54 protein-coding genes (2 of these 54 cut by a window edge) are annotated in these 57,277 nt (G+C 66.6%); 30 read left to right on the forward strand and 24 right to left on the reverse strand.

Annotation, left to right across the window (positions count from 1 at the left end):
- Positions 1-109: the beginning of a GerMN domain-containing protein gene (locus tag AC1DNC_RS00495; protein ID WP_476860623.1), read on the reverse strand. The gene continues 902 nt to the left of window position 1, outside the view; 109 of the gene's 1,011 nt are visible here — the first part of the coding sequence; its start codon is at positions 107-109; the stop codon falls past the left edge of the window.
- A 299-nt stretch (positions 110-408) separates the two neighbouring features.
- On the opposite strand from AC1DNC_RS00495, the gene AC1DNC_RS00500 reads away from it, so the two are divergent.
- From AC1DNC_RS00500 to AC1DNC_RS00520, 5 genes are all read left to right on the forward strand, one after another.
- The gene (locus AC1DNC_RS00500; protein WP_476860624.1) at positions 409-1,497 is read left to right on the forward strand and encodes a PhoH family protein; all 1,089 of its coding nucleotides are present in this window, start codon (positions 409-411) and stop codon (positions 1,495-1,497) included.
- Positions 1,494-1,967 carry an rRNA maturation RNase YbeY gene (ybeY, locus tag AC1DNC_RS00505; protein ID WP_476860625.1) on the forward strand — a complete coding sequence of 158 codons (474 nt, stop codon included), beginning with the start codon at positions 1,494-1,496 and terminating at the stop codon, positions 1,965-1,967. Before AC1DNC_RS00500 ends, ybeY begins: the two co-directional genes overlap by 4 nt.
- The gene (locus AC1DNC_RS00510; RefSeq protein ID WP_476860626.1) at positions 1,964-3,295 is read left to right on the forward strand and encodes a hemolysin family protein; all 1,332 of its coding nucleotides are present in this window, start codon (positions 1,964-1,966) and stop codon (positions 3,293-3,295) included. The genes ybeY and AC1DNC_RS00510 overlap by 4 nt, the downstream gene beginning before the upstream one ends.
- Positions 3,279-4,238: a GTPase Era gene (era, locus tag AC1DNC_RS00515; protein WP_476860627.1), complete on the forward strand. Its 960-nt coding sequence runs from the start codon at positions 3,279-3,281 to the stop codon at positions 4,236-4,238. Before AC1DNC_RS00510 ends, era begins: the two co-directional genes overlap by 17 nt.
- Before the next feature lie 143 nt (positions 4,239-4,381).
- On the forward strand, positions 4,382-5,968 hold the full coding sequence (locus tag AC1DNC_RS00520) for an LCP family protein (RefSeq protein ID WP_476860628.1): 1,587 nt from the start codon (positions 4,382-4,384) through the stop codon (positions 5,966-5,968).
- A gap of 134 nt (positions 5,969-6,102) precedes the next feature.
- Here AC1DNC_RS00520 and AC1DNC_RS00525 read toward each other — a convergent pair whose 3' ends face one another.
- A complete protein-coding gene (locus tag AC1DNC_RS00525) occupies positions 6,103-8,055 on the reverse strand; it encodes a M13 family metallopeptidase (protein ID WP_476860629.1) in 1,953 nt (650 codons plus the stop codon).
- 252 nt (positions 8,056-8,307) lie between these two features.
- Between AC1DNC_RS00525 and leuA the strand changes: the two genes are divergently transcribed.
- The 3 genes from leuA (at position 8,308) to AC1DNC_RS00540 (ending at position 11,779) form a co-directional block, all read left to right on the forward strand.
- Complete coding sequence (leuA, locus tag AC1DNC_RS00530; protein WP_476860630.1) at positions 8,308-10,047, forward strand: 2-isopropylmalate synthase; 1,740 nt, start codon at positions 8,308-8,310, stop codon at positions 10,045-10,047.
- A 131-nt stretch (positions 10,048-10,178) separates the two neighbouring features.
- Positions 10,179-10,934, forward strand: coding sequence for a DNA repair protein RecO (recO, locus tag AC1DNC_RS00535; protein WP_476860631.1), 756 nt, complete (start codon positions 10,179-10,181; stop codon positions 10,932-10,934).
- Between the two features lie 2 nt (positions 10,935-10,936).
- A complete protein-coding gene (locus AC1DNC_RS00540; protein WP_476860632.1) occupies positions 10,937-11,779 on the forward strand; it encodes an isoprenyl transferase in 843 nt (280 codons plus the stop codon).
- A gap of 46 nt (positions 11,780-11,825) precedes the next feature.
- On the opposite strand, the gene AC1DNC_RS00545 is transcribed toward AC1DNC_RS00540, so the two are convergent.
- From AC1DNC_RS00545 to AC1DNC_RS00555, 3 genes are all read right to left on the reverse strand, one after another.
- Positions 11,826-12,788 carry an alpha/beta hydrolase gene (locus AC1DNC_RS00545; protein WP_476860633.1) on the reverse strand — a complete coding sequence of 321 codons (963 nt, stop codon included), beginning with the start codon at positions 12,786-12,788 and terminating at the stop codon, positions 11,826-11,828.
- A gap of 68 nt (positions 12,789-12,856) precedes the next feature.
- Positions 12,857-13,843 carry an alpha/beta hydrolase gene (locus AC1DNC_RS00550; protein WP_476860634.1) on the reverse strand — a complete coding sequence of 329 codons (987 nt, stop codon included), beginning with the start codon at positions 13,841-13,843 and terminating at the stop codon, positions 12,857-12,859.
- A gap of 17 nt (positions 13,844-13,860) precedes the next feature.
- Positions 13,861-15,555: an FAD-binding dehydrogenase gene (locus AC1DNC_RS00555; RefSeq protein ID WP_476860635.1), complete on the reverse strand. Its 1,695-nt coding sequence runs from the start codon at positions 15,553-15,555 to the stop codon at positions 13,861-13,863.
- A 91-nt stretch (positions 15,556-15,646) separates the two neighbouring features.
- On the opposite strand from AC1DNC_RS00555, the gene AC1DNC_RS00560 reads away from it, so the two are divergent.
- Entirely contained in the window at positions 15,647-16,720 is a 1,074-nt protein-coding gene (locus tag AC1DNC_RS00560; RefSeq protein WP_476860636.1) for a quinone-dependent dihydroorotate dehydrogenase, read from the forward strand.
- A 91-nt stretch (positions 16,721-16,811) separates the two neighbouring features.
- Here the strand turns inward: AC1DNC_RS00560 and AC1DNC_RS00565 are convergent, their stop codons facing one another.
- Positions 16,812-17,411 carry a DUF3043 domain-containing protein gene (locus tag AC1DNC_RS00565; protein WP_476860637.1) on the reverse strand — a complete coding sequence of 200 codons (600 nt, stop codon included), beginning with the start codon at positions 17,409-17,411 and terminating at the stop codon, positions 16,812-16,814.
- Between the two features lie 174 nt (positions 17,412-17,585).
- Between AC1DNC_RS00565 and AC1DNC_RS00570 the strand changes: the two genes are divergently transcribed.
- The 5 genes from AC1DNC_RS00570 (at position 17,586) to AC1DNC_RS00590 (ending at position 22,811) form a co-directional block, all read left to right on the forward strand.
- Positions 17,586-19,010, forward strand: coding sequence for a M20/M25/M40 family metallo-hydrolase (locus AC1DNC_RS00570; protein ID WP_476860638.1), 1,425 nt, complete (start codon positions 17,586-17,588; stop codon positions 19,008-19,010).
- A gap of 198 nt (positions 19,011-19,208) precedes the next feature.
- On the forward strand, positions 19,209-19,598 hold the full coding sequence (locus AC1DNC_RS00575; protein WP_138769282.1) for a HesB/IscA family protein: 390 nt from the start codon (positions 19,209-19,211) through the stop codon (positions 19,596-19,598).
- A gap of 205 nt (positions 19,599-19,803) precedes the next feature.
- Positions 19,804-20,676, forward strand: coding sequence for an aa3-type cytochrome oxidase subunit II (gene ctaC / locus AC1DNC_RS00580; protein WP_476860639.1), 873 nt, complete (start codon positions 19,804-19,806; stop codon positions 20,674-20,676).
- Positions 20,677-20,688: 12 nt separating this feature from the next.
- Positions 20,689-22,413 carry an aa3-type cytochrome oxidase subunit I gene (ctaD, locus tag AC1DNC_RS00585; protein WP_476860640.1) on the forward strand — a complete coding sequence of 575 codons (1,725 nt, stop codon included), beginning with the start codon at positions 20,689-20,691 and terminating at the stop codon, positions 22,411-22,413.
- Positions 22,410-22,811, forward strand: a complete 402-nt coding sequence (locus AC1DNC_RS00590; protein ID WP_476860641.1) for a cytochrome c oxidase subunit 4 — start codon at positions 22,410-22,412, stop codon at positions 22,809-22,811. The genes ctaD and AC1DNC_RS00590 overlap by 4 nt, the downstream gene beginning before the upstream one ends.
- 107 nt (positions 22,812-22,918) lie before the next feature.
- Here the strand turns inward: AC1DNC_RS00590 and AC1DNC_RS00595 are convergent, their stop codons facing one another.
- Positions 22,919-23,209, reverse strand: coding sequence for an HPr family phosphocarrier protein (locus tag AC1DNC_RS00595; RefSeq protein WP_476860642.1), 291 nt, complete (start codon positions 23,207-23,209; stop codon positions 22,919-22,921).
- Positions 23,210-23,438: 229 nt separating this feature from the next.
- On the opposite strand from AC1DNC_RS00595, the gene AC1DNC_RS00600 reads away from it, so the two are divergent.
- Positions 23,439-24,206, forward strand: a complete 768-nt coding sequence (locus AC1DNC_RS00600; protein ID WP_476860949.1) for a GntR family transcriptional regulator — start codon at positions 23,439-23,441, stop codon at positions 24,204-24,206.
- A gap of 102 nt (positions 24,207-24,308) precedes the next feature.
- On the opposite strand, the gene qcrB is transcribed toward AC1DNC_RS00600, so the two are convergent.
- The 4 genes from qcrB to ctaE form a co-directional block, all read right to left on the reverse strand.
- Complete coding sequence (gene qcrB, locus AC1DNC_RS00605) at positions 24,309-25,988, reverse strand: cytochrome bc1 complex cytochrome b subunit (RefSeq protein WP_476860643.1); 1,680 nt, start codon at positions 25,986-25,988, stop codon at positions 24,309-24,311.
- Positions 25,966-27,036, reverse strand: a complete 1,071-nt coding sequence (qcrA, locus tag AC1DNC_RS00610) for a cytochrome bc1 complex Rieske iron-sulfur subunit (protein ID WP_476860644.1) — start codon at positions 27,034-27,036, stop codon at positions 25,966-25,968. The genes qcrB and qcrA overlap by 23 nt, the downstream gene beginning before the upstream one ends.
- 101 nt (positions 27,037-27,137) lie before the next feature.
- The gene (qcrC, locus tag AC1DNC_RS00615; protein WP_476860645.1) at positions 27,138-27,926 is read right to left on the reverse strand and encodes a cytochrome bc1 complex diheme cytochrome c subunit; all 789 of its coding nucleotides are present in this window, start codon (positions 27,924-27,926) and stop codon (positions 27,138-27,140) included.
- Between the two features lie 86 nt (positions 27,927-28,012).
- Entirely contained in the window at positions 28,013-28,651 is a 639-nt protein-coding gene (gene ctaE / locus AC1DNC_RS00620) for an aa3-type cytochrome oxidase subunit III (RefSeq protein ID WP_175323631.1), read from the reverse strand.
- A 148-nt stretch (positions 28,652-28,799) separates the two neighbouring features.
- Between ctaE and trpD the strand changes: the two genes are divergently transcribed.
- The gene (gene trpD / locus AC1DNC_RS00625) at positions 28,800-29,858 is read left to right on the forward strand and encodes an anthranilate phosphoribosyltransferase (RefSeq protein WP_476860646.1); all 1,059 of its coding nucleotides are present in this window, start codon (positions 28,800-28,802) and stop codon (positions 29,856-29,858) included.
- Positions 29,859-29,866: 8 nt separating this feature from the next.
- Here the strand turns inward: trpD and AC1DNC_RS00630 are convergent, their stop codons facing one another.
- Positions 29,867-30,148, reverse strand: a complete 282-nt coding sequence (locus AC1DNC_RS00630; protein WP_146337532.1) for an Lrp/AsnC family transcriptional regulator — start codon at positions 30,146-30,148, stop codon at positions 29,867-29,869.
- Positions 30,149-30,233: 85 nt separating this feature from the next.
- Positions 30,234-30,650: a DUF3054 domain-containing protein gene (locus AC1DNC_RS00635; RefSeq protein WP_476860647.1), complete on the reverse strand. Its 417-nt coding sequence runs from the start codon at positions 30,648-30,650 to the stop codon at positions 30,234-30,236.
- 89 nt (positions 30,651-30,739) lie between these two features.
- Here AC1DNC_RS00635 and AC1DNC_RS00640 point away from each other — a divergent pair, with 89 nt between their 5' ends.
- From AC1DNC_RS00640 to AC1DNC_RS00660, 5 genes are all read left to right on the forward strand, one after another.
- Positions 30,740-31,318, forward strand: a complete 579-nt coding sequence (locus tag AC1DNC_RS00640; protein WP_476860648.1) for a cysteine hydrolase family protein — start codon at positions 30,740-30,742, stop codon at positions 31,316-31,318.
- Positions 31,319-31,327: 9 nt separating this feature from the next.
- Positions 31,328-31,906 carry a GNAT family N-acetyltransferase gene (locus AC1DNC_RS00645; RefSeq protein ID WP_476860649.1) on the forward strand — a complete coding sequence of 193 codons (579 nt, stop codon included), beginning with the start codon at positions 31,328-31,330 and terminating at the stop codon, positions 31,904-31,906.
- Between the two features lie 198 nt (positions 31,907-32,104).
- On the forward strand, positions 32,105-32,743 hold the full coding sequence (locus AC1DNC_RS00650) for a hypothetical protein (protein ID WP_476860650.1): 639 nt from the start codon (positions 32,105-32,107) through the stop codon (positions 32,741-32,743).
- A 274-nt stretch (positions 32,744-33,017) separates the two neighbouring features.
- Positions 33,018-33,959, forward strand: a complete 942-nt coding sequence (locus AC1DNC_RS00655; protein WP_476860651.1) for a methyltransferase family protein — start codon at positions 33,018-33,020, stop codon at positions 33,957-33,959.
- A gap of 76 nt (positions 33,960-34,035) precedes the next feature.
- Positions 34,036-34,428 (forward strand): hypothetical protein, encoded by a 393-nt coding sequence (locus tag AC1DNC_RS00660; protein ID WP_476860652.1) that lies wholly within the window; start codon positions 34,036-34,038, stop codon positions 34,426-34,428.
- A 250-nt stretch (positions 34,429-34,678) separates the two neighbouring features.
- On the opposite strand, the gene AC1DNC_RS00665 is transcribed toward AC1DNC_RS00660, so the two are convergent.
- Together AC1DNC_RS00665 and AC1DNC_RS00670 are read right to left on the reverse strand one after the other, a co-directional pair.
- Positions 34,679-35,146 (reverse strand): hypothetical protein, encoded by a 468-nt coding sequence (locus tag AC1DNC_RS00665; protein ID WP_476860653.1) that lies wholly within the window; start codon positions 35,144-35,146, stop codon positions 34,679-34,681.
- A gap of 454 nt (positions 35,147-35,600) precedes the next feature.
- Positions 35,601-38,009: an ATP-binding cassette domain-containing protein gene (locus tag AC1DNC_RS00670; RefSeq protein ID WP_476860654.1), complete on the reverse strand. Its 2,409-nt coding sequence runs from the start codon at positions 38,007-38,009 to the stop codon at positions 35,601-35,603.
- Between the two features lie 163 nt (positions 38,010-38,172).
- Between AC1DNC_RS00670 and AC1DNC_RS00675 the strand changes: the two genes are divergently transcribed.
- From AC1DNC_RS00675 to AC1DNC_RS00685, 3 genes are read left to right on the forward strand one after another with little or no spacing between them, the layout of a single operon-like run.
- A complete protein-coding gene (locus tag AC1DNC_RS00675) occupies positions 38,173-39,447 on the forward strand; it encodes a type III polyketide synthase (RefSeq protein WP_476860655.1) in 1,275 nt (424 codons plus the stop codon).
- Positions 39,448-39,464: 17 nt separating this feature from the next.
- Positions 39,465-40,175: a class I SAM-dependent methyltransferase gene (locus AC1DNC_RS00680; RefSeq protein ID WP_476860950.1), complete on the forward strand. Its 711-nt coding sequence runs from the start codon at positions 39,465-39,467 to the stop codon at positions 40,173-40,175.
- Positions 40,172-41,314: an FAD-dependent oxidoreductase gene (locus AC1DNC_RS00685; protein ID WP_476860656.1), complete on the forward strand. Its 1,143-nt coding sequence runs from the start codon at positions 40,172-40,174 to the stop codon at positions 41,312-41,314. The genes AC1DNC_RS00680 and AC1DNC_RS00685 overlap by 4 nt, the downstream gene beginning before the upstream one ends.
- Before the next feature lie 19 nt (positions 41,315-41,333).
- Here the strand turns inward: AC1DNC_RS00685 and AC1DNC_RS00690 are convergent, their stop codons facing one another.
- Positions 41,334-41,738 (reverse strand): nuclear transport factor 2 family protein, encoded by a 405-nt coding sequence (locus tag AC1DNC_RS00690; RefSeq protein WP_476860657.1) that lies wholly within the window; start codon positions 41,736-41,738, stop codon positions 41,334-41,336.
- A gap of 66 nt (positions 41,739-41,804) precedes the next feature.
- On the opposite strand from AC1DNC_RS00690, the gene AC1DNC_RS00695 reads away from it, so the two are divergent.
- The gene (locus tag AC1DNC_RS00695) at positions 41,805-42,758 is read left to right on the forward strand and encodes a hypothetical protein (protein WP_476860658.1); all 954 of its coding nucleotides are present in this window, start codon (positions 41,805-41,807) and stop codon (positions 42,756-42,758) included.
- A gap of 9 nt (positions 42,759-42,767) precedes the next feature.
- Positions 42,768-43,463, forward strand: a complete 696-nt coding sequence (locus AC1DNC_RS00700; protein WP_476860659.1) for a peptide deformylase — start codon at positions 42,768-42,770, stop codon at positions 43,461-43,463.
- Here the strand turns inward: AC1DNC_RS00700 and AC1DNC_RS00705 are convergent.
- Positions 43,460-45,535 (reverse strand): S9 family peptidase, encoded by a 2,076-nt coding sequence (locus tag AC1DNC_RS00705; RefSeq protein ID WP_476860660.1) that lies wholly within the window; start codon positions 45,533-45,535, stop codon positions 43,460-43,462. The two genes, AC1DNC_RS00700 and AC1DNC_RS00705, sit on opposite strands and share 4 nt — an antisense overlap.
- Before the next feature lie 110 nt (positions 45,536-45,645).
- Here AC1DNC_RS00705 and AC1DNC_RS00710 point away from each other — a divergent pair, with 110 nt between their 5' ends.
- The 4 genes from AC1DNC_RS00710 (at position 45,646) to AC1DNC_RS00725 (ending at position 48,851) form a co-directional block, all read left to right on the forward strand.
- A complete protein-coding gene (locus tag AC1DNC_RS00710) occupies positions 45,646-46,509 on the forward strand; it encodes a methyltransferase domain-containing protein (RefSeq protein ID WP_476860661.1) in 864 nt (287 codons plus the stop codon).
- A 132-nt stretch (positions 46,510-46,641) separates the two neighbouring features.
- Complete coding sequence (locus tag AC1DNC_RS00715) at positions 46,642-47,115, forward strand: NfeD family protein (RefSeq protein WP_476860951.1); 474 nt, start codon at positions 46,642-46,644, stop codon at positions 47,113-47,115.
- Positions 47,116-47,242: 127 nt separating this feature from the next.
- A complete protein-coding gene (locus AC1DNC_RS00720; protein WP_476860662.1) occupies positions 47,243-48,208 on the forward strand; it encodes an SPFH domain-containing protein in 966 nt (321 codons plus the stop codon).
- 295 nt (positions 48,209-48,503) lie between these two features.
- A complete protein-coding gene (locus AC1DNC_RS00725) occupies positions 48,504-48,851 on the forward strand; it encodes an RNA polymerase-binding protein RbpA (RefSeq protein WP_136322768.1) in 348 nt (115 codons plus the stop codon).
- Positions 48,852-48,930: 79 nt separating this feature from the next.
- Here the strand turns inward: AC1DNC_RS00725 and AC1DNC_RS00730 are convergent, their stop codons facing one another.
- The 7 genes from AC1DNC_RS00730 to AC1DNC_RS00760 all read right to left on the reverse strand — a co-directional run.
- Complete coding sequence (locus AC1DNC_RS00730; RefSeq protein ID WP_476860663.1) at positions 48,931-49,668, reverse strand: polyprenol monophosphomannose synthase; 738 nt, start codon at positions 49,666-49,668, stop codon at positions 48,931-48,933.
- Between the two features lie 146 nt (positions 49,669-49,814).
- Entirely contained in the window at positions 49,815-51,479 is a 1,665-nt protein-coding gene (locus tag AC1DNC_RS00735) for an amidohydrolase (RefSeq protein WP_476860664.1), read from the reverse strand.
- 94 nt (positions 51,480-51,573) lie between these two features.
- The gene (locus tag AC1DNC_RS00740) at positions 51,574-54,495 is read right to left on the reverse strand and encodes a DEAD/DEAH box helicase (protein WP_476860665.1); all 2,922 of its coding nucleotides are present in this window, start codon (positions 54,493-54,495) and stop codon (positions 51,574-51,576) included.
- A 24-nt stretch (positions 54,496-54,519) separates the two neighbouring features.
- Positions 54,520-55,314, reverse strand: a complete 795-nt coding sequence (gene tatC, locus AC1DNC_RS00745) for a twin-arginine translocase subunit TatC (RefSeq protein WP_476860952.1) — start codon at positions 55,312-55,314, stop codon at positions 54,520-54,522.
- A 48-nt stretch (positions 55,315-55,362) separates the two neighbouring features.
- Positions 55,363-55,632: a Sec-independent protein translocase subunit TatA gene (gene tatA / locus AC1DNC_RS00750; RefSeq protein ID WP_441417786.1), complete on the reverse strand. Its 270-nt coding sequence runs from the start codon at positions 55,630-55,632 to the stop codon at positions 55,363-55,365.
- A gap of 36 nt (positions 55,633-55,668) precedes the next feature.
- Positions 55,669-56,067 (reverse strand): hypothetical protein, encoded by a 399-nt coding sequence (locus AC1DNC_RS00755; protein ID WP_476860666.1) that lies wholly within the window; start codon positions 56,065-56,067, stop codon positions 55,669-55,671.
- Between the two features lie 10 nt (positions 56,068-56,077).
- Positions 56,078-57,277 carry the 3' portion of a helix-turn-helix transcriptional regulator gene (locus AC1DNC_RS00760; protein ID WP_476860667.1) on the reverse strand. The gene runs 843 nt beyond the window's last position, so only the last 1,200 of its 2,043 coding nucleotides appear in the window; its start codon lies off the right edge, out of view — the gene reads right to left on this strand; its stop codon occupies positions 56,078-56,080.

The raw sequence follows: 57,277 nt of genomic DNA on the forward strand, positions 1-57,277 counted from the left end.
GGCGCGTACGCCGCCCTGCTGCAGTCCCGGTCACTCCGCGCTGGATGATTGCCCTGTTCCCTTCGCTGTGGGCCTCGCGCCGCGGGCGCGGCAGGGCCGAATCCAGCATTACACAGGGAGACCGCGCTCCGGACGGGATTCGGGGCGGTCCGGCGAACTGCAACGGGAACGATATGAGGACGATATGAAGTTGATACCTAATGTCGTGCCGGAGGCCCAAACGAAGGCCCAGGCGGAGGCCCGTGCCGGCCCCGCGCCGGCCGCGCGCGCCGGTACCGGGCCGCGCTGGCGTAAGATGGAAGAACCCGCTGAAACCGGCGCGGACGGCCCGGATTGCCGTCGGCCCGCACCCGACGCGGCGAGACCATTTCCGAACTGGAGGGGACCAGAGGCCTACGGGCCAACACCATGACTGAAGCAGCCAACGGCAAGGCCCGGATCAGCGCGAACGAGCGCACCGCAGGGGAATTTCCCCACTCCCTCCCAGGTCTGCGGACGGAGGTGGTCCTGTTCGACAATTCCGACCAGATGGTGCAATCCCTGGGAAGCCATGACGAAGCCCTGCGCTTCATCGAGACCCAGTTCCCCAACGTCGACTTCCACGTCCGTGGCAATGAGCTCTCCATCAACGGCCCTGCCGCCGACGTGCCCCGCATCATGCGGCTGCTCAACGAGGTGCGCGGCCTGGTGGCACGCGGAACCGTCATAACCCCGGTGGTCCTGCAGCAGCTCGTATCCCTGCTGCGCAGCCAGTCGCTGCAGAACCCGGTGGACGTACTCACGCACAACATCCTTTCCAGCCGCGGCAAGACCATCCGGCCCAAGACCCTGAACCAGAAGAACTATGTGGACGCCATCGACGCGAACACGGTGATTTTCGGGATCGGCCCGGCCGGCACCGGCAAGACCTACCTGGCCATGGCGAAGGCCGTCCAGGCGCTGCAGCAAAAGGAAGTCAACCGGATCATCCTGACCAGGCCGGCCGTCGAAGCGGGGGAGCGGCTCGGCTTCCTGCCCGGCACGCTGAGCGACAAGATCGATCCCTACCTGCGCCCGCTCTACGACGCCCTGCACGACATGATGGATCCCGAGTCGATCCCGCGGCTGATGGCCGCGGGGACCATCGAGGTGGCGCCGCTCGCCTACATGCGCGGGCGCACGCTCAACGATGCGTTCATCATCCTGGACGAGGCCCAGAACACCACCCCGGAACAGATGAAGATGTTCCTCACCCGGCTGGGCTTCGGGTCCAAGATGGTCGTCACGGGTGACGTCACCCAGGTGGACCTGCCGTTCGGCACCCGGTCCGGGTTGCGGATCGTCGAGGACATCCTGCAGGGGATTGAGGACGTCAACTTCTCGGTCCTGGACGCCTCCGACGTCGTCCGGCACCGTCTGGTGGGCGACATCGTCAACGCCTACAGCGTCTGGGACGAGACACAAAGGAACCGGGTCAAGCAGTCTGTCGCCCGGGAGAACCGGGGAGAACACGCATGAGCATCGAGGTCAACAACGAATCCGGCGTCGCGGTGGACGAAGCCCAGCTGGTCGCGCTGGCCCGCTTCGTCTTTGAGCGGCTCTTCATCCATCCGCAGGCGGAGCTGTCCATCCTGCTGGTCGATGAGCCCGCCATGGAGAAGCTGCACATCGAACTGATGGACGAGCCCGGTTCCACCGACGTGCTCTCCGTGCCGATGGACGAGCTCACTCCCGGCACGCCGGACAAGCCCACCCCGCAGGGCATGCTGGGCGACATCGCCATCTGCCCGCAGGTGGCCGAGGTGCAGGCCAAGAACGCCGGCCACTCGACCCAGGACGAAATGCTGCTGCTGACTACCCACGGCATCCTGCACCTGCTGGGCTTTGACCACGCGGAACCGGAGGAGAAGGAAGAGATGTTCGGCCTGCAGCGCGAACTGCTCTCCGGCTTCACCGGCAAGGACGCCCCGGCAGAGACGATTCAGTGACCCCACTGATTCTGGCCGGCATGGCGCTGGTCTTCCTCAGCTTTGCCGCTGTATTGACCGCGGCAGAGGCCGCCTTCAACTACCTTCCCCGCCACGACGCCGAGCAGGCAATCCTGCAAAGCCGCGGCACGGCCCTCAAACGGATCATGGCCCAGCCCGTGGCGCACATGCGTGCGCTGCGGTTCTGGCGCGTCTGGTTCGAGATGGCCTCCGCGGTGGCCGTCACCGTGCTGCTGAACAGCCTGCTGGACAACGTCTGGCTCGCCGGCCTCGCCGCCACCGGCATCATGGCCCTCGTGGGCTTCGTGATCGTCGGCGTGTCGCCACGCCAGCTGGGCCGGGTGCACTCCGCGGGCATGGTCCGTTTCTCGGCGCCGCTGATCCGCTGGCTCTGCTGGGTGCTCGGCCCGATCCCGGGCTGGCTGGTCACCCTCGGCAGCGCCGTCGCGCCGGGTGCGCCGGCGGACAACGAGGCCTTTTTCAGCGAGGAAGAGTTCCGCGAACTTGTCGAACGCGCCAGCGAATCGGACGTGATCGAGGACAACGAGGCCGAACTCATCCAGTCCGTCTTCGATTTCGGCGACACCCTGGTCCGTTCGGTCATGGTGCCCCGGACCGACATCCTCTGCATCGACTCCGGCTCCAGCCTGCACCGGGCCATGTCGCTGTTCCTCCGCTCCGGATACTCGCGGATCCCCGTCATCGGCGAAAACACGGACCAGATCCTGGGCATCGTGTACCTCAAAGACGTCGCCGCCGTCGTGCATAACCTGGCGCCCGGCGAGGAACCCCCGGTGGTCGACGAACTGGCCCGCGGGGTCCGCTACGTGCCGGACTCCAAGCCGGTAAGCGATCTGCTTCGCGAGCTGCAGAAGGAATCCACCCACGTGGCGATCGTGATCGACGAATACGGCGGAACCGCCGGGCTGGTCACGCTCGAGGACCTGATCGAGGAAATCGTCGGCGAGATCGTCGACGAGTACGACACCGAGGCCGCGGAAGCGGTGGAGCTGGGTGACGGAAGCTACCGGGTCAGCGCCCGGATGAGCATCGACGACCTCGGCGAGCTCTTCGACCTGGAGCTCGACGACGACGAGGTGGACACCGTGGGCGGCCTGCTCGCGAAGGCGCTCGGCCGGGTACCGATCGTCGGCAGCACGGTCAACGTCGACGGCGTCACCCTCCGGGCCGACCGGCTGGAAGGCCGCCGGAACCGCGTCAGCCACATCATTGCGGCTGCGGTGCCAAAGGAAGAAACTGACCTTGAAGACCTTCTCGACGAGGCTGAATCAACGCAACAGGGAGTTCCACGTGAGCAAGCAGAATAAGTCCGACGGCGAAGCGCCCTTCGGCGGTTACCGGGCCGGTTTCGCGGTGCTGGTGGGACGACCGAACGCAGGGAAGTCCACCCTCACCAACGCCCTGGTGGGCCAGAAGGTCGCCATCACCTCGGCGAAGCCGCAGACCACGCGGCACACCATCCGCGGCATCGTGCACCGCGACGACGCCCAGCTGATCATGGTCGACACCCCCGGCCTGCACCGGCCGCGGACCCTGCTGGGCAAGCGGCTGAACGAGCTCGTTGCGGACACCCTCGCGGAGGTCGACGCAATCGGCTTCTGCCTGCCGGCCAACGAGAAGATCGGCCCGGGTGACAAGTTCATCGCCGCGCAGCTCGCCGCCCTCGGAAACAAGCCGGTCATCGCGATCGTCACGAAGGCCGACACCGTGGACCGCCAGGCCCTGACCGAGCAGTTGCTCGCCGTCGCCGCCCTGGGCCGCGAGGTGCTGGGCGAGGACGGCTGGAAGGACATCGTTCCCGTCTCCGCGGCCGACGGCTTCCAGGTTGGCACCGTCGCCGACGTGCTGATCAGCCACATGCCGCCGTCACCCCCGCTGTACCCGGACGGCCATCTGACCGACGAGCCTGAAGCGGTGATGATCGCCGAGCTGATCCGCGAAGCTGCCCTCGAAGGCGTCCGCGACGAACTCCCGCACTCCCTGGCTGTCGTGGTGGACGAAATCGTTCCGCGTGAAGGCCGCCCCGAGGACCGTCCCTTCCTGGATGTCCGCGTCAACCTCTATGTCGAACGGCCGTCGCAGAAGGCGATCATCATCGGCAAGGGCGGTGCGCGGCTCCGAGACGTCGGCACCACGGCGCGGAAGGCCATCGAAGCACTCCTGGGTGCCCGCATCTACCTCGACCTGCACGTCAAGGTCGCCAAGGACTGGCAGCGGGATCCGAAGCAGCTGGTGAAATTGGGCTTCTAATAGGCGTTACGCCGGCGTCGGCAATCCGCCCGGAGGGGGCCGCGGGAGAGCGCTGCGGCCCCGCCCGGGCATGCCCATCGGGATTTTCCCAGTTTCGGACACTAAAATAGGGAAACTCCCGTTCGCTAAGGAAGGCACCACCCGTGGTTCGACCCCGTGAAAACAGCGCAGACGGAACCGGCCCTCCGGTTCGGTCACATTCGGCTGCCCGGCACGCGGAGGACCCCTCCGTCGGCCTTGCGCGCCATCTGGGCGCTACGCGACGGATCCCCGGATGGCTGAAGGCCACCACGATCATCCTCTCCATACTGCTTGTGGGTGTCATTGCCTTCGGCGCCTACTGGCTCGTCCGCTTGCAGGGGAACATCACCACTCAAGCCTTGGGCGCCGGCAACACCCGGACCGAGAGCGCGCCCGACGACGCCACCGGACGGATGCAGATCCTGATCCTCGGCACGGATACCCGCGACGGCAAGAACTCCCAGTACGGCTCCAAGGACGACTCTTCCGGCTACGGCCACTCGGACGTCATGATGCTGATGGACATCTCGGCGGACAACAAGCGCGTGAGCGTCATCAGCTTCCCGCGTGACCTGCTGGTGGACACCCCCCAGTGCAAAGACCCCAAGAACAACAAGCAGTACCCGGCCCAGTCGGGCGTGATGATCAACTCGGCGATGTCCGAGGCGGGCATCGGCTGTGCCGTGGACACCGTCAACAAACTCACCGGACTGGAGATCGACCACTTTATGATGGCCGACTTCAACGCCGTCAAGGAACTCTCCAACGCCGTCGGCGGCGTGGACGTCTGCGTCAGCGATGCCATCTACGACCCCGACTCCGGCCTCCGGCTTCCCAAGGGAACCTCCAAGGTAAAGGGAGAACAGGCACTGTCCTTCGTTCGCACCCGCCATGCCTTCGGTGACGGCAGCGACCTGGGCCGGATCAAGGCGCAGCAGGGCTTCCTGTCCTCCTTGGTCCGCAAGATCAAAGACGACGGCACCCTGTCGAACCCGGCGCGGATGCTTGGCATCGCGGACGCCATCACCAAGAACCTCACCATCGACGAGGGCCTGGCCTCCGTTCCGACGCTGCTCACGGTTGGAAACCGGCTGAAGAATATCGACGTCGGCAAGGTGGCGTTCGTTGCAGCCCCGACCGAGCCCGCCGTGTCCGACTCCAACCGCCTGCAACTGGCCGAACCTGCAGCCTCCCAGCTGTTCGCCGCGATGCGCAAGGACATCGACCTGACCGACCCGACGGCCAAGCCCAGCGCCACGGCCGCCGCTTCGGCCAGCCCGACGGCAAGTGCCAAGCCGACGGCCAGCAAGGCTCCCGCCGCCCCGGCCTATGACAAGACGCTGCAGCCCATCGCCGTGGCCAACGGCTCGGGTAACCCGGCACGGGGCCAGGAACTCGCGGCCACCCTCAAGGCCAGCGGCTTCACCCAGACGAGCCAGTTCGACGCGCAGGCCGTGGACGCGACCGCCGTGTACTACGGCGCCGACTTCGCCGACGTGGCGGCCGACGTGGCCAAATTGCTGGGCATCCGGGCGAAGCAGGTGCTCCCGGCGGCGGGTGTCACGGGCGTCCAGGTTTACGTGGGCGGCGACTACAAGAGCGGGACCAAGCAGGCCGAAGCGCCGGTGTCGTTGCCGCCGAACATCGTCAACCAGACCGCCGGCGACACCGTCTGCCAGCAGGCGAATCCGGAGCTGATTGTCCCGTAGCCCATTGGCGGGACCTGTACCCAAGGATCTAACTGAAGACGAACTTGTAGACAAAAGGCGGCCCGGGTGAAACCACCCGGGCCGCCTTCTGTCTACAAGCTCTGTCGCCTGGCTTTGCCGGTGGCGTGCACCGGCTACCAGATGCTGACGCGCTCCGCCGGCGCCAGCCACATCCCGTCCTGCTCCTTGGTGTCGAAGGCCGCATGGAAGGCATCGAGGTTCTGGGCGATGTTGTTGGTACGGAATTCGTTGGGGGAGTGCGGATCCGTGGCGAGCCGGCGGATGGCTTCCTCGCTCCGGATCACCTGCCGCCAACTCGCCGCCCAGGACGCGAAGAACCGCTGCGCCCCGGTGAGCCCGTCGAGCACCGGCGCCTCCTGGCCGCCGAGGCTGATCAAGTAGGCCTTGTAGGCGATGGTCAGCCCGCCCAGATCGCCGATGTTTTCGCCCAGGGTGAGCTTGCCGTTGACGTGGTGGCCCGGAGCCTCAGCGGGGGAGAGGGCGTCGAATTGCGCCACCAGCTTCGAGGTGAGCTCCTCGAAAGCGGCCCGGTCGGCCTCGGTCCACCAGTTCCGGAGCAGGCCGCTGCCGTCATACTGGGAGCCCTGGTCATCGAAGCCGTGCCCGATTTCGTGGCCGATCACCGCGCCGATGCCGCCGTAGTTCACGGCGTCGTCGGCCTCGGCGGTGAAGAACGGCGGCTGCAGGATAGCTGCCGGGAACACGATCTCGTTCAGCAGCGGGTGGTAGTAGGCGTTCACCGTCTGCGGGGTCATGAGCCACTTCTCCCGGTCCACCGGCTTGCCCACCTCGTCCAGGTGCCGGTCGACGTCGGCGCTGTGGGCCCGCTCCACGTTCCCGAGCAGGTCCGCCGGGTCGATCTCGACCGCGGAGTAGTCGATCCACTTCTCCGGGTAGCCGATCTTCGCCCGGAAGGAATCCAGCTTCTTCAGCGCCTCAACCTTGGTCTCTTCACCCATCCAGGCCAGGCCGTTAATGGATTCGCGGTACGCCTCGATCAAATTGCCCACCAGGGAACGCATGTGCTCCTTGTGGCTTTCCGGGAAGTGCCGGGCGACGTAGATCTGCCCGACCGCTTCACCCAGGGCGGCCTCGACCACGGCGACGCCCCTCTTCCAGCGGTCGCGGTTGCGCGGCGTACCGCTGAGCGTAGTGCCGTAGAAGGCGAAGTTCGCGTCCACGAACGCGGCCGAGAGGTACGGGGCAGCCGCGCTGACCACCCGCATGGCGAGCCACTCCTGCCAGACGGACAGCGGCTCCGTCTCCAGCAGGGCAGCGGCGCCCGCGAAGAAGTCCGGCGTGCTGACGACGAGCTCGGCGCGCTTCTCCCGGGCGATCGCAGCGGCGTCGAACCAGGCGGACAGCAGCGGGAACAGCTGCGAGACCTCCTCGGCCGATTTCAGGTTGTACGTCTTCTGCGGATTGCGCAGCGTCACCTTGTCCCAGTGATGTGCGGCGAGGGCCGTCTCCAGCTCCACCACCCGGGCCGCCGCGGCCTCCGCGTCGGGAACGCCGGCCAGCCCGAACATGGTGCGGACATGCTCACGGTAGGCCTGGACCATCGGGGCGAATTTCTCTTCGCGGTAGTACGACTCATCCGGCAGGCCCAGGCCGCCCTGGCCGGTGTAGAGCAGGATCCGGTCCGGGTTGCCCGCGTCGGGAGCCGGGTAGATGTAGAACAGCCCGGAGACGTCCGCGCGGAACAGCCGCCCGGCAAGCTGCACCAGTTCAGCCACGGAGCCCGTGGCGAAGACTTCGGCCAGCCGTTCCCGGATCGGCTCCGCGCCTTTCGCCTCCGCGGCGGCTTCATCCATGAAGCTGTTGTACAGCCCGCCGATCTTTCGTTCGATCCCGGTGGCTGCCTCGCCCCGGCCCGCCGCGTCCAGGATGATCTCCTTCACCGCAAGCTCCGAGCCGTCGCGCAACGCGGTAAACGTGCCCTCGAGCGGCCGGTCGTCCGGGATGGCGGTGGCCTTCAGCCAGCCGCCGTTGAAATGCCGGTACAGGTCGTCCTGGGGGCGGACGCCGTCGTCGATGGTGGACTTGTCGATCCCGGAAAGCGGCACTGCTGCTCCTTCGAGTGGGTGGCCGGACCGGGCCTGGCACCGGTCCGGCGTCTGCATGGTGGACGTTACGGAGGTATGGCTCCTTCATCTTACGCACCCGTGTTACTGTGAAAATGTGCGCGCAGAACTGCTTCTTCTTAGCTGCCGCGGCGAGGCCTCAGACGCGATCTAGCGCAAGGCCAACCCTCGCTGCGGAGTTTGTGTTGCCCGGCCACCCTTTCACCAAGAACCACAGAAAAGGCCCCGATAGTAATGCGAAACGCACAGCAGCCCTCAGGAATGCCGGTCCACCGCTACGTCCCCTTCCAGGACCTGATTACGGTCGAACTGCCGGACCGGACCTGGCCTGACAAAGTCATCACCAAAGCCCCGCGCTGGTGCGCGGTCGACCTGCGTGACGGCAACCAGGCCCTGATCGACCCGATGAGCCCGGCCCGCAAGATGAAGATGTTCGATCTGCTGGTCCGGATGGGCTACAAGGAGATCGAAGTAGGTTTCCCTTCGGCCTCGCAGACCGACTTCGACTTCGTCCGCCAGCTGATCGAGGGCAACCACATCCCGGACGACGTCACGATCCAGGTCCTCACCCAGGCCCGCGAGCACCTGATCGAGCGGACCTACGAGTCCCTGGTCGGCGCCAAGCAGGCCATCGTGCACCTCTACAACTCGACGTCGGTCCTGCAGCGCCGGGTCGTGTTCAACCAGGACGAAGACGGCATCCTCGACATCGCCCTGCAGGGTGCCCGGCTGTGCAAGAAGTACGAGGAAACCCTCGAAGACACCCACATCACCTACGAGTACTCCCCGGAGTCCTTCACCGGCACTGAACTCGCCTACGCCGTGCGGGTCTGCAACGCCGTCGCCGACGTCTTCGAAGCCTCCGCCGACCGCCAGGTGATCATCAACCTGCCGGCCACGGTCGAAATGGCCACGCCGAATGTGTACGCCGATTCGATCGAGTGGATGAGCCGTCACCTGCACCCGCGCGAAGGGATCATCCTCTCCCTGCACCCGCACAACGACCGGGGCACCGGGGTCGCGGCCGCCGAACTCGGCTACCTGGCCGGCGCGGACCGGATCGAAGGCTGCCTCTTCGGCAACGGCGAGCGGACCGGCAACGTCGACCTGGTCACCCTGGGCCTGAACATGTTCGTCCAGGGCATCGACCCGATGATCGACTTCTCCGACATCGACGACGTCCGCCGCACGGTGGAGTACTGCAACCAGTTGCCCGTCGCGGAGCGCTCACCCTACGGCGGCGACCTGGTCTTCACGGCCTTCTCCGGCTCGCACCAGGACGCCATCAAGAAGGGTCTGGAGGCGCTGGAGAAGGACGCCGCCGCCGCCGGAAAGGACGTCGCGGATTACGCCTGGCAGGTTCCTTACCTGCCGGTCGATCCCAAGGACCTCGGCCGCAGCTACGAAGCCGTCATCCGGGTCAACTCGCAGTCCGGCAAGGGCGGCGTGGCCTACCTGCTCAAGAACGAGCACAACCTGGACCTGCCGCGCCGCGCCCAGATCGAATTCTCCGGCGTGATCCAACGCCGCACGGACACGGTGGGCGGCGAAGTCAGCGGTGCCCAGCTGTGGCAGCTGTTCCAGGACGAATACCTGCCCTCGGCTGCGGCCGAAGCCCAGTGGGGCCGCTACGCCCTGGGTGCGGTCAGCACCGAATCCGAAGAGGACGGCACCATGACACTGACCGCCGCCCTCAAGGTCGACGGCAAGCCGCTGCGGCGCACCGGAGTCGGCAACGGCCCGATCGCGGCCCTGCTGAGCATCCTGCGCGAGGACGGCGTCGACGTCCGCGTGCTGGACTACAGCGAGCACGCCTTGTCCGAGGGCGGCAGCGCCCAGGCCGCCGCCTACGTTGAATGCGCCGTCGGCGAACGGGTGCTGTGGGGCGTCGGCATCGACGCCAACACGTCCATGGCCTCGCTCAAGGCCGTCATCTCCGCCGTCAACCGCGCCATCAGGGACGCCCGCGCCTAAACCTCCAGCGCGATTCCACAGGCCCGAAGCCATAGGCACTGCGCCGCCGGAGACCCCGGCGGCGCAGTGCTGTTTCCCCGGTGCGCTCTCCCAATGGCGTCGTTTCCCGAAAGTCAGTGCGAAGATTAACTGTGGCCCAACCCTCCTCCTTTGCTGCCCGTGCGTACCGCGACGACGCCGTGGTCCTGCGCACCCATAAGCTCGGCGAAGCGGACCGCATCATCACCCTGCTGACCAAGCACCACGGCCAGGTCCGGGCCGTCGCCAAGGGCGTCCGCCGCACCAGCAGCCGCTTCGGCGCCAGGCTCGAGCCGTTCATGGTCGCGGACCTTCAGCTGATCTCCGGACGCACCCTGGACGTCGTCACCCAGGCCGTCGCCAAGGGCGCCTACGGCTCCAGCATCGCAGCCGACTACGGCCGCTACACCGTGGCCGCGGCGATGACCGAAACCGCCGAAAAGCTCACCGACGTCGACGGCGAGGCGGGAACCGCCCAGTACAACCTGCTGGTCGGGGCGCTGGCCTCCCTGAGCCGGGGCGACCACGCCCCGGAGCTCATCCTGGACTCCTACCTGCTCCGAGCGCTTTCCACCGGCGGCTGGGCCCCCAGCTTCACCGACTGCGCCCGCTGCGACGCCCCGGGACCGCACACCGCTTTTTCCGCCCCGCTGGGCGGCATGGTCTGCGGCGAGTGCCGGCCGCCGGGTTCGCCCGCGCCAGCCAGGGAGACGGTGCTGCTCCTGGGGGCGCTGCTGACCGGAGACTGGGTGGGCGCGGATGCGTCTGCGCCTCTGCACCGCAGGGAGGCCGCAGGCCTGGTGGCAAGCTACCTCCAGTGGCACCTGGAACGAGTCCTGAAATCCCTCAAACATGTGGAGCGAACCTAACCGTGGCCCTAGGCAAGAAATCTCCAGCGAAGAAGAACCCGGTCCGTGAGCGCAGTACGCCGGTAGTGGCGCCCTACCCGCACCCCTCCGGCGCTGTGCCTCCGGCCATCCCGGCGGAGCTCATTCCCCGGCATGTCGCGATCGTGATGGACGGCAACGGCCGCTGGGCCAACCAGCGCGGACTGCCCAGGATTGAGGGACACAAGGCGGGGGAGCCGGCCCTGCTGGACGTCGTGGCCGGCGCGATCGAACTCGGCATTGAGCACCTCAGTGTCTATGCGTTTTCCACCGAAAACTGGCGGCGCTCACCCGAAGAAGTCCGGTTCCTGATGGGATTCAACAAGGACGTCCTGCGGCGCCAGCGGAACCAGCTGGATGAGTGGGGAGTCAGGATCCGCTGGTCCGGCCGGCGGCCCAAGCTCTGGGGCTCGGTGACCCGCGAGCTCGAAGAGGCCGAGGAGTTCACCCGTGGCAACAGCACCTGCACCTTGAACATGTGTGTCAACTACGGCGGGCGGGCGGAGATCGCCGACGCCGTGGCCGCCATCGCCGAAGAGGTGGCCGCCGGCCGGCTCAAACCCGGTGCCATCACCGAACGCACCATCCAGAAGTATCTGGACGAGCCGGACCTGCCGGACGTTGACCTGTTCCTGCGCAGCTCGGGCGAGCAGCGCCTGTCCAACTTCATGCTCTGGCAGTCGGCCTACGCCGAATTCGTCTTCCTGGACACGCTGTGGCCCGATGTGGACCGCCGCACCCTCTGGGACGCCGTCGAGATCTACGCGAAGCGGGACCGCCGGTATGGGGGAGCGGTGGACGCCGCCGCCCCCGTCGGCTCGGCGTAAGCACCACGCCGCACGCGGACGGGCCGTCGCAGCCCGGGCAAGCCAGTCACCCCGGGTACAGGCTCAGCCATAGCAGCAGATCCTCGTAGGCTTCCTGCCGCACCGCGCGGCGGGACAGGAACACGTCGTGGGTTGCCCCCGGGTAGCGGAAGACTGCCGTCCTGCGGCCCAACCCGAGGGCCCTGCGCGCTGTTTCCTCGACATCGATCACTGCATCAAGCTCCATCAACTCCTCGGACCATTCGGCCTGTATCCGGGTGCGTCCGGACAGCAGCACCAGCACCGGAGACGTAATGGCGAGCTTCCGCTGAACGGCGGCGTGGCCGGCCAGGACTGCCTTCGTCCATCCGGGGCGGATCGGGAACGAGGCCCGGGGCCGCCAGCGGGGATCAAAATCCCACTCCCCATGGGCTGCGCCGCTGAGGCTGTCCCAGTAGCCCGGCATGCTGGGAAGCAGCAACGGCCTGCGGGGATCGGTTCTGGCCAGCGGTTCCACCAGCTGCATCGCGATGTTCCGGATCAGGCTGCTGCCCTGAAGCTCGAGCCAGGGAGCGTTCAGAACGAGGGTGCCCAGCGCCCCCGGATTCCGGTCGGCCCACAACGCGGCCACCAAGCCGCCGAAGGAATGTGCCAGCAGGTGTATGGTCGGTTCTCCCTCGCTGCCTGTCCGGCGAGCGAGGTCCGCCTTGACGGCAGCGAGTGCGGCGGCGAGGTCCTCGTCGTAGATCGCCAAGTCCGTCGTATAGCCGGGTGTCTGCCAGCTCCGCAGGCTGCGCCCAAACTTCCGCAGGTCCAGCGCATAGAAGTGGAAACCACCGGCAACGAGCTGTTCGGCGAGTTCGGCCTGCAGTAAATAGTCGGCCCAGCCGTGCAGGTACAGTACCGCCTTCGCCCGCCCGCCCCGGCCCGGGCCGTCGGCGCGCTTCGTGTCCGCCATGCCCTCCGCGCTGCCAGGGGCGGAATGCCGGACCAGGGTGGCGACGACGGGTCCCTCTTCGTCAGGACTCAACGTCAGCTCCAGGGACTCAAACCGGCTTCCCAGCACATCCCGTTGCCACCCTGGCCTCGCAGGCACCGTCACGCCGGACCGCCGTCGTCCAGCACGTAGGCGCGGATCCAGCGGGCCAGCCGGGCATAGGCGTCCGCACGGACCCTCGGGGCCGAGAGAAAGACGTCGTGCAGGGCCCCGTCGATCCGTTCCAGGGTCACGCTGCGGCCCAGGCTCAGGGCGCGCAGGGCAATCGTGTTGACATCCAGGACGGCGTCGGTGCGACGCATGGACTCCTTCCAGAACATCCCGTTGGCGCTGGCCCCGGAGATCATCACGAGGATGGGAACGTCAATGTTCAGGCCCCGGGCCACCTGGGACTGCCCGGCGAGCACCGCGCTGAGCCAGCCGGCCCGCACCGGGAACGCCCGCGGCGGCCGGTAGTTGTCGTCCAGGACCCACTCGCCCTCGGCGGCGCTGCTGATGCTCCGCCAGTAAAAAGCACGCTCGGGAAGCCGGATGACCGATTCGGGCCGGAAGCGGGCCAGCGGCTCCAGCATGGTCCGGGCGGCGCGGCGGACGGCCGGGCTGCCGTGCATCTCCAGCCAGGGGCTGTCGAGGACCAACTGGGCGGCGCGGCCCGGGTGCCGGCTCACCCAGAGGGCCGCGATGAGTCCCCCGGTTGAATGACCCATCAGCGTGATCTTCGGGGGAGGGGAACCCTTGGCACCCAGGGATTCGATGATGTCGATGGCTGCCGTGATTTCCGCGTCGTAGTCGGCGAGGTCCGCCACGTAGCCGCCGTACGTACCGTGCTGGAGGCTCCGGCCGTGGTTGTGCATGTCGAGTGCGAAGAAGCCGAAGCCCTGGCCGGTCCAAAACTCGGCCAGTTCCTCGTTAAAGAAGTAGTCGCTCCAGCCGTGCAGGAAGAGCACGGCCCGCTCGGGTGCCCGGCCGGCGCCGGCCGAGGGGATGTGCCGGACCAGGGTGGCCGTGCGCTCGACCCCGTCGGGTCCGGCTGCCGTGAAGGCGCAGGCCGCGAAGTCGTCGCCCAGGATGTCCGTCTGCCAGTCCATCTGATCCTCCCTGCCGGTTAGAGTGCCGAGGCCGCGGCACGGCCCGCCGTGCGGCCCGAGAACAGGCACCCGCCCAGGAACGTCCCTTCGAGGGCGCGGTACCCGTGGATACCGCCGCCGCCGAAGCCGGCGGCCTCCCCGGCGGCGTACAGTCCGGCGAGCGGCCGGCCCGTGCCGTCCAGCACCCGCGAGTGCAGGTCGGTCTGGATCCCGCCGAGGCTCTTGCGGGTGAGGACGGAGAGCCGGACCGCCAGCAGGGGCCCGTGCCGGGGGTCCAGCATCCGGTGCGGCGGGGCCACCCGCATGATCCTGTCCGTGGTGAAACGGCGGGCGGCGCGGATCGCGGCGAGCTGGGGATCCTTGCCCAGTCCGCTTGCGAACTGCCGGTCACGGGACCTGATCAACCGGTCCAGCTCTGCTGCGTCGATGAGCGGAGCGCCCGCGAGCCCGTTCATTTTCGCAGCCAGCTCCGCCGGCGTGCCGGCCTGCAGGAAATCCACGCCCCGGTCGAGGAACCGCTGCAATGGACTGTCGCCGGACGGTATTAGGCGGGCAGCGAGGAGAGGGACGTCTTTGCCGGTCAGGTCCGGGTTCTGCTCGGAGCCGGACAGGGCGAACTCCTTGAGCGCGATCGCCTTGTTCAGCACGAACCATGAGTGGGTGTGCCCGGTCCCAAGGATGTGGCGCAGGGCGCCGAGAGAGTCGAAGCCGGGGAACAGCGGCGCAGGAAGCAGACTTCCGGTGGCGTCGAGCCAGAGCGCCGAGGGGCCGGGCAGGATCCGGATGCCGTGCTGCGGCCAGACCGGGCTGTGGTTGTGGATGCCCTCCGGGTAGTGCCACATCCGGTCGCCGTTGATCAGCCGGCCGCCGGCGTGGTCCACAGCGGTGAGGAAGTCGCCGTCCACCGAGGCCGGCACGCCGCTCAGCATGGACTCCGGCGCGCTGCCGCCGGGCCATTGCCGCCGGACGGCGGTGTGGTTGCCGCCGATCCCGCCGGAGGTCACGATGACAGCCCCGGCGGAGCACTCGAATGCGCCTGCGGCGACGCGGGAGGACTGCTCGCCCCGCGCGGCGTCGCTGGGTTCCAGGATCTCGCCTCGGATGCCGCTGAGCCGGCCCGCCGTCGTCGTCAGTTCGGTGGCCCGGTGCCGGAAGTGGAAGGAGACCCGGCCGGCTGCCTCGCCCTCGCGGAGTTTGGCAAGGAAGGGCTCGACGATCGCCGGCCCGGTTCCCCAGGCGACGTGGAAGCGGGGCACCGTGTTGCCGTGGCCGTCCGCGCCGTAGCCACCGCGCTCGGCCCACTGCACGAGCGGGAAGAGCCCGACGCCGAGCGAAGCGAGCCAGGCGCGCTTCTCGCCCGCCGCAAAGTTCACGTAGGCCTCGGCCCAGTCCCGGGCAAGGGCATCCTCCGGGCGGTCGAAGGCCGCGGAGGACAGCCAGTCCGCGAGGGCGAGTTCGGCGCTGTCGCGGACGCCCAGCCGGCGCTGTTCGGGGGTGTTGACCAGGAACAGGCCGCCGAAGGACCAGTGCGCCTGGCCGCCGACTGAGGCCGCGGGCTCCTGGTCCAGGACCGCCACCCGGCGGCCGGCCGCATAGGCTTCGGCCGCCGCCACCAGGCCGGCCAGGCCCGCGCCGACAACGACGACGTCGGCCTCGATCCGGGTGCCGGGCGTCGCCGGCACGCTGCTGGGGACTGCATCCTCGCTGGTCATGGCTTCATGCTAGCGCCCGCCGGGGCGCAGTATTCGCCAGGATTGGTAGCGACATTTTGGTTTGCGCCGCCGGAACCGGAAAACTAGGAGCATGCGCGTATATCCCACCTTCTTCCGGCTCGCCTTCTCCTGGATGGACGCCGAGCGCGCCCATAAGATCGGGTTCCTGGGCATCCGGCTGGCCAACCGTTGCGGCGCCGGCCGCGTGCTGCACCGGTTCACCGCGCCGCCGGCCTCGCTCCGGACCGAGGCATTCGGCCTGACCTTCCCCTCGCCGTTCGGGCTCGCCGCGGGCTTCGACAAGGAGGGCCACGGCATCGAAGCGCTGACCGACCTTGGCTTCGGCCACATCGAAGTTGGCACGATCACCGGGCAGGCCCAGCCGGGCAACCCGGCCCCGCGCCTGTTCCGCCTGATCGAGGACCGGGCCGTGATCAACCGGATGGGATTCAACAACGACGGCGCCGCAGCCGTGGCGCCCCGGCTCCGCGCCGCCCGCGCAGCCCTGCAGCGCCGCTACCCCGGAATCCGCCCGGTAATCGGCGTCAATATCGGCAAGAGCAAGGTCGTGGAGCTCGAAGACGCCGTGGCGGACTACCTGGTCAGTGCCCGTAGCCTGGCCCCGGCCGCCGACTATCTGGTGGTCAACGTGAGTTCCCCGAACACACCCGGCCTTCGCCTGCTGCAGGATGTCGATACCTTGCGCCCCCTGCTGACCGCCGTGGGGGAGGCGGCGGACAGCGCGGCCGGCCGGCATGTGCCCCTCTTGGTGAAGATTGCCCCGGACCTCAGCGACGAGGACATCGACGATGTTGCCCGGCTGGCGCTGGACTTGAAGCTGGACGGCATCATCGCCACCAACACCACCATCGCCCGCACCGGGCTGGTCTCCAGCCCGGACCAGATCGAGGCGTGCGGCGCCGGCGGCCTCTCCGGGGCCCCGCTCCGTCAGCGCTCCCTCGAAGTTTTGGCCCGGCTCAAGGCCGCGACCGGCGGTGCGCTCACCTTGGTCTCGGTCGGCGGGGTCGAGACGGCAGAGGACGTGAGGGAGCGCCTCGAGGCCGGCGCCACCCTCGTCCAGGGCTACACGGCCTTCCTGTACGAGGGCCCCTTCTGGGCGGCGAACATCAACCGCGAGCTGGCCAAGCGTCCGGCCCGCCGCTAACCGGCCGTCTGAAGCCCGGACCGCCGCCAAGGACCCCGGACACACGAAAGCCCCCGGCAGAACACTGCCGGGGGCTTTTCGATGGCCGGATTCAAACGGGGAATTCGCCGCGCTTCACCTGGGGCTTGGGAAGTCGCAGGCGGCGGAACTGCAGGGAGCGCATGGAGCCGTACCAGACGGTGCCCCGCTCAACCTCGCCAAACTTCTCGGCCAGGCGCTTCTTGAGCTTCCTGGACAGGATGAACACGTCCACGAACACGGCCAGGAACATGACCCAGAAACCGCCGAGGACGTAGATCATCTGCTCGCTGCTCGCCGGGACCAGCAAGGAGATGATGACAAAGACAAGGGCGCCGAACATCAGGTACTCGCCAAGGCTGAAACGGGCATCCACGTAATCGCGGGCGAAACGCTTCTGCGGTCCCTTGTCGCGCAGCGGCAGGAACTTCTCGTCGCCGGTGTCCATGGCCTGGCGCATCTTGAGGCGCTGGTCCGCAATCGCGGTGCGTTCTGCCGCCTTGGAGGCCTTGCGGTCCTCCGGAACCAAGGGGCGCTTGCGGGCAGCCACCTGGGCGCTCCGCTTGGGCGTGGGCGCGCCCTTGCCGATGGCGGCATCGCGGGCCGCGGCCTCGGCAACTTGCTGGTCAACTACGTCCTGCGCCAGGGGCGCTTCCTTTTTACGTCCAAACACCCCTACAGAATACCCTGCGATGACGCGCCCGAGACCCAGCACACACCGGGCCCTAAGGGCGACAATCAAGCCGCAGAGGGCGGCGTCGCGGGCCGGGGACAAACGGGTCCGGAGCCTCCGCCGTAGCGCCGTGGCGCATTTGTCGTGATCCGGGACACGGGTAGTGTTTTGGCCATGACTTCATCACCCGCGGGGACCCCGCAGCCCTCAGCCGGCGGCGCCATCGACGCCGCAGCCCTCCGCCAGGCCGTTACCGAATCCTTCGACCAGACCGTCGAGCAGCTAAAGGCGCTCGTGGCCATCCCGGGCATCGCCTGGCCCAGCTTCGATCCCGCTCCACTGAACGCCAGTGCCGACGCCGTCGCCGAGCTGGTCCGCGCCAGCGGCTTCGAGGACGTCCGGATCCTGCGCTGTGACAAGGAGGACGGCACCCCCGGCGGCCCGGCCGTCGTTGCGCGCCGCCCCGCTGCGGCAGGCAAGCCGACCATCCTGCTCTACGCCCACCACGACGTACAGCCCACCGGCGACCTCTCGCTCTGGGAGACCGAACCGTTTACCGCCGTCGAACGCGACGGGCGGCTCTACGGCCGCGGCGCGGCGGATGACAAGGCCGGCATCCTGGCCCACGTCGCCGCCTACTCCGCCGTGACCCGGGTACTGGGGGAGGAGCTGGGCCTGGGCGTGACCTTCTTCTTTGAGGGCGAGGAGGAAGCCGGCTCCCCGACGTTCCGTGCCTTCCTGGAAACCCACCAGGAACTCTTGCGCTCCGACGTGATCGTCGTCGCAGACTCATCCAACTGGAAGGTCGGCATCCCGGCCCTCACCACGAGCCTCCGCGGCCTGGTCGACGGCACCATCGAGGTCAAGGTGCTGGGCCACGCAGTTCACTCCGGCATGTTCGGCGGACCCGTGCTGGACGCCCCGACACTGTTGGCACGGCTCATCGCCACCCTGCACGACGAGGAAGGCAGCGTTGCGATCGAGGGACTCGTCAGCCGTGACGACGCCGAAGTGGACCTCACCGAGGAGGAGTACCGCAAGGACGCCTCGGTGCTCGATGGCGTCAAGCTCGCCGGCACCGGAAGCATCGCCTCGCGGATGTGGACCAAGCCCGCGCTCTCCATCATTGGTTTCGACGCGCCCGCCGTCGACGTCGCCTCCAACACCCTTCTGCCGCGGGCCCGGGCCAAGTTCAGCCTGCGCCTCGCACCGGGCCAGGACCCGGCCGAGGCCATGGACGCGGTGCGCCGGCACGTCGAAACGCACGCTCCGTTCGGCGCCGAAGTGGTATTCACTCCGGGGGAGAGCGGAAACGCCTTCCTCACGGACACCTCTTTCACCGCCGCCAGCATGGCGATGTGGGCACTCGGTGAGGCCTGGGGCGTACCGGCTGTCGAGACCGGGATCGGCGGTTCCATCCCTTTCATCGCCGACCTGACCGAGCTGTACCCGGACGTGCAGATCCTGGTCACCGGCGTCGAGGATCCCGATTCACGGGCTCACAGCGCCAACGAGTCGCTCCACCTCGGCGACTTCCGCAACGCAATCGTGGCCGAGGCGCTCCTGCTGGCCCGGTTGAACGCGGAGGGACTGGCCTGAGCGGGCGGCGCATCAGGCCGGGGCAGTTGCTCCGTGGATCCGTCATTTCCGGGGAACATCCAGCCGGCGTTGACGGTTACGTCAGGAGTTAGAGCTACAGGTCTGATCGACGTAGCATGTAGCTATAGCCCATACCGTTTAAGTAGGGGCGGGCACCGCGCAGGCGGAGCCGCCACGACCGTCGTAAGAAGGTAGGCCATGAGCACTACAACCAATGAAAACAGCGCCGACACCACCGTCCAGGCGGACCAGGAACTGGCCAGCCACGAGGTCCAGCTGACCGACGTCGCTGCCGGCAAGGTCCGCAGCCTGCTGGAACAGGAAGGCCGCACTGATCTTCGGCTCCGCGTCGCCGTGCAGCCGGGCGGTTGCTCCGGGCTGATCTACCAGCTCTACTTCGATGAGCGGCTCCTCGAGGGCGACGCCGTCCGCGACTACGACGGCGTCGAGGTTGTTGTCGACAAGATGAGCGTCCCCTACCTCAGTGGCGCCAGCATCGACTTCGAGGACACCATTTCGAAGCAGGGCTTCACCATCGATAACCCGAATGCGGGCGGATCCTGCGCCTGCGGGGACTCCTTCCACTAAGGTCTAAGGCCGGGCAATCAGCCCGGCCTTAGTGCCGTCTGGGGGAGTGGCGCCGAAAGCGTCCAAAACTCCACCAAGGCACGGCGCGGACATGTGGGCGAAAACTCGCGGGGAGCGGTAAGCTCTACACCGAGTAGTAAAACTTTTAGTGTGCTCGGAACGCCATCGGCGGCCGGGCGACAGCAACAAGTAGGAAGGGCCGTCTGTGAGTTCGCAGAACCGAACCGGCAGCCGACGCAAACAGATCACTACGATCACTGGCTTGGCACTAGCCGGCGCGTTGGCTTTGACTGGATGTTCACCAGAGGTACAGAAAGGGTGGCTGCCCACTGAGCGTGGCACCACCAACCACACTGACCGCATCATGGACCTCTGGGTCAACTCATGGATTGCCGCGCTGGTCGTCGGCATCATTACCTGGGGTTTGATGATCTGGTGCATCGTCGCTTACCGGCGGCGCAAGGGCACCGTTGGTTTCCCCCGCCAGAACAGCTTTAACCTGCCCCTCGAGGTTTTCTACCTGACGATCCCGCTCTTCATGGTCCTGGTGTTCTTCTACTTCACCGACCGCGACCAGCAGGCGATCGACAACCGGGACCAGCCGGCCGACGTCGTTGTCGACGTGCGCGCCAAGCAGTGGGCCTGGGACTTCAACTACAAGAAGGGCGAAGTCGTCACCGGCGACGTCCACGAAGCTGGCGTCCAGGCACACCTCACCGGCAATGACGTGGACAAGGAAAAGCTGCCCACGCTCTACCTGCCGGTCAACAAGTCGGTTGACCTGGAGTTGAACGCCCGCGACGTCATCCACTCCTTCTGGGTGCCCGCCTTCCTGCAGAAGCGCGACATGATCCCGGGCAAGACCAACTACATCCGGTTCACCCCCACCAAAGAGGGAACCTACGACGGCAAATGTGCCGAACTCTGTGGTGAGTACCACTCCGAAATGCTGTTCCGCGTGAAGGTCGTCTCCGACTCGGAGTTCAAGGCCCACCTGGACCAGCTCCGCCAGGACGGCAACACCGGACTGCTCGGCGAAGAGTACGACCGCAACCCGGCCCCGACCGAGAACAAGTAAGGGGAGCGCGAAGTGGCTACGACCTACTCTCAGCCCTCCGGGATCCTTGAGGCTCCCGTAGTACCAAAATCCAAGGGACGCATCGTCGTCAACTGGATCACCTCCACCGACCACAAGACCATCGGGTACATGTACCTGATCGCGTCCTTCGTGTTCTTCTGCTTCGGCGGCGTTATGGCGCTGCTGATCCGTGCAGAGCTGTTCGAACCGGGCATGCAGATCCTGCAGACCAAGGAACAGTACAACCAGCTCTTCACCATGCACGGCACCGTCATGCTGCTGATGTTCGCGACGCCGCTGTTCGCCGGCTTCGCCAACGTGATCATGCCGCTGCAAATCGGCGCCCCCGACGTCGCCTTCCCGCGACTGAACGCGCTTGCCTTCTGGTTCTTCCTGTTCGGCTCCACGATCGCCGTGTCCGGCTTCATCACCCCGCAGGGCGCTGCATCGTTTGGCTGGTTCGCTTACGCGCCGCTGTCCAACACGACCTTCAGCCCCGGCGTGGGCGGTGACCTCTGGGTCTTCGGCCTGGCGCTGTCCGGCTTCGGCACCATCCTCGGCGCCGTCAACTTCATCACCACGATCATCTGCATGCGCGCCCCGGGCATGACCATGTGGCGGATGCCGATCTTCACCTGGAACACCCTGGTCACCGCCATCCTGGTGCTCATGGCCTTCCCGCCGCTGGCAGCCGCCCTGTTCGCCCTCGGTGCGGACCGCCGCTTCGGCGCCCACATCTTCGATCCGGAAAACGGCGGTGCCGTCCTCTGGCAGCACCTGTTCTGGTTCTTCGGCCACCCCGAGGTGTACATCATCGCGCTGCCGTTCTTCGGCATCGTTTCCGAGATCTTCCCGGTCTTCAGCCGCAAGCCGATCTTCGGCTACAAGGGTCTCGTCTACGCCACGATCTCCATCGCCGCCCTGTCCGTGACCGTGTGGGCACACCACATGTACGTCACCGGTTCGGTGCTGCTGCCGTTCTTCTCCTTCATGACGATGCTGATCGCGGTTCCGACCGGCGTGAAGTTCTTCAACTGGATCGGCACCATGTGGCGGGGTTCCATCACCTTTGAAACCCCCATGCTGTGGAGCATCGGCTTCCTCGCGACCTTCCTCTTCGGTGGCCTGACCGGCATCATCCTGGCCTCGCCGCCGCTGGACTTCCACGTCTCCGACTCCTACTTCGTGGTGGCACACTTCCACTACGTGGTCTTCGGCACTGTTGTCTTCGCGATGTTCGCTGGCTTCTACTTCTGGTGGCCGAAGTGGACCGGCAAGATGCTCAACGAGCGTCTGGGCAAGATCCACTTCTGGATGCTGTTCCTGGGCTTCCACGGCACCTTCCTCATCCAGCACTGGCTCGGTGTCGAGGGCATGCCCCGTCGCTACGCGGACTACATGCCGCAGGACAACTTCACTTGGATGAACCAGTTCTCCACCTACTCGTCCTTCCTCCTCGGCGCTTCACTGATCCCGTTCTTCTGGAACGTCTACATCACCTGGCGCAGCAACGACAAGGTCATGGTCGACGACCCGTGGGGCTTCGGCGCCTCGCTCGAGTGGGCGACGTCCTGCCCGCCGCCGCGGCACAACTTCACCTCGCTGCCGCGAATCCGTTCGGAACGTCCGGCCCTGGACCTGCACCACCCCGAACTGTCCCAGTACTACACCGTCGACTCTCCTGCTCCGGCAGCAGCGGCGCTCGGTAACGCCGACCAGAAGGACCAAGCCCAGTGAAAATCGAATCAAGGATTTTTGGATTCGGAGTCTTCTTCTTCGTACCGGTCTCGATCGTTTACGGATTCCTGACCGGTTGGTCGGAGTGGGTCGGCATCCTGGGAGTGCTCCTGCTGGCAGGCCTTGCCGGCATGATCGGCGCCTACCTGGGCTTCACCGGCAAGCGCGTCGGACTGCGCCCCGAGGACCGCAGCGACGCTGAGATCCACGAAGGCGCCGGCGAGCAGGGCCATTTCAGCCCTTGGAGCTGGTGGCCGCTGGTCCTTGGCCTTTCCTGCGCAGGCGGGTTCCTCGGCCTGGCCGTCGGGTTCTGGATCACCTTCATCGCCGGCGGCCTGGCCGTGGTTGCGCTTGTGGGCTGGGTCTACGAGTACAGCCGCGGTGACCACGCGCACTAGCGCCAGTCACTAACGAACGACGACGGCGGGCCCCACCATTGTGGTGGGGCCCGCCGTCGTTTTGTGCGTTCCGGGTGTTTTGTGGGTTGCCGCCTTTTGGTGGCCGGTTAGCCGGCCTGAGACTCCAGCAGGGAGCAGAGTTCCGTCAGGGCCCGCTCGGCCTCGTCCAGGCTCGAATCTTCCGGGACCGTCTCGGGCCGGACAGACAGCACCACTTCGCAGCCGCAAGCGAAGTCTTCCGTCATAACCTCCAGCAGCGACCGGGCGTCGACGCCCGGCCTGCCGTCCCTGCTGATCGTGACGGCGAACCCACTCCGCGTCACGGCCCGGACAAACGCGGCCGCGGGCCGGGCGTGCAGCCCGATCGAGGCCCGGACGATGGCCTTGCGTGCTGGCAATGGAGCTCCTCAAGTTCTTCAGGCGCCGGGTGGCGCCGGCGGCGTAGCGTGGTGGCCCGCCCGCGGGTCCAGGGACAGCCGTCCGGCAGGGGCATATCCCAGCGTAGCCGGGGGAGAGGACCCCGGCGAACCGGGACCGTGCGGTGGTCTAGACCTGCCGCCGAAGTGCCCTAGGCTTAAGGTATGAACGATTGCAGCAGGTGCCTCCGTGGGTTCTAACGCGGCCCGGATGGCCGGCGACATTGACCGGAACAGCGGTACGCCGATCTACGTCCAGCTTCGCGAGATCCTCCGCGCCCACATCGCAAGCTCCTGCCCGCCGGGCTCGGCGCTCCCCTCGGAGCGGGATCTCTCCGAACGCTTCGGCTTGGCCAGGATGACGGTACGCCAGGCCATCGACGCGCTGGTGGGTGAGGAGGTCATCGAGCGCGTGGTAGGCCTCGGTACGTTCGTCCGCAAGCCAAAGCTGGACCTTCAGGTCAAGCTGACGTCGTACAGCGAGGAAATGCAGCGCCGCGGCATGGTCCCGGCGGCGAAGGTGCTGAGCTTCGAGCAGATCAATGCCAGCGCGTTCCTGGCCCGCGAACTCCAGCTGGAGGAGGGCACTCCGCTTGTGCGGTTCCGGCGCCTCTTGCTCGCCGACAGCGAGCCCATGAGCGTGGACGAGAACTTCATCCCCGCCCACCGCGTGCCTGGGCTGCTCGATGGCGAGCCGCCGACGTCGCTCTACAACGTCCTGAGCGAACGCTACGGCTTGGTGATGGAGTGGGGTGAGGACATGATCGAGGCAACCGCAGCATCCCCGTCCACTGCCCGCCTGCTGAACGTCGAGGTCGGTTCGCCGTTGCTGAAGATCCAGCGCCACGCCTTCGTCGCGCGTGCGATGGTCGACTACTCGGTCTCCTACTACCGGGCCGACCGGTACAAGCTGTGGGTGCCGCTGCAGCGCCCTGGCGTGCGGCCCACCCGGAACTACGCCTCCGGCTACCGCCCCTGATCCCGCGTTCGGATGATGGGTCCGTTGGAACACGGAGCCGTTGCAACACAAGAAAGGCCCGGTCCTAGTGGACCGGGCCTTTCTGTTGGCTAGCGTCGTGACTTAGTGGCTGAGCGTCTTCTGCTCGGCAGCCGCGTCGATCGACTCGTGGGCGCCGTGGTGCCCGTGCGCAGCTGCAAGCTCCGCCGGGGTTGCCGGGGCTACACGGTCCTCGAAGAACCACTTGGAGAGGAGCGCGCGGCGCTTCTCCTTGCGATCCACGACGCCGTGGCTGTTGGGCTCGGCCGGGAGCGGCGACGGGGATTCGAAGCCGACCAGCTTGTAGCGCTTGTATTCGTCCAGCGGGGCGTGGACCTCGATGAACTCACCATGCGGCAACCGTACGATCCGGCCGGTTTCGCGGCCGTGGAGGGCGATTTCGCGGTCCTTGCGCTGCAGGGCCAAGGCGACGCGCTTCGTGATGATGAAAGCGAGTACCGGGCCGATGAAGAACAGGGCGCGGAGCCAGTAGGTGACGTCGTTCAGTGCCACGTGGAAGTGCGTGGCGATGAGGTCGGAACCTGCAGCAGCCCACATCACGCAGTACCAGACGAAGCCGGCCATGCCGATGGCGGTACGGGTCGGGGCGTTGCGCGGACGGTCCAGGACGTGGTGCTCGCGGTCGTCCTTGGTGATCCAGCGTTCGATCCACGGGTACGTAAACATCACGGTGAACAGGATGCCCGCCGGGACCAGGGCCGGAAGCAGCACGTTGAAGGTGAAGACGTGGCCGAACCAGACCTGCTCGACGTGCCAGTTCCCGAAGGTGCCCGGCATCAGGCGCAGTGCGCCGTCGACGAAACCGATGTACCAGTCAGGCTGGGTACCGGCCGAGACGGGGGAGGGGTCGTACGGACCGTAGTTCCAGATCGGGTTGATGGTGAAGAAACCGGCCATCAGGGCGATGACACCGAACACGATGAAGAAGAAGCCGCCGGCCTTGGCCGCATAGACCGGGCCGAGGGGGTAGCCGACGACGTTGCCGTCGTTGCGTCCCGGGCCGGGGTACTGGGTGTGCTTGTGCACGACCACCATGAAGAGGTGCACGGCGATCATCAGCAGGATCAGCGCCGGAACCAGCAGGATGTGGAGCATGTACAGGCGGCCGATGATTGCGGTGCCCGGGAATTCTCCGCCGAAGAGGAAGAACGAGATGTAGGTGCCGATCACAGGGATGGACTTGATCACGCCGTCGATGATGCGCAGGCCGTTGCCGGAGAGCAGGTCATCGGGGAGCGAGTAGCCGGTGAAGCCGGCTGCCATGGCCAGGATGAGCAGCACGCTGCCCACCACCCAGTTCATCTCGCGCGGCTTGCGGAAGGCGCCGGTGAAGAAGACGCGCAGCATGTGTACCGAGACCGAGGCCACGAACAGAAGGGCCGACCAGTGGTGGACCTGGCGCATGAACAGGCCGCCGCGGACATCGAAGGAGATGTTCAGCGAGGAGTTGTAGGCCACCGACATTTCGACGTTCTTCAACGGGAGGTAGGAACCCTGGTAGTGGGTTTCGGCCATCGACGGGTCGAAGAAGAAGGTCAGGAACGTGCCAGAGAGCAGCAGGATGACGAAGGAGTACAGGGCAACTTCGCCAAACATGAACGACCAGTGGTCCGGGAAGACCTTGCGGCCGAATTCCCGGAGCATTCCGGAACCGCCAACGCGCTGGTCAACAAAGTCGGTAATGCGGCCGCCCTTGGTCTTGGCGACGAAGGTGGGGGTGTCAGCTGTTGATGTTGCGCTCATGCTCATCACGCTCCCAGTAGCTAGGTCCAACAGGTTCTTTGAAGTCGCTCGTAGCGTAGAGGTAACCCTCGTCGTCTACGGCAATGGGCAGCTGCGGGAGCGGCCGGCTGGCCGGGCCAAAGATAACCTTGCATTCCTGGGTCAGGTCGAAGGTTGACTGGTGGCACGGGCAGAGCAGGTGGTGGGTCTGCTGCTCGTACAGCGCAACAGGGCAACCAACGTGGGTGCAGATCTTGGAGTAGGCAACGATTCCGTTGTAGCTCCAGTCCTCACGGCCCGGGGAGGGCTTGAGGGATTCCGGGTTCAGGCGCATGAGCAGGACGACGGACTTGGCCTTTTCGTTCAGCTTGCCTTCCTCCAGCTCGTTGAGACCCTCCGGGATGACGTGGAAGGCGGAGCCGATGGTGACATCCGAGGCCTTGATGGGGGTGCCATCGGGGTCGCGGGTGAGGCGCTTGGTCTTGCCGCCAACCGGAGCCCACATGGTGTGGGCCAGCTTGTTGTCCGGACGCGGACCAAGGTCGCCGAAGACGGCCAGGGCCGGCAGGGGAGCGAGGGCGACGGCGCCGAGCAGGGTGTTGCGGATCAGCGGCCGGCGCTTGATGCCGGTTTCCTCGACGATGTCGTCGACGATCCGGACTGCGGCCAGGCGGTCCTCTTCGGTGCGGATGGCGTGGCGCTCTTCCGAGACTTCGTGGTCCGGCATGAGGGCCTTTGCCCAGTGCACGATACCGGTGCCGATACCCAGCATCGCAAAGGCGGTGCCAATGCCCAGCAGGGTGTTCTGCAGCCGGATGGTGGCGATCGAGGAGTCAGCTCCAAGATCGATGGCGAAGTACGCCACCAGGAATATCAGGGTGCCAACGACGGAGGCACCGAACAGAATGGCCACCTGCCGTTCCGCTCGCTTTGCTGCCCTCGGGTCCGTGTCAGCCAGGCGCAAACGATGCGGGGGAATTCCAGGATCCTGGAACTTCTCCACCTCATTCTGACCAGCCGTAGCTACGGTGCCCGAGTGGTTCGGACTGCCGTCACTATGGTTGCCCATAATTCGCCTCATCCTTCTCTCGTCTCGACCAATGTCGAGTTAGTTTTCAATTCAAACTGCTGACGGATCAGCAGAAAATTCTTACAGGTGCCGCGGTGCGCCTAGGACGTCCGCGAAGTCAGCCAAATGGTGAAGGCGATGATGACGCCGAGGCCGGCGATCCACACGAACAGGCCTTCAGAAACCGGACCCAGGGCGCCCAGGTCGTTGCCGCCGGGGGAGCCGTTGGATTCGATCTGCTTCAGGAAGGTGATGATGTCGCGCTTGCCTTCGGGGGAGACGTTGGCGTCGGAGAAGACCGGCATGTTCTGCGGGCCGGTGACCATGGCCTCGTAGATGTGCTTGCCGGAGACGTCGGCGAGAGCCGGGGCAAACTTGCCTCGGGTCAGCGCACCACCGGCGGCAGCAGCGTTGTGGCACATGGCGCAGTTGGTGCGGAACAGCTCGCCACCCTTGGCGGCGTCGCCCTTCTCATCGAGGACACCTGCCTCCGGGATGGACGGGCCGGGGCCGAGCGAAGCGACGTAGGCCGCGAGCTGGTGGGTCTGCTCCTCGTTGAACTGGGCGGGCTTCTTGTAAGCCTGCGGGCCGTTCATCTGCATGGGCATACGTCCGGTGCCAACCTGGAAGTCAACAGCGGCAGCGCCGACGCCGACGAGCGACGGGCCTGCCTGCGAGCCACTGGCACCCATGCCATGGCAGGTGGCGCAGTTAGCGGCGAACAGCTTGCCGCCCTCTTCTGCGTCGCTTGCACTGAAGCTCGTGGTGTCGGCCTTGGCCTGGTTGACGGTGGTGGCAACGGCGTACAGCCCACCAGTGATGAGGAGGCCCATCAGCAACAGTGCAACTGCTGCCAGTGGGTGACGTCGCTTCTGCGAGAGTGCCTTCACGTGGTGGTTCCTTTATTCGATCCTGCGTTGGCTCCGGGAGCCGCTTCTTGAAATTCTATCTCTTGTAGAAAGAGAGACAAGTGGGGCTACTTGAGGACGTAGATGACCAGGAAGAGGCCAATCCAAACGACGTCGACGAAGTGCCAGTAGTACGAGGTGACGATCGCGGAGGTTGCCTCAAAGTGTCCGAACTTCTTCGCGGCGAAAGAACGCCCGATGATGAGCAGGAAGGCAATCAGGCCGCCGATGACGTGCAGGCCGTGGAAGCCCGTGGTCATGTAGAACGCGGAACCGTAGGCGTTGGAAGAAAGCGAGACGTGCTCGGAGACGAGCATGGCGTACTCGGTCGCCTGGCCGGCCACGAAGAACGCACCCATGATGAATGTGAGTGTGAACCACTCGTTCATTCCCCAGCGGGTGAAGCTCAGGGGACCGCCGAGCCTGCGCGGCTGGAGCCGTTCGGCGGCGAAGACGCCCATCTGGCAAGTAAAGGAACTGGCCACGAGGACGATCGTGTTTACGAGCGCAAAGGGGAAGTTGAGCTTGGCTGTCTCTTCGGCCCACATCTGTCCGGAAGTCGAACGGAGTGTGAAGTACATGGCAAAGAGACCGGCGAAGAACATCAACTCACTGGACAGCCAGACGACGGTTCCAACGGAAACCATGTTCGGGCGATTCAGCGTCGGGTGCGCCGGGGTACTGGGGGCATGGGTCGCAGATGTCACATAGACATTATGTCTGTAAAAGTCCGTCCTGCCCAACGCAAACCGCGTTTTGGGGGGACTTTTTCTACAAAGACGCGAAATCGCGCGGAAAAGTTCCCGACCCCCTTCGCATTGGGCATTGCAGCCCCCGGCTCGATAGCATCGGAACGTGACTTCTCAGGCATCTGCACCGGCTGTAGCTAAGACTTGGCCGCGCCTCATCGGCGCCCTCATCAACGGTACGGACCTCACCGCCGGCGATACTGAGTGGGCCATGAGCTCCATCATGTCCGGCGAGGCAACCCCGGCCCAGGTGGCGGGTTTCCTGGTGGCGCTGCGGGCCAAGGGCGAGACGGTGGACGAACTCACCGGCCTCGTCGGGGCGATGATTGACTCTGCCAACCCGATCGAGATCGCGGGAGAGAAGCTGGATATCGTCGGCACGGGCGGCGACCAGTTAAATACCGTCAACATCTCCACCATGGCGGCCCTTGTCTCCGCCGGCGCAGGAGCCAAAGTGGTCAAGCACGGCGGCCGGGCGGCGTCGTCGAGCTCCGGCTCCGCCGACGTCCTGGAAGCGTTGGGGGTCCGGCTGGACCTTCCCATCCCGCGGGTAGCGCGGAACGCGGAAGAGGCCGGAATCACGTTCTGCTTCGCCCAGGTTTTCCACCCCTCGATGCGCCATGCAGCCGTCGCACGCCGGGAACTGGGTGTGCCCACGGCCTTCAATTTCCTGGGACCGATGACCAACCCTGCGCATGTTCAGGCGTCGGCCGTCGGCGTCGCGAATGAACGGATGGCACCGTTGGTGGCCGGTGTCCTCGCCAAGCGCGGCAGCCGGGGCCTGGTTTTCCGGGGTAACGACGGGCTGGACGAGCTGACCACCACGGGTCCGTCCCGCATCTGGGAAATCAGGGACGGCGAGGTCGTTGAGCAGGAATTCGACCCGCGCGAGCTCGGGATCCGCCAGGCCACCGTGGAGGAACTCCGTGGCGGTGATGCGGCCGCCAACGCCGCCGTCGTGCGATCGGTGCTGGCCGGCCAGCCGGGCCCGGCCCGGGATGCCACATTACTCAACGCCGCTGCCGGCCTGGTGTCGTTCGACCTGGACGCCTCAGGCCCGCTGACCGATCGGATGGCCGCCGCGATGAAGCGGGCCGAGGAGTCCATCGAGACGGGCGCGGCAGCCGCGGTGTTGGACCGCTGGGTTGCCCTGTCCCGCGGCTAAGGCGCTAGTTACTGCTCGAATCCGAGGGCAAAGGCCGCGTCGAGGTCGTGCTGGGAGTACGCGCGGAACGCGATATGCGTGGTGGTGTGCACCACGGCGGGGACCTTGGAGAGCTTGTCGGCGATGACGTCCGCAAGCTCCTCGTGCTTGGCGACGCGGGCGATCGCGATCAGATCCCACTCGCCGGTCACCGAATAGACCTCGCTGATGCCGGGAATGGCGGAGATTTTTTCAGCCGTCTCCGGAATAGCCGAAGCGTCGGTCTTGATCAGGACGAAAGCGGTGATCACGTGGGGACCTCTCAGATCTGTTGCGCCATTGCTGGGTTCTTGCCCGGCCCATGAGGCCGCGCCATCTGCTTGCCAGCCTAGTCCATCAGGCTCGTTGGCGGCGTGCCCGGAATCGCCGGGTGGCCGCGAACAGCAGCCGGTAACCAAGCAGGAAAACGGCCAGGCTGAGCAGTGCGACAATCACGAACGGCAGGACCACCACTTGTCCGGTGAGCGCCCTAAGCAGCATGCCGACGGCCACCGTTCCCAGCCAGACGGCGACGCCGGCGGGCCACAGTGCCAGGGGAGCCCGCCACAACCGGAGGGCGAGCCAGGCCACGGCCGCGCCGGCGAGGAAAGGCCACGCCGTCGCCAGGACGCCAGTGATGATCTCACCACGCTGATGTGCGTCCCGTCCGATGGCGGCGAACAGCAGGATGAGGACCGTGTCCGCGGCGGCTGCCAGCACCGCCGACCTGGCAGTCGACCGCGGGTGGGGGAGCAGGGGAGTGGTGGAGGGCATGCATTAAGCCTAGCTGCGGCCATTGCCGGACGCTGCCGCGGCCTAGCATGATGACCGGAGGAACCCGAGCTTCGAGCAAGGAGTTGATCATGACAACGCTGTCTAATCGGCCCAACACGGCCCTGATGGTGATCGATGTGCAGAACGGAGTGGTGGACGGCGCACACCGGCGCGATTCCGTCGTCGCGAACATCGCCGAGCTGGTCGCCAAGGCTCGTGCAGCCACCGTCCCGATCGTCTGGGTCCAGCATTCTGATGCGCAGCTGGAGCGGGGGAGTGAGGCTTGGCAGTACGTCCCTGAGCTGTCCCGGGCCGAGCACGAACCGCTGGTGCACAAGTCCTACGGTGATTCCTTCGAGGCTACGGATCTTGAGGAAGTCCTCGCCGCCGCCGGCGTCGGGCGACTACTCGTTGCGGGAGCGCAGACGGACGAGTGCATCCGGTCCACCATCCACGGAGCGTTTGTGCGCGGCTACGACGTGACCCTGGTGGGTGACGCGCACACCACCGAGGACTTGTCGGACTGGGGTGCGCCGCCGCCGGAGCTCGTCATTGCACACACGAATCTTTACTGGGAGAACCACACGGCTCCCGGGCGTTCGGCCGGAGTAGTGGCGACCAGTGCCGTGCGGTTCGACGGCGGGGGCAGCTTGCTTAGCGACGGATAGGATCGTGTCATGGCCCGCCTTATTGCTCCGGACGTCAGCTACCACGCCTCCTGGCTGGAGGGATCAGCGGAGTTCGACGGCGTCCACAGGGACGGCGGCGGCGCGGAAGACTGGCCGCTGGAAGATCTCACGGACGCCGCCACCTTCCGCCGTTTCGTCGGTGCGCTCCTTGACGATGCGCTGCCCGAAAGCCCCCGGAAACCCGGGTACGTCCCGTGCACCTACCTGTGGATCGTTGACGGCGATACATTCCTGGGCTCGCTGGCCATCAGGCACGAGCTGAACAGTTTCCTCCTGAACGAGGGCGGCCACATCGGCTACAGCGTCAGGCCGTCCGCACGACGCCGCGGCCACGCGGCAAAGGCACTGGCCGATGCGCTTCCCGTCGCCAGGAACCTCGGAATCTCCCGGGCCCTCATCACCTGCGATGAGGATAATGCCGGATCCAGGGCGACTATCGAAAAGAACGGCGGCGTCTACGAAGACACCCGCAACGGCAAACGGCGCTATTGGGTCGACACCGGGCAGCCAGCGGCTGAGGGCCGGAGCGCGGAGCCGGCTGTGAAAGATTCTTTGGAACGACAGTAAGTCCTGGCCATGCCGGGGAAACCTTGTATCTAGCGGGACGTTCAGCCCGCCTTCACAGATATTGGGGGTTACACAATGAAAACGAATCGCGCCGGCTTCTTCACGGCAGCAACCGTGGCGGGTTTTGCCGTCAGCCTGATACTCGCCGGCTGTGGATCACAGCCGGGAGCGAGCCCTGCTGCCAGTCCCAACCTGGCAGTGTCTGACACGACTGAGCCCTTCACTTCTACGCTTGCCGTTGCGCCGGCGTCGACCGCAGCCCCGCGAGCCTCGGCTACCGGCACGGCACCGGGAGCGGCAGCTCCCGCACCCGCTTCGAAGCACGCACCCGAGACGTTGAAAACGTTCACCTTCCCGGACGGGCATATCTCCTTCGACTACCCGTCAACGTGGACCGTACGCACCATGCTCCCGCCCGGCGGGCTCCCCGGAATCGAAGCCGTTGTGGCCGACGATGCAGGCAATGACCTGCTGTCCTTCGCCAACGGAGTCACTGCTGGCTGCGCCGCCGGACCCGCGACCCGGCGGGTGCTGGATCAGGCGGTGGTGCCTGCAATGGCGGCACCGGATGGAACCCGGCCGGTCTTCGGGTTCGCCGTCGAATCCTACGGTGACGGCGACGCGTACAACATGGGCCTGGCCGATCCGCGCTCTCTTGCGGAGGGCGACGGCGTCTCCTCGTGGTGCAACCTGATCCCCACGGCCAATGGCGGCCTGTTCAGCCGGGTTCTTTTTGACAACCCGGCGTTCAAGAACCGTGGAGCTGCCAGGGCGTGGATGCAAACCGAGCAGTACACGCAGCTCAAGGCCTTGCTGGTGAGCCTCGAGTACAAGTGACACCGGCGCGGGACTGCCGCGCAATCCTGCAGATTGGTTTGAATCGCGGCCGGACGGCCGCCGTTCCATGGAGAAATAATTGCCCGCCGGTCGGGGACCGGCGGGCTTTTCCATGCCGCGCCATGACTGCAGCCAGCTACAGTGGTGATCGATGGGTAGGCTGTAGCCGGCATCGACGTCGGCCTGGCGGCAACTCTTCCTAGTGGCCCGTCTGTCGCCTTCGAAGGCTGCCAGCGGTCGAGGACAAGGACGACTTATTGCGTGGGGTGAGTTAATGAGGCGGTTCCTGTGGTGGGGTCGTTTGTATTTCGCGGCCCAGGCTGTTGCCGGTCTGTCCTGGTGGGCCGCGGTTCTTGTATCGCCCCTGATTCGCCGCGCGACCCTCGGCGGCCTCGACGCTGCCGCCGTCGCCGTGTTCGACATTCCGCTGTTCGTCGTCGCCTCGGGGCTGGCCGCCCTGGGCTTCCGCGCCGCGGCTGTGGTGAGTGCCAGTTGGACCGGCGTCGTCGCGGTCGCGCTGGCGGCGTATGCGACGATCACGGCCGAGGCGGGTTGGGGAGTAGTGACCATGGGGGCAGCCGCCGCTGGCTCACTGATCGCGCTTTGTGCGGTTGTACTTGGGCGCATACCTACTGTCTGGATCATCCGCGGACCGTTCGCGTTCCGTCCCGCCGCCCGGCGTCCGACGGCGGCGAACCATCTGGTCGCAACGTTCGGGCAGATTGTCGTCTTCTGGGGCTTCTTCCTGGTGGTGCTTCCTCTCGCCATAGGGCTCCTGGAACGACGCTGGGCGGTGGCACTCCCGTTCCCATCCTTCGCCGGGGCCGCCGGAGCCGCGGTGCTGCTGCTTGCCAGCATCCTGGGCATTTGGTCGGCAGTTGTCATGTCGACGCGTGGGCACGGCACGCCACTGCCCTCAGCCATGCCCAACCGGCTGGTCATTGCGGGTCCTTACCGATGGATCCGCAATCCGATGGCGGTCGCGGGTATTGTCCAGGGCGCTGCGGTGGGCCTCATCATGCATTCATGGCTCGTCATCGCCTATGCGATTCTGGGCTCGTTGGTGTGGAACTACGCCGTCAGGCCGCTGGAGGAAGGGGACCTCGAAAAGCGCTTCGGACAGGATTTTGAAGACTACCGGGCCGCGGTGCGCTGTTGGGTCCCGAAAGTCCCGAAGGGGCAACGTACCCGGGGCGGCACACCGTTGGCGCGGTAGCCCGATCCAGCGCTGAGTGGCATCGGGGGAGAGGGAGCTATGCGAGACTGACCCCGTCCCCATCGACATAAAAGCCATGCTCGATCGGGTCGTCACTGAGGTGTTCGACCAGAGCTTCACCGTGGAAGATGCGACTTCCGACGATGATCCTTTGCGCCCCGCAGTCCGCGTGATCAGTGGTCTTGAACGGGACCGAACGGCAATCATTCGCGCCTCCTACGTGTGGATGGACGCTTTCATCCCCGAACTGAACGTGCAGGCATCCGGCGCGCCTGACGAGGACGCCGTGGAGCAAGACAAGGAAGATGAGCTCCGGCGGATCTGCCTGGCTATGCGCGCCTATCTCCAGGGCGAAGCGCGTATCGAACAGAGGAGGCGTTTGTTCCGGCGAGGCACGGTCTCGGCCGTGATCATCGAAGTAGATGGCCAGGAGTGGCGTCTTGGCCGGAATCATTGGTCGGTGGGCTAGCCGTGGTGCGCTGATGGGACGCCTACTCGCCATGTCCCGGTAAGGGCTAGTAGCCGGGAGAGGGTCGGAATGATTCATCAGGGGTGATCAGCAAAGTACTACTTGACATAATGTTGATTATCGGCGTTATGACAGGACGAGTAGAAGTAGCTCCAGGAAAGGCTTGCAGCCCTGCATTCATAGGTCACCGGACTGCGCCTAGTGGCAATCAGCAACTCGTACAGCGTGCGGCACGCGCTGGTGCAGGCGGTCAGTAGCCGTACTTGTTGACTACGATCTGCACGATGTGGGTCTCGTCATCCGGACCGTAATCACTGATCGTGATTCGTACGTTCCACCCGTCAATGACCCCAACGCCCCGGCAGTTCAGTCCGCCGGCATCCACACGGGGATTCCGCTCACACGGCTCAAACTCCTGCGGGAGCAAACCCACCTGCTGAACGTACCGCTCCAAGTCACCCTCGCGGTACTTTCGGTGAGTGTCCCAGCGGTACGCGTACTGGGAGCAAGGTCCATCGAGAGGAATGCACAGCGCGCCGCCCACCGGCTCCTGGGTATCCAGGCGCTCCCACCCCGGCTCCGATTGCAGGCGGTCGGCAATGGCGCGGAGCTCCGTGATGATCTGATCGCTCTTCCATGAGGCCCATAGGTAGAAGACGGCGACAACGGCGATCGCACCTGCCAGCACAGCCAGCCATGCTTTGCGGCCCTTGCTCAATTTCGTACCTGCTCCCCCTGGCCCACCCATTTTGCTTGGAAGGCCCCATTTCCCGTCAAGACTCAAATAATAAGTCCCAACGATGAACAAAGTTCATTTTCACCTAAGTTCGACCGTGCAGCTCGTTCCAGGACTGAATAACATTCTCCTTCAGCTCCCCGAGTCCATTCTCTCGCTGGCTGAGTCAAGGCAGAAGCGTGTGCCGTCGGATTCTAAGTTCCGGCACCCAAGGCTCTACCAGCCACCAGGGACCCCGGGCCTAGGCGCCTGAACCCTCGCCCACGCGAACCTAGCAAGCAAGAACCGGCGGGCTACTCCCCCAAATAAAATAGTAATTCTGTTTACATGTCAACTGAAACATATAAAAGCAATTTTCGCATAACGATAATTGTCCGCCATTATTCGAATTGACAGTAATTACCGCGAGCCTTGCTTCATATCGATCGCTGACTCATTATTTCCCGACGTAAACCGCCAAGTGCTCCCCCGTGAGCGTCGACCGTGCGGCTACCAGCTCCGCGGGCGTGCCCTCGAAGACGATCCTGCCGCCGTCGTGGCCGGCCCCGGGACCGAGGTCGATGATCCAGTCGGCGTGCGCCATGACTGCCTGATGGTGCTCAATGACAATGACGGATTTGCCCGAATCAACCAGCCGGTCCAGCAGCCCCAGCAGATTCTCGACGTCGGCCAGGTGCAGACCGGTGGTCGGCTCGTCGAGGATGTAGACCTCGCCCTTCTCAGCCATCTGGGTGGCGAGCTTGAGCCGCTGACGCTCGCCGCCGGAGAGCGTGGTGAGCGGCTGGCCGAGACTAAGGTAGCCGAGGCCGACGTCGGCGAGCCGGTCGAGCACTTTGTGGGCCGCCGGGGTCTTGGCATCGCCGTCGCCGAAAAACTCCTCAGCTTCGGTGACGGACATGGCCAGTACTTCCGCGATGTTCCGCCCGCCCAGGGTGTACTCGAGCACCGAGGCCTGAAACCTCTTGCCTTCGCATTCCTCGCAGGTGGATTCCACCGTGGCCATGACGCCGAGCTCGGTGTAGATCACACCGGCGCCGTTGCAGCCGGGGCAGGCGCCCTCCGAGTTGGAGCTGAACAGCGCCGGCTTGACCGCGTTGGCCTTCGCGAACGCCTTCCGGATCGGTTCAAGCAACCCGCTGTAGGTTGCCGGGTTGCTGCGGCGCGACCCGCGGATGGCACCCTGATCGATGACCACCACTCCGTCCCTGCCCGCGACCGAGCCGGTGACCAGCGAGCTCTTGCCGGACCCCGCGACGCCGGTCAGCACGCACAGCACGCCGAGCGGGATGTCGACGTCGACGTCCCGGAGGTTATGCGTCGAAGCGCCGCGGACCTCCAGCGAACCCGAAGATGAGCGCACGGAGTCCTTGAGGGCGGCACGGTCATCCAGGTGGCGGCCGGTGGTGGTGTCACTCCCCCGCAGGTCTTCGACGGTGCCCTCGAACACGACTTCGCCACCGCCGCTGCCCGCGGCCGGCCCCAGATCGATCACGTGGTCCGCGATCGCGATGGTTTCGGGCTTGTGCTCGACAACGAGGACGGTGTTGCCCTTGTCCCGCAGCTGCAGGAGCAGGCCGTTCATCCGTTCGATGTCATGCGGGTGAAGGCCGATTGTTGGCTCATCGAAGACGTAGGTGATGTCGGTGAGCGATGAGCCGAGGTGCCGGATCATCTTGGTCCGCTGGGCCTCTCCCCCGGACAGGGTTCCCGCGGGCCGGTCGAGCGAAAGGTAACCCAGGCCGATGTCCGTGAAGGAATCAAGGAGGTGCTGCAGTCCGCCGAGCAGCGGCGCTACCGATGGTTCCGTCAAATCCCGGACCCAGGCTGCCAGGTCGCTGATCTGCATCGAGCAGACGTCGGCGATGTTCTTACCGTTGATTTTCGCGGACCGCGCTTCCTTGCTGAGCCGGGTGCCGTCGCAGTCTGGGCATCTCGTGAAGGTGATGGCCCGGTCGACGAAGGCGCGGATGTGCGGCTGCATGGAGTCAGGGTCCTTGGAGAGCATCGACTTCTGGATCTTCGGGATCAGGCCCTCGTAGGTGAGGTTGATGCCCTCGACCTTGATCTTGGTCGGTTCCTTGTAGAGCAGGTCGTGGAGCTGCTTCTTGGTGAACTTGCCGATCGGCTTGTCCATGTCGAAGAAGCCGGAACCGCTGAAGATGCGGCCATACCAGCCGTCCATGCTGTACCCGGGAATCTTCAGCGCGCCCTCCGCCAGCGACTTGGTCTCGTCGTAGAGGGCGGTCAGATCGAAGTCGGAGACCGAGCCCATGCCTTCGCACCGGGGACACATGCCGCCCAGATAGACCGCGTTCTGGACAACGCTTTTCTCAACCCGCCCGCCTGCCTTTTCCGTGCTCATCACCCCGCTGGCTTTCCGGGTGGGGACGTTAAAAGAGAACGCCGTGGGAGGTCCCACATGCGGGGTCCCGAGGCGGCTGAAGAGGATTCGCAGCATGGCGTGGGCGTCGGTGGCGGTTCCGACGGTGGACCGGGGGTTCGATCCCATCCGCTCCTGGTCGACGATGATCGCCGTCGTGAGTCCCTCGAGGTGGTCGACGTCGGGCCGCGCCAGCGTGGGCATGAAGCCCTGGACGAAGGCGCTGTAGGTCTCGTTGATCATCCGCTGCGATTCAGCGGCGATGGTGGCGAATACGAGCGAGCTCTTACCCGAGCCGGAAACACCGGTGAACACGGTCAGCCGGCGCTTCGGGATCTCGACGCTGATGTCTTTGAGGTTGTTTTCCCGGGCGCCCTGCACTCGAATCAGATCGTGCGTGTCGGCAATGTGCGGCGCCGGCATCTGCGGGGGCGTCTGGGAAACCGTACCGGTGGCCATGCTCATCGTCTCTCCCTCTGTTCGGCGCGGCCGCCCCTGGGGTGTCCGACGGCGTCGCCTGGCTCAATGTCACCAGCTTAGAACAGACGGTGGGCTAATCCTCCGACGGCCAAGCCGAACACTGTGGTCAATCCATTGTCTTATCCGCCGACCTCGCTGAGAATGAACCATGACGGTCTACCTGAGGTCCCTGGAAACTGCTGTCCCGCCAACCGTATTGATCCAATCCGAAGCCCGCGACGTGTTTGCAGCCCAGCCGGGACTCAGCCGGCTCGGCTCCCGGCTGGTCAGCACCTGTTTCGACTCCGCCGCCATCGACACCCGCTACACCGCCGTCGGGGAGCTCACCACCGGTAGCCGGGCGGAGAATCCGCAGTTCTTCGACCCCGCCACCGGCCTTTTGCTCAGTCCCAGCACCAAAGTCCGGAACGACATCTTCGCCACCGAAGCCAGCAGGCTGTTCATCGAGGCGGCGGACAGGGCGCTGGCGGCCTGCCCGGGTATCGAGGCCCGCGACATCACCCACCTCGTCACGGTCTCCTGCACCGGCTTCTTCAATCCCGGACCTGACTACAAGATTGTCCGCGCTCTCGGTTTGAACCCCGCGGTCCAGCGCTACCACCTTGGCTTCATGGGTTGCTACGCAGCCTTCCCTGCACTGCGCGCGGCCAAGTCCTTTTGCGACGCGGACCCTCAGGCCGTGGTGTTGGTGGTCTGCGCCGAACTTTGTTCCCTCCACGTCCGGACGTCCAATGACCCGGACACGATCATGGGATCGGCCTTGTTCGCCGACGGCGCGGCTGCCGCCATCATCAGCGCCCGGGACTTTCCCGGTGAGCCCGGCCTGCTGACCCTGGACCACTTCGAGACGGTCCTGACGCCTGTGGGCGAGGAAGCGATGGCTTGGAACATCGGCGACGAAGGCTTCGAAATGGTGCTCGGCACCTACGTCCCGCACATCATCGACGACCACATCATTGGCGCCCTGGAACCGCTGCTGTCCCGGGATGAGTCGCTGATCGGACTCCCCTACCGCGACATCCGGCACTGGGCCATCCACCCCGGCGGCCGCAGCATCCTCGACAAGGTGCAGTCCCGGCTTGAGCTCACCGATGAACAGCTCGTTCCGGCCCGGGAGACGCTCCGGAACTACGGAAACATGAGCAGCGCCACCGTGCTCTTCGTGATCCGGCACATCCTCGACCTCCCCGCCGGTGGCGGCGACCCCCACGATGAAAACGACGACGCCGGCAGTGACGGTGTCGGTGAAGGCGGTGAACGGATCTGCTCGATGGCGTTCGGGCCGGGGCTGACGGTGGAGACCGCGCTCTTCACTAAGATCACGGCGCCGCGGACTCAGGGCCAGGACGCTGGCCGGGATGCCGCCCGGGATGCCGGACTGGAACGTCCCGGGGCGCTCCGGGCGGAACAGGCCCTGGCCTGAGCGGGGGCGCCGCGGTGCTGCTGCGGACTCGGGCCCAGGACGCCGTCGAGGAGATGGACCGTCCCGACTGCGATCCGGCAAGGCTGGGGCGGACCTACGCCCAGTTCGCCCTGGTGAATCGCGCCGTATCCGGCTGGAGGGGGATCTACCGGCAACACCTTCGGCCGCGGCTGACTGCCGGGACGGCCACCACGCTCTTGGACATCGGTTGCGGCGGCGGCGACGTGCCGGTGCTGCTGTCCCGCTGGGCGGCCCGGGACGGAATGAGCCTTGAGGTCACGGCAATCGACCCGGACCCGCGGGCCGCCGCCTTTGCCGCCCGCCGCAGGACCCGAGCCGGCGTAACGTTCCGGCGGCAGACGGCGGCGGAGCTGCTCGCCGAAGGTGCCCGCTTCGACGTCGTCGTCTCCAACCACGTGCTGCATCATCTCGGCGCCGATGAACTGACCGCGTTCCTTGCCGAATCGGCCGCCCTGAGTGCCGGTACCGTCGTCCACAACGACCTCCGCCGCAGCCCCATCGCCTATGCGCTGTTTTCGGCCGGGGCCCTGCCGTTCCTGGGCTCCTACATCCGCAAGGACGGCCTGACATCGATCCGGCGCAGCTACACCGCGGCGGAGCTCCGCGCCGCCGTGCCCGCCGGCTGGTCCGTGGTGCCCCGCTCCCCCTTCCGCAACCTGGTGCTCCTGGAGAAGACAGCCGTTTTCCGCGGCGGGGCCGGCGTGTGAGTGACGTCGTAATCCTTGGCGGCGGACCGGTCGGGCTTTTTATGGCGGCCCTGCTGCTGCAGCGCGGCGTCACGGTCAGGGTGCTGGAACAGCGGCCGGGACCGGAACCGCACTCGCGGGCCATCGGCATCCACCCGCCGGCGCTGGAGGCTCTCGGCCGGATCGGGGTGGACCGGGAACTCGTCCGCCGCGGCGTCGCGATCCGGCGCGGACTGGCCCTCAACCTGGGCACCACGCTGGCCGAGATGTCCTTCGCCGGAGTGTCCGAGCGCTTTCCCTTCGTACTTTCGCTGCCCCAGAGTTCCACGGAGGCCGTGCTTGAGAAGCGGGTGCAGGACCTGAACGCCGACGCAGTGCGCCGCGGCGTATGCGTGACGGGACTTCACGACGACGGCGCCCATGTCACGGTTGTGGCCTCGGCTGCCGGCGGGGAGGAACGGATGGCGGCTCCCCTCGTGATTGCGGCCGACGGGGTACGCTCAACGGCCCGGGCTGCGCTCGGCGTGCAGCTGAGGCGACGGGACTACCCGGACCGTTACCTCATGGGCGACTTCGCCGACGGCACCGGATTCGGGGCCGATGCCGCGCTGTTCCTTGCCGGCGACGGAATCGTCGAATCGTTTCCGCTGCCGGGGAAACTCCGCCGCTGGGTGGCACGGCTGGGTCCGGACGCGGTCCACGCCGGGGCCGGAAGCGCGGCTGCCGCGTGGCTCGCCCGCGAGGTGCACCGCCGCACCGGCGTCGACGTCGAACCCGGCAGCAACAGCATGCTCAGCGGCTTCGGCGTGCGATCCCGGCTGGCCCGCAGGATGGTGGTGGGCCGCGTCATCCTGATCGGTGACGCGGCCCACGAGATCAGCCCGATCGGCGGCCAAGGCATGAGCCTCGGCTGGCTCGACGCCCTGGCGCTGGCGCCGCTCGTGCCGGCGCTCTTGGCGGGGAACCGCACTGGACTGGCGGCCTTTGAACGGGACAGGATGCGCCACGTGGCGCGCGCGGCGCGGCAGTCGGAGATCAACATGGCCCTGGGCCGGCCGCTCAGCCGCGTACCGCTGGCAGCACGCAACGGTGTGATCGCCGCCGCGGCTGCCGTCCCGGCCGTCAACAACTTCGTGGCCCGCCGGTTCACCATGCATTAGGGCGGGCCGGGCCGGGCGCCTAGCTCGGCAGAAAGTAGCAGTCGTAGCTGTGCTGGCTGATGATCCGGCCCTCACGCACCTCAAACACCGAAGCCGTCCGCGCCCGGATCTCGTCTCCTTTGTCCCAGTGCGGCAAATCCATCATTGCGGTGGCGGACCACTCGGCCTCCAGAACCACCCGGCCACCCTCGCACGTGCTGCGCCGGACTTCGAAGCGTTGCCCGGAAACGATTTCTCCGCTGTGCTCGGCACCGTCCAGGACCTGGTCACGGCTCCGGATGGATCCCTCAGGAGCGAGCAGGTGCGGCGCCTCGGTCAGGGTGTACTCGTTGGCCAGGAAAGGGCCGAGCGCTTCGGCGCCGCCGCCGGCTTCGATGGCCCGAAGCAGGCCCAGCACACAGTCCAGGGGTGTCGGTGAAGTCATGGACCGAGACTAGCCGAACCGCGCCGAGGGCGTGCCGGCAGGGGTGCCGCGGCCTAGACTGACCGCATGGGAAGCCTCCCCCCAAAGCTCAGGCGGGCTGCCGCGGTGCTGGTCCTGCTCGCGGTGGCATCGTGCAGCGCGGCCACCGGCCCGGCACACACCGACGCGGCACGAACTAGCAATGGGGCGACGCCGGCGGCTGCCGCAAGCGGGCCGCTGACCGCGGAAGTCAGCCAGTTCCGCGACAACTACAGCAAACAGATCATCGAGATCCAACTCACCAACACCACCGGCGAAGCCGTCACCGTGACAGCGGCGAGGCTTCGGAGTCCGCTTTTCGTAGCCGGGATCGACTGGACGCCGGCACCGGCAGGAATCGAGCTGCCGCCCGGCCAGGCGAAGAGCCTGCCGGCCCGGCTACCGGCGGCCGCCTGTCCGGAGGCGGCCGAACCCGGGCAGGTGCCGCCGGGGTCGAGCCCTGCCGACTCAGGCGCCGTCGTCGAGGTCCGGATGGCCCCTGGCCGGACAGCGGGAGAGACGCTCAGCCTTGCCGCCTCCGACCCCTTCGGTGTGCTGGCCCGGAACAACACCGAGCTTTGCGTTGCCCAGGCCGCCGCGGCGGTGGCAAGCTTCAGTTTCAGTCCCCGCCTCGAATTGTCCGCGGATGCCCGTACGGCCGTCCTGCGGCTGGTGATCACCCCGCGAAACCCGGCCGGTGCTGCCCGGGACGGATTCCTGACGATCAACAGCGTCGGCGGGACCACCTTGCTGGAAGAGGATCCAAGCGCTCCGTGGCCGCGCGGGCTTCGGGTGGACGCGTCCGGCCCGGCACGCGAGGTGCGGCTCGGTATCCGCCCGGCCAGGTGCGATCCCCACGCCGTGGCTGAGGACAAGGTGGGTACCTTGATTCCCCTGCGGGTCACCGTCGGGGGACGTGCCGGGGTCCTGAAGGTGGCGGCAGGGGCACAACTGCGGGGACTCGTTTACGATTTCGTCACTTCAGCGTGCGGTCGCCAGTAGTCTGTAGCCATGTCTTCAGACACGAGGAACGACGCAAACACCAACGCCCCCATCGCCGAGATCAGTACCGAGCGCCTGCGGGAAACCGTGGACCAGATCCTCAACGCAGGCGTGCTCCCGCCTATCGTCCAGGTGGGCCACCCGGTTCTTCGTCAGCAGGCGGTCCCCTTCGCCGGCCAGCTCGACGACGATGAACTAGGCAGGCTGATCGACCTGATGCGCAGGGTCATGCACAAGGCGCCGGGGGTCGGCCTCGCGGCACCGCAGCTGGGCATCCCCCTGCAGATTGCCGTGCTGGAGGACCGGTTCGACGTCGACCCTGAGGTGGCGGCGGCCCGGGGCAGGGAGCCGTTGCCGTTCTTCGCCATGCTGAACCCAAGCTATGTGTCGCTCGGTTCGGCCAGGAAGGCCTTCTACGAGGGTTGCCTGTCCCTGAATGGGCTGCAGGCGGCGGTGCTGCGTCCGGAGTCGGTGCGGTTGGACTTCACCGCGGTGGACGGCACCGCGCAGCAGCGTGACTTCACCGGCTGGCAAGCCCGCATCGTGCAGCACGAGACCGACCATCTGCACGGAATCCTGTACCTGGACCGGGCAGAGTTGCGCTCGCTGAGCAACAACGCCGAGTATTCCGCCCGCTGGGCTCAGCCGGACATCGAGCTGGCCCGGCAGGAACTTGGGTTCCTGCCGGGCGAGCCTGCCGGTTAGAGGACTGCCGCCTCGCCCGCCGGAGCCGGATTGGCCGCCGTCGGAAGGTGCCGTGACCACCACTGCAGGATCTGCTCGAAGCGCTGCCGCCGGTGATGCGGGGTGCCGGAGCGGGACAGCTCGTGGTTCTCGCCTGGGAAGACCAGGAAGGCGGCCTCCACCCCCTGTTGCTTGAGCGCCGTGAAGTAGCGCTGGCCCTGCTCCACCGGGCAGCGCAGGTCCTCCTCGCTGTGAATGACCAGGGTGGGCGTACGGACCTGCTCCACACGGGCCATCGGGCTTTGCGCCGTCATCTGATCCGCGGTGCGGCCGGTGTACTCGCCGCCGAAGAACCAGCCGATGTCCGAGGAGCCCGTGAAGCTCACCGGATCGAGGAAGCCTCGCTCCACGATGGAGGCCTTGAAACGGTGGTCGTGGCTGATGGTCCAGGCCGTCAGGTAGCCGCCGTAGGATCCGCCCATGATGCCCAGGGCAGCGTCGTCGAGCTCCTCGAACTTCTGCAACGCCCCGTCCAGGAAAGCCAGGACGTCCTGCATATCGACGGTGCCCATACGTTCCTTGATGGAGCGGCCGTGGGCCTGGCCGTACCCGGCAGATCCGCGCGGATTGCACATCAGGACCGCGTACCCGGCCGCCGCGTAGACCTGGGCCTCATCGAAGAGGGCCCCGGTGAACTGTGCGAACGGGCCGCCGTGGATGTTGAGCAGCACCGGGTGCGGCCCCTCGCCCGCCGGCCGGACCAGCCAGCCATGCACCGGGTAGCCGTCCCCGGACGCGAAGGTGAGCTCCTGCGGGGCGAGGATCCCGGCGTCGTCCCGCAACGGCGCCGAGAAATCGCTCACAACCCTCAGCTGGCCTCCCTCAAGGACGGCAACGTCCCCAGCGGTTTCCGCATCGGTGAAGCTCAGCACCAGCGTGCCCGAGCCCTCGGCCGCACCGGTGACAACGCGCTCGCCGTCGAGCGCCACCCCGCGTTGACCGGAGGGCCCGAACTCGAGGAGCTGCACGGTGCCGCGCGCGTTATTCAGGACGAGGGCACCGTCTTGGCCGTTCAGTTCGATCCCGCCGCCGACCAGATCCATGGTCTCCGGATCGCTGAGCAGGACGGCATCCCCGCCCCCTGCAGCCATCACGTACAGGGCAGTGTTGCGGGCCACGAAGTCCGTACCCTCGGCGCCAAGATCCTGCGCCAGGAAGTACAACCACTCGCCATCCCGGCTTTGCCGGACGGCGGTGACGGATAGCCGTCCGGCGTCGCTGCCATTACCGGGCGCCACAGCCTCCGGGCCCACTTCCCCGGAGCCGGGGTCAGCCGGCACCCTGTAAATGCCGCTGACCAGGTCGTTGTCGCTGCCCTCGTGCAGTGCCGCAGTGAAGTACACGGCACGGCCGTCAGTGCTGTAGCTGGCACCGTTGTGGTCCGTGGCGGCCGTGGTGAGCTGACGCGGCTCCGGCAGGCCTGCGCCCGCCTTGCCGCCATCGGTGTCCTTGGCCGCTTTCGCAGCCTTCAGCGCCCGGCCTGCGGCGGCCACCGAGGGCTCCGCGTCCAGGTCCGGGACGGTGAGGAGGAAAAGCTGCAGGGGCTTGTCCGCCGTGTAGCCGACGCCGTTCATCCGATACTGGTAATCCGTGATCAGCCGGGCATCCTCGCCCCCGGCGGGGACGCCGTCGACGGTGCCATAGCGGCCCTCCTCTGGCGTACGGGCGCTGAAGACGATGCTGCGGGCGTCCGGTGACCACGTGAAGGCGCTGACCCCCAGCGGCGCATCCGTCAGGGGCATCGGTTCCCCGCCCTGGGCTTCGACGACGTACAGCTGCGGTTTGCCGCCGGCTGCGGCGCGGATGAATCCCAGCGCCTGCCCGTCCGGGGAGAACTGCGGTGCAGTGTCACGGAAGCCGCGCGTGAGCCGGCGGGGTCGAAGCGACGGATCCACGGGCACATTCCATAGCTGGCCCACATAGGCGTCGGCGTCGAAATCGGGGCGGACCACGGACACGACGGCCCGGGAGCCATCGGGGTGCACGGCGGGCGCGGAAACGGACTTGAGCAGGGGCAAATGTTCGGGTTTCACGAGTGCGAGCCTAGCCCTTGCCGCCGCCGAGGTGAAATACCTCACACCGGCACGGCGTCGCCGTCTGTTCACGGTGCCCGGCGGAACGCTGCCGCCCTACGATGGACTCTATGCTGCCCGATTCCCTCGCCGCCCTTGTGTGCCCCGTGTGCCGGAGCCCATTTGCGGCAGGCAGCCGTGAACGCTCCCTCGTCTGCCCCGCCGGGCACAGTTTCGACGCCGCCCGGCAGGGATACTTCAACTTCTTGACCGGCAAGGGCACCGTGTTCGAAGCGGATTCCGCGGACATGGTCGCGGCCCGCTTCGACTTCCTGTCCGCCGGCCACTACCGGCCCCTGGCCGAGGCCGTCGCCGACTTTGCCGCCCCCTTCCTGACAGGGACAGGCGCCGCGGTCCTGGATGCGGGCACGGGCACCGGCCACTACCTGCGCGCCCTGCTGGACCGTACCCAGGCCTCGGCCGTCGGAATAGATATCTCCAAGTTCGCACTGCGCCGGGCGGCCCGGCTGAACCCGGAGGCGGTCAACCTCGTCGCCGACGTGTGGCAGCCGCTGCCGCTGCAGGACGACGCCGTCGACGTCGTCACCGTGGTTTTCGCGCCGCGCAACGCTTCCGAGTTCGCCAGGGTGCTCAGGCCGGGTGGCCGGCTGATCGTGGTGACGCCCCGGCCCGGACACCTGGCCGAGATCGCCGGCGAGACCGGAATGCTGGGCATCGAACCGGCCAAGGAGGAGCGCCTTACGGCCACACTCGCCGGGCACTTCCGCGCGCACGAGGGGCGGAACCTGGACCTAAACCTGAACCTGGCGCACACCGACGTCGCCAACCTCGCCCTGATGGGACCCGCCGGACACCACCTGGATTCAGCTGCCATGGCCGCTCGGGTGGCAGGGCTGCCGTCCCCCACCGCGGTCTCCGCGCGTTTCCGGATCAGTGTCTTCGAACCGCTGAAGAATCCCGCAACGGCCCGGTAGAGGGTAACGACTTGGCCACGTTCCCGGGCTGATCCCGGCACCCTGCCCCCATCCTTGCCGTCCGGCTTAGGATGGAACCACGTTACGGAGGGTCTGCGCCTGCAGCCCCCGCTGCGTGACTAAGGGGGAATGATGTTCGAATGGCTGGCCGAAAACTGGTGGGCGCTCTGGCTCACGGTGTTCCTGGTGTTTGCCGTGGTGGAGATGCTCACCCTTGATCTGTTCTTCATCATGCTTGGCGGCGGCGCCCTCGCCGGGCTGCTCACCGCCTTCGCCGGCGCGGACTTCTGGCTCCAGATCGTAGTCTTCAGCGTCGTTTCCCTGCTCATGATCGGCTTCGTGCGGCCAGTGGCGCTCAAGCACCTGCGGAGCAGCCCGGCCGACCAGCGAAGCAACGTCGAACGCCTGATCGGCGAATCCGCGCTTGTCATGGAGCCGGTGAGCGCCACCGGCGGCCTGGTGAAGATCGGCGGCGACGTCTGGAGCGCCCGCACGGACACCGGCGAACTCGCACCCGGGCAGCACGCCGTCGTCAGTGCCATCGACGGCGCCACCGCCGTCGTCGTCCCGAAGCCGGAGCTACAACCTGGTCCCGGGGCGCAGTAGGGGCCGCGCCAGGTCCGGACCGCCCTTCGGGGCCACAACTCTTCCTGCTGCCGCAACCGGCCGCAGGATCAGCGGCAGCGGTGCTGCCGCGCACAGCAAAACCACATAACTGGGGAAAAGGTGATGTATGGATATCGCAGTCGCAATAGTGCTGCTGGTACTCGTTGCGTTCGTAATAATCGTGCTGGTGCGCTCGGTGCGGATCGTTCCGCAAGCTCGCGCCGGCGTGGTCGAACGCCTGGGCAAGTACCAGCGGACGCTGAACCCGGGCCTGACCATCCTGATTCCCTTCGTCGACCGGCTCCTGCCCCTGCTGGACCTGCGCGAACAAGTGGTCTCCTTCCCGCCGCAGCCGGTGATCACCGAGGACAACCTCGTGGTGTCCATCGACACCGTGGTCTACTTCCAGGTGACGGACGCTCGGGCAGCAACCTATGAGATCGCCAACTACATCCAGGCCGTCGAGCAGCTGACCACCACCACCTTGCGCAACGTGGTGGGCGGGCTGAACTTGGAAGAGGCACTGACTTCCCGCGACCAGATCAACGGACAGCTGCGCGGCGTGCTGGACGAGGCGACCGGGCGCTGGGGTATCCGCGTCTCCCGGGTGGAACTGAAGGCGATTGATCCGCCCCACTCCATCCAGGACTCGATGGAGAAGCAGATGCGCGCCGAGCGTGACCGCCGCGCCGCCATCCTCACCGCGGAAGGCACCAAGCAGTCCGCCATCCTTACCGCCGAAGGCCAGCGCCAGTCCTCGATCCTGAAGGCCGAAGGTGATGCGCAGGCCGCGATCCTGCGGGCAGACGGCGAAGCCCAGGCCATCCAGAAGGTCTTCGACGCCATCCACAAGGGCAACCCGGACCAGAAGCTCCTGGCGTACCAGTACCTGCAGACGCTGCCGAAGCTGGCCGAAGGAACCTCGAACAAGCTGTGGATCATCCCCAGCGAGGTGGGTGAAGCGCTCAAGGGCATCGGCGGTGCGCTGGGCGGCACCAACCCGGACCCGCGCGCCGACGGGTTGTTCGGAAGCCCGGCAGCCCGCCCGGCCGATCCGACGACGACGGCGCCGGGCACTACGCCGGAGGCCTGACGGGTTCTCTATAACGGCGTTGCACAGGGAGGCATCTGCTCCGGCGGGTGCCTCCCTTTTTGGCACCGCTCCCCTGCCCCGGCGGCCCGGCTTTACCTGCGGCCGTGCACCCGCGTATAGTTGAGTATTTGTCCGGGCGGTTCAACCTGCCGGAACAATTACTCTTCGCGCGGCGTTGTATCTACTGACGATTTCTGCAGTGGGGAACGCCAAGCAAAAAGTAGTCCGGCGTGGTCCTGGTGGCCCCCGGCTAGCGCAGGGTCCGGCCCTGCGAACCGATCATAAGGGAGAAAAGATGAGCGATCGCAGCCTGCGGGGTATGCGCCTTGGCGCACAGAGCATGGAGACCGAATCCGGCGTCGAACCGGCTCCGCGCCAGCGCGTTGAGTACCGTTGCGCGGATGGCGAGCAGGTATTCGTGACGTTCTCCTCCGAGGCGGAGATCCCCCCGGTTTGGGTTTCCAAGACCGGTAAAGAAGCACTGCTGGTCGACGGCGAACGCCCCGTCAACAGCAACGAGAAGGCCGTCCGCACCCACTGGGACATGCTGCTGGAACGCCGCTCCCTGCCCGAGCTGGAACAGATCCTCGAAGACCGGCTCACCATTCTGCGGGAACGCCGCGGCGAACGCCGCTCGGCCTAAAAACCGCGCTAAGCGCCAAAAAGGCCGGGCCGGCACCTCCACGAGGTGCCGGCCCGGCCTTTTCTGTGCAGCCTGTTTGCTATTTGCGCCCAAGCTTGCGGCTGAGGGTGTTCCAGCGGGCGGCAAGGCCCCACTTGGTCACGTTGATCATGGCTTCAACCACAATGTTGCCGCTCATCTTCGACGCACCCAGCTCGCGCTCCACGAAGGTGATGGGACGCTCCACAATGTTCAGGCCCAGCTTGGCCACGCGCCAGGCAAGGTCCACCTGGAAGCCGTAGCCCACCGAGTCGACCGAATCCAGGTTGAGCTTCTCGAGGGTGCTCCGTCGGAAGGCACGGAAACCGCCGGTGACATCCTTGATCCTGACGCCCAGCATGATCCTGGCGTAGGTGCTTCCGACCCGGGAAATGGCCTGCCGGTACAGGGGCCAGTTCACGACGCTGCCGCCCGGGACCCAGCGGGAACCCATGGCCAGGTCTGCGCCCTGCTCCACTGCCTCGATCAGCTGCGGCAGCTGCTCTGGCTTGTGCGAGCCGTCGGCGTCCATCTCCACGAGGATGTCGTACCCGGCGTCGAGGCCCCATTTGAAGCCGGCGATGTACGCAGCGCCGAGTCCGGCCTTGCCCTCGCGGTGCAGGACGTGGACCTGGTCATCCTCTGCGGCAATGCGATCTGCCAGCTGGCCCGTGCCGTCGGGGCTGTTGTCGTCAACTACCAGGACATCGGACGCCGGCACGGCAGTGCGAAGGCGCCCGAGGGTCTTGGGCAACGATTCCAGCTCGTTGTAGGTCGGGATGATCGTGAGGACACGCACAGCGAGGCCTTTCCTTGGAGGGAGCGGTCAGTGGGCCGGAACAGCCGGCGGTTAGCCGAGGACAGGCACAGCTTCCCAGTATAGCCAGCATGCAGGCAACTGCCCCGGTCGCGGCTTAGGTGGCGCCGAGCACACTCGGGGGCGGCTCAGCTGCCGAGCGAGCCGCTGGAGAAGAGCTCGACGCCGTCCCGCACGGTCTGCAGGCAGACCGGGTCGGTGCCGGTATCCAGTGCCGGGAGCAGCGGCGTCCGGGCGCGCGGGTCCGTGCTCCAGGACTGCACGCGGCCATCGGCCACCTGGACCATGAGTTCTTCGACTTCCCAGACTGCGAAACTCGCCGGGGCTCCGGGGACAAGCTGGCCTGCCATCGGGTTCCGGTAGCGGGCGGCGCGCCAACCGGCCCGCGTGTGGCCTAGGAAGGCGGCACGGGCCGAGATCCGCTCATCGGCGTTGTGGTGCTCCAGGCAGGCCCGGACACTGGACCAGGGCTGCAGCGGCGTCACCGGGCTGTCGCTGCCGAAGCAGACCGGCACCCCGGCGGAGTAGAAGGAACCGAACGGATTCATCGCGGCGTGCCGCGAGCCGAGCCGCTGCGCGTAAAGGCTGTCCGTACCACCCCAGAGGGCGTCGAAAACCGGTTGCGCGCTGACCGTCACCGAATACTTGGCCAGCCGTTGGATAGCGGCCGAATCGGCGATTTCGACGTGCTCCAAACGGTGGCCGGCGGCCCGTACGCGCTGTTCCCCGACCTCGGCCGCAGCCTGGTCCAGGGCATCCAGTGCGGCGTCCAGCCCGGCGTCGCCGATCACGTGGAAGCCTGCCTGGATTCCCAGCACCGAGCAGGCCGCGAGGTGCGCGGCCGCTTCGTCCACCGAGAGGTAGCGGGTGCCCCGCTCCCCCGGCGCGTCGCTGTAATCGCTGCGCAGCGCGGCGGTCCGGGACCCGATGGAACCATCCAGGTTCAGGTCGCCGGCGAGGCCCAGGACCGGGACGCCCAGGCTGTCCAGGATGGACTGGGCCTGTTCCGCCGAACCGGCCAGCTCGCCCCAGTACGGCAGGATCTCCGGCACGGCGTCGCCCGGCCGGCCCGCGGCGTTCCAGCCGGCCGCCAGCTGCAGGTCCTCGATGCTGCCGATATGCGGGGCCGCCATTTCAGCCAGCGCCACATAGCCGTTCGCCGCCGCCTCCGCCAGGGCTGCCCGCTGGTAGCCACGCAGGGCCTCGGCGGACAGGTCCCGGGCAGCTCGCCGCGCGGCCGTGTGCGCGGCACGTTTGACCTGCCCGTCCGGGGCGAAGCCGTCTAGGGTTTCGAGGCCGGTTGCGGCCGCCAGTGCGGAGGAGACCAGGGCCGAGTGCACGTCCACCCGCGACAGGTACACCGGCCGGCCTCCGGCGGCGCGGTCGAGTTCTTCGCGGCTCGGCAGGGTTGAATCGGCCCAGAGGGTCTCGTCCCAGCCGTGCCCCAGCACCGTGCCGTCACCGCTGGCCGCCGAGCCTGCGACGGCGTCGAGCAGTTCGGCGGCTGAGCGGACACCGCCGAGCCGGAGTGAGCCCAGGGCGATGCCGGTTTCGGTCAGGTGCACGTGCGAGTCAACGAAGCCGGGGGCCAGGAGGGCGCCCTGCAGGTCGATGATCTCCATGGAGGAATCAGCGATGGACGTGGCGGCCTGCTCGGAGCCGACCCAGGCCACGGTGTCGCCGTCCACCAGCATCGCCGTCGCGAAGGGATCGGCCGCCGTGTAGACGGAGCCGTTGCGGTACAGCGTCACCTTGCGCGGTGCCTGCGTTGCCTCGGAAGATGAAGCGGTCATTGTGGGGAACTCCTTTAGGCGTGGGCCGGCGGCCCGGGCGTGGGGCATCGGGGATGGCGGAGGCGAGCAGGGTCAGAAGCCCGTCAGGGGCCGTTCACGCGACGGCCGAGTAGGCGACGACGCCGCGCTTGACGAGGTTGATCGCGTCGCCGCACAGCCGGGCCACTCGCGGTTCCAGCCCGGGAATCTTGGCCAGCTGGTCCAGCAGGTCGATGACCTGTTTCACCCACCGGACAAAGTCACCAGCGGCCAGGTCCGTACCGCTGAGGACCTCCTGGAGGTGCCTGCCCTTGGCCCATTTGAAGATCGGCCAGACGAGGCCGAGTTCGGGTTCACCCGTCAGCGGCAGCTTGTTGGCTTCCTCAACGTCTTCCAGGGCGGACCACTCGCGCACCACGGTGTCGACGGCGGACTCCAGTGAGACGCTCGGCATCTTGGGCCGCAGCCCGCGGTCCTCGCGCTTGGCTTGGTAGACCAGCACGCTGGCCAGGGCCGCGATTTCGGCCGCGTCGAGGTCGCTGAAGGCGCCCATCCGCAGGGACTGGGAAATCAGCAGGTCCTTTTCGCCGTAGATCCGGCGGAGCCGCTGGCCATCGGGGCTGATCGAGAGCGTGCCCGAATCCGAGGTCTCGAGGTACCCGTAGCTGGAGAGGACTCCGCAGACCCGGTCGAAGGTCTTGGCGATGGTGTTGGTGCGGCCCTGGATCTGGCGGACCAGGCCGTCGGTCTCCTGCCGGAGCTTCCACCAGCGCTCGGACCAGCGTGCATGGTCCTCCCGCTCGCTGCAGCCGTGGCAGGGATGGGCCCGGAGTTCGCGGCGGAGTTCCGCGATCTTCTTCTCCATGTTGGGCAGGGCGGCGGCACGGCCAAAGTCCTCGTTTCGGTTCGGAGGTGCAGGCGGCCGGCTCTCCCGGATCGCGTTGCGGACCGAGGACGCCAGGTCCCGGCGCGACTTGGGCACCTTGGCGTTGAAGGACTTGGGAATCCGGACCCGGGTGATCGGTGACAGCGGGCCCTCCACGTCATGCAGGCCAATGCGGCGAAGCTGGTTGTCCAGTGTCATCACCGCCGGCCGCGGTTCGCGCGAATGGTGGTCGGAGCTAAGCACGACGGCGAGGCCGGGGGCCCGCCCGGAGGGCACGTCGACGACGTCGCCGGGCAGCAGCCGGCTGAGGGAGTCCTCGGTGAGCGACTTCCGGGCGCGTGAGGTTCCCTTGGAAGCAGTGGTTTCCGCATCCGAGAGCGCACGGCGCAGCCTCGAATACTCGGTGAAGTCGCCGAGGTGGCAGCTCATTGCCTTGCTGAATCCGGCCAGGGATTCCTCCCGGCTGCGGACCTGCTTGGCGAGCCCCACCACGGACCGGTCCGCCTGGAACTGGGCGAAGGAGGACTCAAGGATTTCGCGGGCGCGGGGCCTGCCGAACTGGGCGACGAGGTTGATGGACATGTTGTACGTGGGCCGGAAGCTGGAGTTCAGCGGGTAGGTCCGGCGGGAGGCAAGGCCGGCGACGGCCGCCGGGTCCGTGCCAGGCTGCCAGAGCACCACCGCGTGGCCCTCGACGTCGATCCCGCGGCGGCCGGCCCGGCCGGTCAGCTGGGTGTACTCCCCCGCGGTGATGTTCACGTGCGCTTCGCCGTTGAACTTGTCCAGCTTCTCCAGCACTACGCAGCGCGCGGGCATGTTGACGCCCAGCGCCAGGGTTTCGGTGGCGAACACGGCCTTGACCAGCCCGTCCACGAACAGCTTCTCGACGACTTCCTTGAAGGTTGGCAACATGCCGGCGTGGTGCGCAGCCAGGCCGCGGAGCAGCCCGTCGCGCCAGCTCCAGAAGCCCAGCACGTCGAGGTCGTCCGAGGGGATGTCCTGGGCGGCTTCGTCGACCCGTTGGGCGATGATGAGCTGTTCTTTCTCCGTGGTCAGCCAGAGCCCGGCGGAGACGCATTGCGCGACGGCGGCGTCGCAGCCGGCGCGCGAGAAGATGAAGGTGATGGCCGGGAGCAGGTCCATCCGGTCCAGGCTGGCGATGACCTGCGGGCGGCTGGCTTTCCGGACCGGGCTGCGCGGGCCGCCCTGCGGCGCCTCATCGCGCTGGCCGCGCTGCTGGCGGCGCTGGTTACGGCCGCCGTGCCCGAAGCGGCCGCGGAAGTTCATCTGGCTCTCGGCCCGCGCCATGGACAGCAGTTCAGGGTTGACCTCGTAGCCGGCGCGCTCGGTAATCGCGGCGCCCTTGCCTGTGGCAGTTTTTTCCGCGGAAGCGGTTTCCACGGTGGCGGCCACATTGTCGTCGCCGGCGGGCGCGATCTCGTCGAAGCTGGTGTCGCCGGCGAACAGGTCCACGATCTTGCGCCCCACCATGACGTGCTGCCACAGCGGCACGGGACGGTGCTCGGAGACAATCACGTCGGTCTGGCCGCGGACAGTGTCCAACCAGGCGCCGAACTCCTCGGCGTTGGAAACGGTGGCGCTGAGCGAGGCGACCTGCACTTCGCTGGGCAGGTGGATGATGACTTCCTCCCAGACGGCGCCGCGGAAGCGGTCGGCGAGGTAGTGGACCTCGTCCATCACCACGAAGCCGAGGTCATCCAGGGTCTCCGAGCCGGCGTAGAGCATGTTGCGGAGAACCTCGGTGGTCATCACCACCACGGGTGCCTCGCCGTTGATGCTCGTATCACCGGTCAACAGGCCCACCTGGGCGGCGCCGTACTTCTCCGCCAGCTCGGTGTATTTCTGGTTGCTCAGCGCCTTGATCGGCGTCGTATAGAACGCTTTCAGTCCGCGTTGCAGGGCCAGGTAGATGGCGAACTCGCCCACGATGGTCTTGCCGGCGCCGGTCGGGGCGGCCACCAGTACGCCGCGGCCTGCCTGCAGGGACAGGCAAGCCTCGCGCTGGAAGGGATCGAGGTCGAACGCGAGTGAACGGGTAAAGCCGCCCAGGTAGGTTTTGGCTTCTGCGGCCCGCTCGGCGCTGGCGCGGTAACGCTCGGACGGCGATTCCGGCCCGGGTAGTGAGGACATGCTTCCAGCCTAGTGGGCGGAGGGCTAGAGATTCTCCAGCTCGGAGCTGGGAGTCGCCTGGTCCGCCGTGGCTTCGGTCTCGGCGGCGACCTTGGCAGCCCGCTTCTCACGCCGGCGGTCGTTGAGCAGGCACAGCCCGATGGCGGTGAAGAAGAGCACCAGCATGGGGACGGCAAGGTAGAACATGCTCATAGCGTCGGCACCGGGGGCTGCCATGGCGGCGAAGAGGCAGACCAGGAACACGGTGATCCGCCAGCTCTTGAGCAGCTGCTTGCCCTTGATCAGTCCGGCCAGGTTCAGTCCGAACAGCACCACCGGCAGCAGGAAGGCGATCCCGAATGCCAGAAGCAAGCGCAGCACGAAGGAGAGGTAGACCTGGGCGCTGATGAAGTTGGACCCGCCCGAGGGGGTGAAGTCGGTCAGCACCCGCACCGCGTTGGGCAGGACGAGCCAGGCAAGCAGGACGCCGCCGACAAACAAGGGCACGGCGGCCGAGACGAAGGACAACGCCAGGCGCCGCTCCTTCTTATGCAGCCCGGGGACGATGAACGCCCAGAGTTGATAGAGCCAGATCGGGCTCGCGACGATCAGGCCCAGGAAGACGGACACCTGGATCATCAGGTCGAAGGAGCTTGCCACGCCGTCGAAGTTCAGCGACGCCTGCCGGCCCTCATGCTCGTTCAGGTCGCGGATCGGCTTGATCAGCGCCGCCAGCATGGGCTGGTACACGAGGAACCCTACGACGGTGCCAAGCACGACGGCGATGGCCGACTTAAAGAGCCGGTTCCGCAGCTCTTTGAGATGATCGAGGAGGGCCATCCGGCCCTCGGGGTTCGATCGGCGGCTCATGGTTACTGCCATGCGCTTCTAGGCGCGGTTCGGCGGCGGAACGTCGGTTCCCTCGCCCGGGCGGCTTTCGGTGCCGGCGGACCGGGGGTGGTTCACGACCTTGCCTTCGACGGCGTCGGAATCGGCCTTCGCCTCCGGGGTGCCGTCCTTCTTCATTTCGCGGACCTCGGATTTGAAAATCCGCATCGACTGGCCCAGGCTGCGGGCCATTCCGGGCAGCTTCGGTGCAGCGAAAAGCACCAAGGCCAGGACGATGATGATGATGAGATGCCAGCCTTCAAGCCTCATGCCGGGTGGTCCTTTCGTTTGAGTACATCCTATTGTCTAACGCAGATCGATGTCGCGCAGTGCCTGCGGCTGGCCCCGTTCCGCTTTGCGCTGGACGCGGCGCAATCGCCGGGCTTCCTGGCGCGCGATTTTGGATGCATGGTAATCATGTCGCATCGACGCAGGCGGAGCAAAAACGGCAGAACCAGGCTCCGCACGCGGGACGGATGCTGCTCCCGCGTCAATGCTGTCCGAGCCTACGGCCGCTACGTGAACAGCGGCTGAACCGGAGGTGAGCGGAGAGGACGCAAAGGTAGAGAACCGCTCCCCTGCCTCGCCAAGTTCCTTGACCGTGGCCATGAACTGGCGGAAAAGCCGGACGCCGAGCACGCCGAAGAACAGCAACGACAGCGCGACGAGCGCTATCCAAATTACGATCCAGGACCACCAAGGCATGTTGTTCAGTCTAGCTGGCGTGCGGGGCGGTCTGCGTAACCTCTGTGTACTGCACGAGGGCGGCGTAGAGCCATTCGACGGCCGCTGCCGCCAGTGCCGGTGGCTGCAGGATCCTGACGGCACCGCCGTGCTGGGCCACGAACATCGGCAACCAGTCGGCACTGCCGAAACGGATTTCCGCCAGCACGTGGCCGTCCGGCAGCTCCGCGGTTCGTTCGGCGTAGTAGTCATCCGCGAGTCCGGCGCCCTGCCGGGTCAGCTCGACAACCACCACGACGTCGTCGTCGTTCGGCGTGAACAGCTTGACGGGGAACCCGTCCGCCGGGGCCGCGGTCGAGGACACGGGGATGCCGTTGGGCTCCAGGCTCTGGATCCGGTCCAAGCGGAAATTCCGCAGGCCCTGGGCGGAATGGCAGTAGGCCTCGAGGTACCAGGTGCTGTCCAGCGAGTAGAGCCGCTGAGGGTCGATGTCCCGTTCGGTGACGGCGTCCCGCAGCGGGGAGAGGTAGTGCAGCCGCAACTGCGCGCCGTCACGGATGGCGTTGCGTGCCGTCTCAAGGGTGCGGGAGTCCTCCGGCGCCACTTCGGGACCGGACAGGGCTGCGGCCTTGAGCCCCTCCTCGCCGGCGGCGGCCATGAGCTTGAGCGTCACGGACTCCAGGGTGCCGCCCTCGGCGAGTCCGGGCAGGCCGTTGAGCGCTTCCAGGCCGGTGAGCAGCGCGCAGGCCTCGTCCACGGTGAAACGGACCGGACGCTTGAGGTCGAGGTCCTCGATTATGTAGACGTGGTCGTCGTCCCACTGAATGTCCAGCAGGTCGTCCGGGTAGCCCTCGGGCAGGCCGGAGCAGATCAGGATCCGCAGGTCATCTTCCAGTTCCTTACGGGTGATACCGAAGCGGTCGGCGACCTCGCTGATGTGCAGGCCCTGGTTGTGCACCAGAAACGGCACCAGTTGGAGCATCCGTTTGAGCTGGTCCTCGGAGGTGCGCTTCCGGCTCCGTTTGGCCGGCGCCACAGGCGGAAATTCGATCAGCGGGATCGGCGACGCAGCGAAAGCCGCTGCCGCGGCCAGTCGCCTGCGCACGGCAGTGTGCAACTCTGGGGGCGCGACGGCGATGGCCTTGGGACCGTAGGAGGCGAGTTCTTCAGCGAGGGTTTCGACGTCGCGGTAGGGCACCTTGAGCCGGTCGAACCCGGTCCGGGCCGGGAC

The organism is Arthrobacter sp. 01N442, assembly GCF_056399345.1.

Bases quoted from the DNA above. Each gene is read 5' to 3' on its own strand.
- AC1DNC_RS00755 (WP_476860666.1), bottom strand. From the start codon at position 56,067: ATGCCTTGGTGGTCCTGGATCGTAATTTGGATAGCGCTCGTCGCGCTG.
- AC1DNC_RS00715 (WP_476860951.1), top strand. From the start codon at position 46,642: ATGTTCGAATGGCTGGCCGAAAACTGGTGGGCGCTCTGGCTCACGGTG.
- AC1DNC_RS00740 (WP_476860665.1), bottom strand. From the start codon at position 54,495: ATGTCCTCACTACCCGGGCCGGAATCGCCGTCCGAGCGTTACCGCGCC.
- AC1DNC_RS00570 (WP_476860638.1), top strand. From the start codon at position 17,586: ATGACTTCATCACCCGCGGGGACCCCGCAGCCCTCAGCCGGCGGCGCC.
- leuA (WP_476860630.1), top strand. From the start codon at position 8,308: ATGCGAAACGCACAGCAGCCCTCAGGAATGCCGGTCCACCGCTACGTC.
- AC1DNC_RS00645 (WP_476860649.1), top strand. From the start codon at position 31,328: ATGGCCCGCCTTATTGCTCCGGACGTCAGCTACCACGCCTCCTGGCTG.
- AC1DNC_RS00660 (WP_476860652.1), top strand. From the start codon at position 34,036: ATGCTCGATCGGGTCGTCACTGAGGTGTTCGACCAGAGCTTCACCGTG.
- AC1DNC_RS00675 (WP_476860655.1), top strand. From the start codon at position 38,173: ATGACGGTCTACCTGAGGTCCCTGGAAACTGCTGTCCCGCCAACCGTA.
- AC1DNC_RS00725 (WP_136322768.1), top strand. From the start codon at position 48,504: ATGAGCGATCGCAGCCTGCGGGGTATGCGCCTTGGCGCACAGAGCATG.
- qcrB (WP_476860643.1), bottom strand. From the start codon at position 25,988: ATGAGCGCAACATCAACAGCTGACACCCCCACCTTCGTCGCCAAGACC.
- AC1DNC_RS00500 (WP_476860624.1), top strand. From the start codon at position 409: ATGACTGAAGCAGCCAACGGCAAGGCCCGGATCAGCGCGAACGAGCGC.
- AC1DNC_RS00700 (WP_476860659.1), top strand. From the start codon at position 42,768: ATGTCTTCAGACACGAGGAACGACGCAAACACCAACGCCCCCATCGCC.
- AC1DNC_RS00640 (WP_476860648.1), top strand. From the start codon at position 30,740: ATGACAACGCTGTCTAATCGGCCCAACACGGCCCTGATGGTGATCGAT.
- tatC (WP_476860952.1), bottom strand. From the start codon at position 55,314: ATGGCCCTCCTCGATCATCTCAAAGAGCTGCGGAACCGGCTCTTTAAG.
- AC1DNC_RS00735 (WP_476860664.1), bottom strand. From the start codon at position 51,479: ATGACCGCTTCATCTTCCGAGGCAACGCAGGCACCGCGCAAGGTGACG.
- ybeY (WP_476860625.1), top strand. From the start codon at position 1,494: ATGAGCATCGAGGTCAACAACGAATCCGGCGTCGCGGTGGACGAAGCC.
- tatA (WP_441417786.1), bottom strand. From the start codon at position 55,632: ATGAGGCTTGAAGGCTGGCATCTCATCATCATCATCGTCCTGGCCTTG.
- AC1DNC_RS00575 (WP_138769282.1), top strand. From the start codon at position 19,209: ATGAGCACTACAACCAATGAAAACAGCGCCGACACCACCGTCCAGGCG.
- AC1DNC_RS00655 (WP_476860651.1), top strand. From the start codon at position 33,018: ATGAGGCGGTTCCTGTGGTGGGGTCGTTTGTATTTCGCGGCCCAGGCT.
- qcrA (WP_476860644.1), bottom strand. From the start codon at position 27,036: ATGGGCAACCATAGTGACGGCAGTCCGAACCACTCGGGCACCGTAGCT.
- AC1DNC_RS00710 (WP_476860661.1), top strand. From the start codon at position 45,646: ATGCTGCCCGATTCCCTCGCCGCCCTTGTGTGCCCCGTGTGCCGGAGC.
- AC1DNC_RS00560 (WP_476860636.1), top strand. From the start codon at position 15,647: ATGCGCGTATATCCCACCTTCTTCCGGCTCGCCTTCTCCTGGATGGAC.
- AC1DNC_RS00635 (WP_476860647.1), bottom strand. From the start codon at position 30,650: ATGCCCTCCACCACTCCCCTGCTCCCCCACCCGCGGTCGACTGCCAGG.
- AC1DNC_RS00670 (WP_476860654.1), bottom strand. From the start codon at position 38,009: ATGAGCATGGCCACCGGTACGGTTTCCCAGACGCCCCCGCAGATGCCG.
- AC1DNC_RS00690 (WP_476860657.1), bottom strand. From the start codon at position 41,738: ATGACTTCACCGACACCCCTGGACTGTGTGCTGGGCCTGCTTCGGGCC.
- AC1DNC_RS00600 (WP_476860949.1), top strand. From the start codon at position 23,439: ATGGCCGGCGACATTGACCGGAACAGCGGTACGCCGATCTACGTCCAG.
- AC1DNC_RS00550 (WP_476860634.1), bottom strand. From the start codon at position 13,843: ATGGACTGGCAGACGGACATCCTGGGCGACGACTTCGCGGCCTGCGCC.
- AC1DNC_RS00695 (WP_476860658.1), top strand. From the start codon at position 41,805: ATGGGAAGCCTCCCCCCAAAGCTCAGGCGGGCTGCCGCGGTGCTGGTC.
- AC1DNC_RS00555 (WP_476860635.1), bottom strand. From the start codon at position 15,555: ATGACCAGCGAGGATGCAGTCCCCAGCAGCGTGCCGGCGACGCCCGGC.
- AC1DNC_RS00720 (WP_476860662.1), top strand. From the start codon at position 47,243: ATGGATATCGCAGTCGCAATAGTGCTGCTGGTACTCGTTGCGTTCGTA.